The 46,124-nt window shown below is 68.8% G+C and carries 46 protein-coding genes and 2 pseudogenes; 15 read left to right on the forward strand and 33 right to left on the reverse strand.

Going from position 1 to position 46,124, the window contains the following annotated elements:
- The 16 genes from AUL33_RS06645 to AUL33_RS06720 all read right to left on the reverse strand — a co-directional run.
- The coding region (locus AUL33_RS06645) for a DUF4118 domain-containing protein (protein ID WP_156419311.1) at positions 1-1,628 on the reverse strand (1,628 nt) is incomplete at its 3' end.
- A 148-nt stretch (positions 1,629-1,776) separates the two neighbouring features.
- Positions 1,777-2,397, reverse strand: coding sequence for a potassium-transporting ATPase subunit KdpC (gene kdpC, locus AUL33_RS06650; RefSeq protein ID WP_062205546.1), 621 nt, complete (start codon positions 2,395-2,397; stop codon positions 1,777-1,779).
- A gap of 21 nt (positions 2,398-2,418) precedes the next feature.
- Positions 2,419-4,473: a potassium-transporting ATPase subunit KdpB gene (gene kdpB / locus AUL33_RS06655; RefSeq protein WP_062205549.1), complete on the reverse strand. Its 2,055-nt coding sequence runs from the start codon at positions 4,471-4,473 to the stop codon at positions 2,419-2,421.
- 113 nt (positions 4,474-4,586) lie between these two features.
- Entirely contained in the window at positions 4,587-6,296 is a 1,710-nt protein-coding gene (kdpA, locus tag AUL33_RS06660; RefSeq protein WP_062205554.1) for a potassium-transporting ATPase subunit KdpA, read from the reverse strand.
- A 29-nt stretch (positions 6,297-6,325) separates the two neighbouring features.
- On the reverse strand, positions 6,326-6,412 hold the full coding sequence (gene kdpF, locus AUL33_RS23030) for a K(+)-transporting ATPase subunit F (protein WP_062205557.1): 87 nt from the start codon (positions 6,410-6,412) through the stop codon (positions 6,326-6,328).
- Positions 6,413-7,062: 650 nt separating this feature from the next.
- Complete coding sequence (locus tag AUL33_RS06670) at positions 7,063-8,298, reverse strand: ABC transporter substrate-binding protein (protein ID WP_062205561.1); 1,236 nt, start codon at positions 8,296-8,298, stop codon at positions 7,063-7,065.
- Positions 8,299-8,323: 25 nt separating this feature from the next.
- Positions 8,324-9,172, reverse strand: coding sequence for a carbohydrate ABC transporter permease (locus AUL33_RS06675; protein ID WP_062205564.1), 849 nt, complete (start codon positions 9,170-9,172; stop codon positions 8,324-8,326).
- Complete coding sequence (locus tag AUL33_RS06680; protein ID WP_062205567.1) at positions 9,165-10,049, reverse strand: carbohydrate ABC transporter permease; 885 nt, start codon at positions 10,047-10,049, stop codon at positions 9,165-9,167. Before AUL33_RS06680 ends, AUL33_RS06675 begins: the two co-directional genes overlap by 8 nt.
- On the reverse strand, positions 10,046-11,221 hold the full coding sequence (locus tag AUL33_RS06685) for an ABC transporter ATP-binding protein (RefSeq protein WP_062205570.1): 1,176 nt from the start codon (positions 11,219-11,221) through the stop codon (positions 10,046-10,048). The genes AUL33_RS06680 and AUL33_RS06685 overlap by 4 nt, the downstream gene beginning before the upstream one ends.
- A gap of 443 nt (positions 11,222-11,664) precedes the next feature.
- On the reverse strand, positions 11,665-12,063 hold the full coding sequence (locus AUL33_RS06690) for a hypothetical protein (protein WP_062205572.1): 399 nt from the start codon (positions 12,061-12,063) through the stop codon (positions 11,665-11,667).
- Positions 12,064-12,236: 173 nt separating this feature from the next.
- Positions 12,237-12,812 (reverse strand): hypothetical protein, encoded by a 576-nt coding sequence (locus AUL33_RS22490; protein ID WP_192843152.1) that lies wholly within the window; start codon positions 12,810-12,812, stop codon positions 12,237-12,239.
- Between the two features lie 175 nt (positions 12,813-12,987).
- Positions 12,988-13,605 (reverse strand): endonuclease III, encoded by a 618-nt coding sequence (gene nth / locus AUL33_RS06700; RefSeq protein ID WP_062205575.1) that lies wholly within the window; start codon positions 13,603-13,605, stop codon positions 12,988-12,990.
- Positions 13,606-13,861: 256 nt separating this feature from the next.
- Positions 13,862-14,758 carry a bifunctional helix-turn-helix domain-containing protein/methylated-DNA--[protein]-cysteine S-methyltransferase gene (locus tag AUL33_RS06705; RefSeq protein ID WP_082652375.1) on the reverse strand — a complete coding sequence of 299 codons (897 nt, stop codon included), beginning with the start codon at positions 14,756-14,758 and terminating at the stop codon, positions 13,862-13,864.
- Between the two features lie 116 nt (positions 14,759-14,874).
- Positions 14,875-15,768 (reverse strand): EamA family transporter, encoded by an 894-nt coding sequence (locus tag AUL33_RS06710; RefSeq protein WP_062205578.1) that lies wholly within the window; start codon positions 15,766-15,768, stop codon positions 14,875-14,877.
- Between the two features lie 66 nt (positions 15,769-15,834).
- A complete protein-coding gene (locus AUL33_RS06715; RefSeq protein ID WP_062205581.1) occupies positions 15,835-16,281 on the reverse strand; it encodes a GFA family protein in 447 nt (148 codons plus the stop codon).
- 1 nt (position 16,282) lies between these two features.
- Positions 16,283-16,774, reverse strand: coding sequence for a DUF2244 domain-containing protein (locus AUL33_RS06720; protein ID WP_062205584.1), 492 nt, complete (start codon positions 16,772-16,774; stop codon positions 16,283-16,285).
- Between the two features lie 88 nt (positions 16,775-16,862).
- On the opposite strand from AUL33_RS06720, the gene nth (AUL33_RS06725) reads away from it, so the two are divergent.
- Positions 16,863-17,810, forward strand: coding sequence for an endonuclease III (nth, locus tag AUL33_RS06725; RefSeq protein ID WP_082652379.1), 948 nt, complete (start codon positions 16,863-16,865; stop codon positions 17,808-17,810).
- Here the strand turns inward: nth (AUL33_RS06725) and AUL33_RS06730 are convergent.
- Entirely contained in the window at positions 17,737-18,546 is an 810-nt protein-coding gene (locus tag AUL33_RS06730; protein ID WP_082652380.1) for a sulfate transporter family protein, read from the reverse strand. The genes nth (AUL33_RS06725) and AUL33_RS06730 overlap by 74 nt on opposite strands.
- 232 nt (positions 18,547-18,778) lie before the next feature.
- On the opposite strand from AUL33_RS06730, the gene AUL33_RS06735 reads away from it, so the two are divergent.
- Together AUL33_RS06735 and AUL33_RS06740 are read left to right on the forward strand one after the other, a co-directional pair.
- Entirely contained in the window at positions 18,779-19,777 is a 999-nt protein-coding gene (locus AUL33_RS06735) for an adenosine kinase (protein WP_062205588.1), read from the forward strand.
- A 284-nt stretch (positions 19,778-20,061) separates the two neighbouring features.
- Positions 20,062-20,877 (forward strand): class I SAM-dependent methyltransferase, encoded by an 816-nt coding sequence (locus tag AUL33_RS06740; protein WP_062205592.1) that lies wholly within the window; start codon positions 20,062-20,064, stop codon positions 20,875-20,877.
- A gap of 180 nt (positions 20,878-21,057) precedes the next feature.
- On the opposite strand, the pseudogene AUL33_RS06745 reads toward AUL33_RS06740, so the two are convergent.
- A pseudogene (locus AUL33_RS06745) lies at positions 21,058-21,960 on the reverse strand (YifB family Mg chelatase-like AAA ATPase); the annotation flags it as partial.
- An 89-nt stretch (positions 21,961-22,049) separates the two neighbouring features.
- Between AUL33_RS06745 and AUL33_RS06750 the strand changes: the two are divergent.
- Genes AUL33_RS06750 through AUL33_RS06775 form a run of 6 tightly spaced genes read left to right on the forward strand, consistent with a single transcriptional unit; the run spans position 22,050 to position 26,563 of the window.
- The gene (locus AUL33_RS06750; RefSeq protein ID WP_062205596.1) at positions 22,050-22,397 is read left to right on the forward strand and encodes a helix-turn-helix transcriptional regulator; all 348 of its coding nucleotides are present in this window, start codon (positions 22,050-22,052) and stop codon (positions 22,395-22,397) included.
- The gene (locus AUL33_RS06755) at positions 22,394-22,924 is read left to right on the forward strand and encodes an arsenate reductase ArsC (RefSeq protein ID WP_062205601.1); all 531 of its coding nucleotides are present in this window, start codon (positions 22,394-22,396) and stop codon (positions 22,922-22,924) included. Before AUL33_RS06750 ends, AUL33_RS06755 begins: the two co-directional genes overlap by 4 nt.
- A gap of 7 nt (positions 22,925-22,931) precedes the next feature.
- Positions 22,932-23,345: an arsenate reductase (glutaredoxin) gene (gene arsC, locus AUL33_RS06760; protein ID WP_062205677.1), complete on the forward strand. Its 414-nt coding sequence runs from the start codon at positions 22,932-22,934 to the stop codon at positions 23,343-23,345.
- A complete protein-coding gene (arsH, locus tag AUL33_RS06765) occupies positions 23,342-24,067 on the forward strand; it encodes an arsenical resistance protein ArsH (RefSeq protein ID WP_062205603.1) in 726 nt (241 codons plus the stop codon). The genes arsC and arsH overlap by 4 nt, the downstream gene beginning before the upstream one ends.
- A 22-nt stretch (positions 24,068-24,089) precedes the next feature.
- A complete protein-coding gene (locus tag AUL33_RS06770; protein WP_062205605.1) occupies positions 24,090-25,394 on the forward strand; it encodes an arsenic transporter in 1,305 nt (434 codons plus the stop codon).
- On the forward strand, positions 25,367-26,563 hold the full coding sequence (locus tag AUL33_RS06775; protein WP_082652377.1) for an MFS transporter: 1,197 nt from the start codon (positions 25,367-25,369) through the stop codon (positions 26,561-26,563). The genes AUL33_RS06770 and AUL33_RS06775 overlap by 28 nt, the downstream gene beginning before the upstream one ends.
- 378 nt (positions 26,564-26,941) lie before the next feature.
- On the opposite strand, the gene AUL33_RS06780 is transcribed toward AUL33_RS06775, so the two are convergent.
- The 3 genes from AUL33_RS06780 to AUL33_RS06790 are packed head-to-tail and all read right to left on the reverse strand — an operon-like array spanning position 26,942 to position 29,528.
- Positions 26,942-27,412, reverse strand: a complete 471-nt coding sequence (locus tag AUL33_RS06780) for a hypothetical protein (RefSeq protein ID WP_062205607.1) — start codon at positions 27,410-27,412, stop codon at positions 26,942-26,944.
- Positions 27,409-29,202, reverse strand: a complete 1,794-nt coding sequence (locus AUL33_RS06785; protein ID WP_062205612.1) for a MobA/MobL family protein — start codon at positions 29,200-29,202, stop codon at positions 27,409-27,411. Before AUL33_RS06785 ends, AUL33_RS06780 begins: the two co-directional genes overlap by 4 nt.
- Positions 29,203-29,234: 32 nt before the next feature.
- Complete coding sequence (locus AUL33_RS06790) at positions 29,235-29,528, reverse strand: hypothetical protein (protein ID WP_062205615.1); 294 nt, start codon at positions 29,526-29,528, stop codon at positions 29,235-29,237.
- A 302-nt stretch (positions 29,529-29,830) separates the two neighbouring features.
- On the opposite strand from AUL33_RS06790, the gene AUL33_RS06795 reads away from it, so the two are divergent.
- Positions 29,831-30,094: a hypothetical protein gene (locus tag AUL33_RS06795; RefSeq protein ID WP_062205618.1), complete on the forward strand. Its 264-nt coding sequence runs from the start codon at positions 29,831-29,833 to the stop codon at positions 30,092-30,094.
- Complete coding sequence (locus AUL33_RS06800; RefSeq protein ID WP_062205621.1) at positions 30,091-32,199, forward strand: DotA/TraY family protein; 2,109 nt, start codon at positions 30,091-30,093, stop codon at positions 32,197-32,199. Before AUL33_RS06795 ends, AUL33_RS06800 begins: the two co-directional genes overlap by 4 nt.
- 37 nt (positions 32,200-32,236) lie before the next feature.
- Here the strand turns inward: AUL33_RS06800 and AUL33_RS22055 are convergent, their stop codons facing one another.
- The 8 genes from AUL33_RS22055 to AUL33_RS06835 form a co-directional block, all read right to left on the reverse strand.
- Positions 32,237-32,392, reverse strand: coding sequence for a hypothetical protein (locus AUL33_RS22055; protein ID WP_156419312.1), 156 nt, complete (start codon positions 32,390-32,392; stop codon positions 32,237-32,239).
- 175 nt (positions 32,393-32,567) lie between these two features.
- Positions 32,568-32,822: a hypothetical protein gene (locus AUL33_RS06805; protein WP_062205624.1), complete on the reverse strand. Its 255-nt coding sequence runs from the start codon at positions 32,820-32,822 to the stop codon at positions 32,568-32,570.
- Positions 32,823-32,880: 58 nt separating this feature from the next.
- Entirely contained in the window at positions 32,881-33,192 is a 312-nt protein-coding gene (locus AUL33_RS06810; protein ID WP_156419313.1) for a hypothetical protein, read from the reverse strand.
- On the reverse strand, positions 33,189-33,680 hold the full coding sequence (locus tag AUL33_RS06815) for a hypothetical protein (protein ID WP_062205631.1): 492 nt from the start codon (positions 33,678-33,680) through the stop codon (positions 33,189-33,191). The genes AUL33_RS06810 and AUL33_RS06815 overlap by 4 nt, the downstream gene beginning before the upstream one ends.
- A 95-nt stretch (positions 33,681-33,775) precedes the next feature.
- Entirely contained in the window at positions 33,776-34,171 is a 396-nt protein-coding gene (locus AUL33_RS06820; RefSeq protein WP_062205634.1) for a hypothetical protein, read from the reverse strand.
- 95 nt (positions 34,172-34,266) lie between these two features.
- Positions 34,267-34,764 carry a hypothetical protein gene (locus tag AUL33_RS06825; protein WP_062205637.1) on the reverse strand — a complete coding sequence of 166 codons (498 nt, stop codon included), beginning with the start codon at positions 34,762-34,764 and terminating at the stop codon, positions 34,267-34,269.
- A gap of 94 nt (positions 34,765-34,858) precedes the next feature.
- Positions 34,859-35,158: a hypothetical protein gene (locus AUL33_RS06830; RefSeq protein ID WP_062205640.1), complete on the reverse strand. Its 300-nt coding sequence runs from the start codon at positions 35,156-35,158 to the stop codon at positions 34,859-34,861.
- Positions 35,159-35,890: 732 nt separating this feature from the next.
- A complete protein-coding gene (locus AUL33_RS06835) occupies positions 35,891-37,219 on the reverse strand; it encodes a hypothetical protein (RefSeq protein WP_062205643.1) in 1,329 nt (442 codons plus the stop codon).
- Positions 37,220-37,847: 628 nt separating this feature from the next.
- Between AUL33_RS06835 and AUL33_RS06840 the strand changes: the two genes are divergently transcribed.
- The 3 genes from AUL33_RS06840 (at position 37,848) to AUL33_RS06850 (ending at position 41,895) form a co-directional block, all read left to right on the forward strand.
- Positions 37,848-38,684 (forward strand): hypothetical protein, encoded by an 837-nt coding sequence (locus tag AUL33_RS06840; protein WP_062205648.1) that lies wholly within the window; start codon positions 37,848-37,850, stop codon positions 38,682-38,684.
- 95 nt (positions 38,685-38,779) lie between these two features.
- Positions 38,780-40,492, forward strand: coding sequence for an ATP-dependent endonuclease (locus AUL33_RS06845; protein ID WP_062205651.1), 1,713 nt, complete (start codon positions 38,780-38,782; stop codon positions 40,490-40,492).
- Between the two features lie 5 nt (positions 40,493-40,497).
- Positions 40,498-41,895 carry an AAA family ATPase gene (locus AUL33_RS06850; protein WP_062205653.1) on the forward strand — a complete coding sequence of 466 codons (1,398 nt, stop codon included), beginning with the start codon at positions 40,498-40,500 and terminating at the stop codon, positions 41,893-41,895.
- A 229-nt stretch (positions 41,896-42,124) separates the two neighbouring features.
- Here the strand turns inward: AUL33_RS06850 and AUL33_RS06855 are convergent, their stop codons facing one another.
- Together AUL33_RS06855 and AUL33_RS06860 are read right to left on the reverse strand one after the other, a co-directional pair.
- Entirely contained in the window at positions 42,125-43,507 is a 1,383-nt protein-coding gene (locus AUL33_RS06855; protein ID WP_062205656.1) for a YncE family protein, read from the reverse strand.
- Entirely contained in the window at positions 43,504-43,908 is a 405-nt protein-coding gene (locus AUL33_RS06860; RefSeq protein ID WP_156419314.1) for a DUF305 domain-containing protein, read from the reverse strand. The genes AUL33_RS06855 and AUL33_RS06860 overlap by 4 nt, the downstream gene beginning before the upstream one ends.
- A 196-nt stretch (positions 43,909-44,104) precedes the next feature.
- Between AUL33_RS06860 and AUL33_RS06865 the strand changes: the two genes are divergently transcribed.
- Positions 44,105-45,256 carry a TDT family transporter gene (locus AUL33_RS06865; RefSeq protein ID WP_062205665.1) on the forward strand — a complete coding sequence of 384 codons (1,152 nt, stop codon included), beginning with the start codon at positions 44,105-44,107 and terminating at the stop codon, positions 45,254-45,256.
- Here the strand turns inward: AUL33_RS06865 and AUL33_RS06870 are convergent.
- Positions 45,243-45,947, reverse strand: coding sequence for a uracil-DNA glycosylase (locus AUL33_RS06870; protein WP_062205668.1), 705 nt, complete (start codon positions 45,945-45,947; stop codon positions 45,243-45,245). The two genes, AUL33_RS06865 and AUL33_RS06870, sit on opposite strands and share 14 nt — an antisense overlap.
- Positions 45,944-46,124, reverse strand: a pseudogene (locus tag AUL33_RS06875) (LysR family transcriptional regulator); the annotation flags it as partial. The gene AUL33_RS06870 and the pseudogene AUL33_RS06875, both read right to left, overlap by 4 nt.

Raw genomic sequence — 46,124 nt, forward strand, 5'->3', positions numbered from 1 at the left:
ACGCAGGCCCGGCCGATCGCGGCGTTGATCTCGGTGGTCGCCGCCTCCATCACCCGCTCGGCCCCCGGCAGCGCGGAGAGCCCGCGGGTGAAGGCGTAGAGCCGGCGGGCGGCCCGTGTGCGCGCCGCCGACGCCCGCATCTGCTCGCGGGCCTGGCCCGCCACCGCCGAGATCGAGACGGCGATGATGAGGAAGATGGCGAGCGCCAGCACCTCGTGCGGACGCGCCACGCTGAAGCTGCCGGTCGGGTCGATGAAGAAGAAGTTGTAGGCCGCAAACGACAGGAAGGAGGCAAAGACCGCCGGCCAGACCCCGTAGGCGATCGCCGGCACGAGCACGGCGAGGAGGTAGAGCATGGAGAGGTTCGGTAGCGGAACGAAGCGCAGCATCTGCGTGCCCAGAAGGGTCGCCGCCGCCACGCAGCCGGCCGCGGCCGCATAGCCGGCAAACGAGCCCGCGCCCGGCAGCCGCCGCGCCGCCGCGGCGACCTCCGCGTCTTCCGTCAGCACGTGAATCGAGACCCCAGACGCGCGCCGCACCAGCGCGTCCGCCAGGCTTGGTCCCGGCCACGGGCGCCACGATCCCTTGCGCCGCGCCTTGCCGACGACGATCTGCGTGACGTTCTCGAACCGTGCGAAGCGCAGGAGTTCGGCCGGCAGGTCGGACCCGACGAGATGCTGGGTCTCGGCGCCGAGGGTCTTGGCCAGTTGCATGGCGGCCTCGAGGCGCGTCGCCTCGGCCTCGTTCAGCGTGACGCCCGGACGCTCGATCGTCAGCGCGAACCACGGGGCGTCGAGCAGGTCGGCGAGGCGCTTGGCGCCGCGCACCAGCCGTTCGGCGGCATCGTTCGGCCCGAGGCAGACGAGCAGGCGCTCGCCCGCCGCCCACGGTCCCTCGATCGCTCCGCCCTGCATGCGCTCCAGAAGGTCGCTGTCGACGCGCGCGGCGACCTGCCGCAGCGCCAGCTCGCGCAGCGCCGTGAGGTTGGAGGGCTTGAAGAAGTTCTGCGTCGCGCGCGTCGCGGTGTCCTCGACATAGACCTTGCCCTCGGCGAGCCGGCGGATCAGCTCGTCGGACGGCAGGTCGACGAGCACGATCTCGTCGGCCACCTGCAGCGTCGTGTCGGGCACCGTCTCGCGGACCCTGACGCCCGTGATACGCTGGACCACGTCGTTGAGGCTCTCGACGTGCTGGACGTTCATCGTGGTCCAGACGTCGATCCCGGCCTCCAGAAGCTCGGCAACGTCCTGCCAGCGCTTGGGGTGCCGCGATCCCGGCACGTTCGAGTGGGCGTATTCGTCGACGAGGAGAAGCGAGGGCTTTCTCCCCAGTGCCACGTCGATGTCGAACTCGGGCACCAGACGGCCCCGATACGGGACGCCTTTGCGGGGCAGCACCTCGAGGTCGGCGATCATCGCCTCCGTCTCGGCCCGTCCGTGCGTCTCGACGAGCCCCAAGAGGACGTCGCGCCCCGCCCGCTTCGCGGCCCGCGCGGCCTGAAGCATGGCGAAGGTCTTGCCGACGCCGGGCGCGGCGCCCAGAAACAGACGCAGCTTGCCGCGCCCCTCGCGCTCGGCATGGGCGAGAAGGGCATCGGCGGAGGCGCGGGGTGTCTCGTCCCTGGTCATGATCCGTCCGTTCCATGCGCGGCTTCGCTCGTCCTGTCCACACCGACGCGCGAAAGGGCGCCCGCGCGGCGCCCTTCGTTTCTCATCGCCGGCCGGCCGCCTATCAGCCGGCCGCCTATCAGCCGGCTGCCGATCAGCCGGCTGCCGATCAGCCGGCCGGCGTCGCGGCCGAGGCCGTGGGCGTCTCGCCTTGCGGCATTGGAGCGGGCGCCAGCGCATCGAGGGCCATGTTGACGGCGAGGACGTTGACGCGGGGTTCGCCGAGGATGCCGAGGGTCCGCCGGGTGATGCTCTCCGTGATGATCCGCTCCACGGTATCGGGGGCGACGCCGCGGGCGGCGGCGATGCGAGCCACCTGGATGGCTGCGAAGGCCGGCGAGATATCGGGATCGAGGCCGCTGCCGGAGGTGGTGATGGCATCGGCGGGGAGCACGGCGGCACCCGTCGCCTGCCTCATCGCCTCGCCGTCGGCGGTGAGGCGCTCGGCCAGCTTGGCGCTGGTCGGGGCGAGATTCGTGCCCGACGATGCCGATCCGTCGTAGCCGGTGCCCGCCGCCGACGGACGGGGATGAAGGTAGCCTGGTTGCGCGAACGACTGGCCGATCAGCGAGGAGCCGACGGCCACCCCATCGCGCGAGACGAGGCTGCCGCTCGCCTCGCCCGGAAAGACGGCTCCGGCGACGGCGGTCATCGCGAGCGGATAGAGGAGGCCGAGCAGGACGGTGAGGAGGCCGAGGAGCGTGGCCGCGGCGCGGATCTGGGACACCATGTGTGTTCTCCTTGGGAGGGGTCAGGCGAGGCCGATGGCGGAGACGGCGAGATCGATGAGCTTGATGCCGGCGAAGGGCACCAGGATGCCGCCGAGGCCGTAGATCAGGAGATTGCGCCGAAGCACCGTCGCAGCATCCATCGGGCGGTAGGGCACGCCGCGCAGCGCCAGCGGGATCAGCGCCACGATGACGAGCGCGTTGAAGATGACGGCCGAAAGGATCGCGCTTTGCGGCGAGGCGAGGCCCATCACGTTGAGGACGCCGAGCTGCGGGATCGCGGCGATGAACAGCGCCGGAATGATCGCGAAATACTTGGCGACGTCGTTGGCGATGGAGAAGGTCGTCAGCGCGCCCCGCGTCATCAGGAGCTGCTTGCCGATGCCGACGATCTCGATAAGCTTGGTCGGGTCGCTGTCGAGATCGACCATGTTGCCGGCTTCGCGCGCGGCCTGCGTGCCCGTCTGCATGGCGACGCCGACATCGGCCTGCGCCAGCGCGGGCGCATCGTTGGTGCCGTCGCCGCACATGGCGACGAGCCGGCCCTGGCGCTGCTCGTTGCGGATGTAGTTCAGCTTGTCCTGCGGGGTCGCCTCGGCGATGAAGTCGTCGACGCCGGCTTCCGATGCGATCGCGGCGGCGGTCACCGGGTTGTCGCCCGTCACCATCACCGTGCGGATGCCCATGCGCCGAAGCTCGGCGAAGCGCTCCTTGATGTCGGGCTTCACCACGTCCTTGAGATGGATGACGCCGATGAACCTACCGTTCTCGGCCAGCCCCAGCGGCGTGCCGCCGGACTTGGCGATGCGCTCCACCGCGGCCGTGAAGGCCTGCGGCTCGGGAACCTCGCGTCCGGCGCTCTCTCGGACGAACCTGCGGATCGCGTCGACCGCACCCTTGCGGATGGTCTTGCCGCCCCTGTCGACGCCCGACAGTCGGGTCGAGGCCGAGAAGGGGATGAAGGTGGCGTCGGCCGGGGGCGCCTCCGGCACGACGATGCCGTACGTCTCCCGGGCGAGCACGAGGATCGAGCGCCCTTCGGCCGTCTCGTCGGTGAGCGAGGCCTCGACGGCGATCTCGGCGGCTTCGGTCTCGCTCACCCCTTCGACGGCGACGAACTCGGACGCCATGCGGTTGCCGAAGGTGATCGTGCCCGTCTTGTCGAGAAGCAGCGTGTCGACGTCGCCCGCCGCCTCCACCGCCCGTCCCGACATGGCGAGAACGTTGTGGCGGATGAGCCGGTCCATGCCGGCGATGCCGATGGCCGAGAGAAGGCCGCCGATCGTCGTCGGAATGAGCGTGACCAGCAGCGCGATCAGGATCGGCACGGAGATGGCGGCCTGCGCGTAGGCCGAGAAGCCCGTCAGCGTCACGACGGCGACGAGGAAGATCAGCGTCATGCCGACGAGGAGGATGGTCAGCGCCAGCTCGTTCGGCGTCTTCTGGCGCTCGGCGCCTTCGACGAGCGCGATCATGCGATCGAGGAAGGAGGAGCCGGGCGCTGCGGTGATGCGCACCACCAGCCAGTCGGAGACGACGGTGGTGCCCCCGGTGACGGCCGAGCGGTCGCCGCCGGCCTCGCGGATCACGGGCGCGGATTCGCCGGTGATCGCGGCCTCGTTGACCGAGGCGATGCCCTCGACGATCTCGCCGTCGCCGGGCACGAGGTCGCCGGTCTCGACGAGGACGAAGTCGCCGACCTTGAGATCCAGCGCCGACACGGACTGGACTTCCGCGCGATCTCGAGGGTTCGCCAGCCTCCTGGCCAGCGTGTCGGTGCGGGCCTTGCGAAGGCTGTCGGCCTGCGCCCGGCCGCGCCCCTCGGCGATCGCCTCGGCGAAGTTGGCGAAGAGCACGGTGAACCAGAGCCAGGCGGTGATCTGCCCGGTGAAGAGGAGCGGGTTGCCGAGGGCGACGTCGCGCACGAAGAGGACGGTGACGACGGCGGCGACGACCTCGGTGACGAAGATCACGGGATTGCGCAGGAGCGCGGCCGGATTGAGCTTCTTGAAGGCATCGACGGTGGCTCGGCCGACGAGATCGGGCCGGAAGGTGGACGTGGCGGCTTTGGCAGCCATGGGAGTGGGTCCTTGGACGCGGCCGCACGCGGCCGAGGGATAAGAGAGGAAAAGGGGGGATGGGGCCTCGCCGGGGCGGCGGGGCCTTGTGATCGTCGGACGATCCGGGGTCGTCAGAAGGTCTGGCCGGCGAGCATCTGCACCTGCTCGGCGATGGGGCCGAGGGCGAGCGCCGGGAAGAACTGGAGCCCGCCGAGGATCAGGATGATGCCGGCGAGAAGTCCGACGAAGAGCGGCGTGTGCGTCGGGAACGTGCCCGAGGAGGGGGCAAGCCGGGGCTTGGCGACCAGCGATCCGGCGATCGCCATCATCGGCACGATGGTGGCGAAGCGGCCGAGGAGCATGGCGAGGCCGAGCGTCGTGTTCCACCAGGGCGAGTTCGCCGAGAGACCGCCGAAGGCCGATCCGTTGTTGCCGGCCGCCGACGTGTAGGCGTAGTAGATCTCCGACAGCCCGTGCGGCCCGGCATTGCCGAGGCCGGCCAGCGCGGCCGGCAGGACCGCCGCGACCGACGAGAAGCCGAGGATCGCCACGGGCAGGATCAGGATCGCGAGGATCGCCATCTTCATCTCCTTCGCCTCGATCTTCTTGCCGAGATATTCGGGCGTGCGCCCGACCATCAGGCCGGCGACGAAGACCGCGACGATCGCGATGACCAGAATGCCGTAGAGGCCCGAGCCGACGCCGCCCGGCAGGATCTCGCCGAGCATGATCAGGACCATCGGCACCATGCCGCCGATCGGCGTGAAGGAGCCGTGCATGGCATTGACCGCGCCGTCCGAGAGACCCGTCGTCACCGCGGCGAACATCGCGGACGCCGCGATCCCGAAGCGGACCTCCTTGCCCTCCATGTTGCCGCCCGAAGGGTCGAGGCCGGCGCCGACGAGGATCGGCGTTCCCGCGCTTTCGGCCCAATAGGCGACGCCGACGCCCGTGACGAGGAGCAGCGCCATGACCGAGAGGATCGCCACGGCCTGCCGCCGGTCGCCGATGACGCGGCCGAAGGCGAAGACCATCGCGGTGGAGACCACGAGCATCTGCCAGATCGTCAGCGCGTTGGAGAGCGGCGAGGGGTTCTCGTAGGGGTGCGCCGAGTTGGCGTTGTAGAAGCCGCCGCCATTCGTGCCGAGCTGCTTGATGGCGAGCTGCGAGGCGACGGGCCCGAGCGCCAGCGTCTGCTCGGCGCCTTCCAGCGTCTGGACGGTGGCGGAGGCGCGGAGCGTCTGCGGCGTGCCCATCGAGACCTGCCAGAGGCCGGTGACGACCGCGAGCGGCAGGAGGATGTAGAGGGTCGCCCGCGTCATGTCGGCGAAGAAGTTGCCGACGGTCTTGGCCCCCGAGCGCGCGAAGGACCGCACCAGGGCCACCGCCAGCGCCATGCCGGTCGCCGCCGACAGGAAGTTCTGCACGGTGAGGCCGGCCATCTGGCTGAGATGGCTCATCGTCGTCTCGCCGCCGTAGCTCTGCCAGTTCGTATTGGTCACGAAGGACACGGCGGTATTGAAGGCGAGATGCGGGGTCAGGCCGGAAAAGCCCTGCGGGTTCAGGGGCAGCGCGCCCTGGAATCTCAGGAGCAGGTAGAGAAGAAGGAAGCCGCCCGCGTTGAAGGCGAGCATGGCCAGCGTATAGCCGAGCCAGGATTGCTCCTTGCCGGGATCGATGCCGGCCAGACGGTAGAAGCCGCGCTCGAGCGGGCCGAGGATCGGCGTGAGGAACGTGCGCTCGTTCGCGAAGACACGCGCCATGAAGGCGCCGAGCGGGATCGCGACGGCGAGCACCGCCGCGAGGATGACGAGAATCTGCAGCCAGCCCATGAGCGTCATGGCACCTGCCTTTCAAGAATCGGAAGGGGTCAGAACCGCTCGGGTCGCACGAGGGCGAACACGAGGTAGCCGGCGAGTGCGAGCGCGACGGCGCCGCCGAGGACGAGATCGAACACGCGTCAGGCCTGCCCGGCCCAGCGCGCGTAGGCGCCCATCAGCGCGAAGAAACCCAGCCCCGTGGCCAGATAGAGAAGATCGAACATGGATGAGCCCTCCTTTGGGGACGGCTCACCAAGTGGACCCGATCGGCATAAAGGATCCATACGAGTTTTCGGGACCGCTGGGCCTTCGTCGCGCGGCTGCTGCCAAGCTGGTCGGCTGACCGCGACACGTCCGGGCTGGCCCGTTCGCGGCGTTCATCGAACGGCGCGCAACCCTGTCCCGGATCGGGCGGTGGATCCGTCATCATGCGGTAAAAAGAGAACCGGTGCGGTGCGCAGGGCAGCCCCGACAGCCGTCTTCGTCTGGCCGGCTGCCGTTTGGAAGATCGGATGCAACTTCGTTATCAGTGGGGTCTTTGCCCCATCAGGTCCGGCGTATCACGAAGATCCTGCGTTCGGGTCCGGACTGCAGGTCGCCGCGCCACCGACATGTCTCGAAGCCGCACCCCGCGCCAGCTTCGGTCTGCGCCTTCGGAGAAGGCGGGGTCGAGCGATCGCCGTCCGGCCACCGACACAGCCCCGCACGGGTTCGGAAACCGAGGCTTGAACCCAAGTCGAAACGCCGGACCCGGCGGGACCGTCCCGCCAGGTCCCGACCTCCCGCCTCATTTCAGCAGCGGCGCGATCCGGTCCGTCATCGCGGCGGCGGCCGCGTCCGGCGTCATTGCGCCGTTGCCGATCGCCGTCATGTCGTCGAGCACGGTCTGGCTGATCTTCACGCCGTTCTGGCCCGGCCAGGCGAACCACGGAAAGGCGCGCCCGATCTGCCGGGCGCTGGTCTCGAAGCTCGGATTGGCGTCGTAGAAGCCGCGCAGCGTCGCCACGGCTTTCGCATTGGAGGGCATGTAGCCGGTCTGCTCCACGACAAAGGCCTGGATGTCCGGGCTGGTGCCGAAGAGCAGGTAGTCGAAGGCGGCGGCCCGCTTGGCCGGGTCGTCGGTGAGGATCACCGCCGCCATGCCGCCCGAGGCCACGCCGCCGCCGTCCTTCAGCACGGGCATCTCCGCGGTGCCCCAGGCGAAGCGGTCGCCGATCTCGCGCGAGAAGGAGCGCACCGCAGCGGTCGAGTTGAAGTAGAGGCCGACCTTGCCGGCGAACATTTCCTGGCGCGCCGCCTTGTCGGCGATCGGCTGCTGGCCGCCCTCGTCGAAGAAGCGCCGGTAGGTCCGCAGCGCCTCGCGCGCGCCCTCCTGCGCGAAGGCGATCTGCGTGCCGCCGGGCTCAATCGGCGCGAGGCCGTTCGTGGCGAGGAGGTTCTGCGTCATCCAGTCGTCGTCGCCGAGCGAATAGTACATGCCGGTGACGCCGCCGCCGAGCGCCTGGATCTTCGCGGCCAGCGCGATCGTCGCGTCCCACGTCTTCGGCATGGCATCGGGATCGCCGCCGGCCTTCGCCACGAGGTCGCGGTTGTAGAACATGACGGGCGTCGAACTCGTCCACGGCAGGCCGTACTGGACGCCGTCGACCTGCGTCAGCTTGAGGATGGCGTCGGTGTAGCCGAGCGCGGCCATGTCCTGGCCCGCCGTCACGTCGTCCAGCGGCTCGACCATGCCGCGCGCCACGAGATTGCGCAGGAGATGCGACCCGACCATGAACACGTCCGGCGCCTCGCCCGCGAGGCTCTGGCGGATCACCGACACCAGACCCTCGCCGTAGTCGGTGGAGGGCGCCTGGAAGGTGATCTTCACCTCGGGGTGGGTTTCCATGTAGCGGCGCGCGATCTCGCCCTGCCACTGCGCATGGTGCGGCCAGGCGTGGAGGACCGTGAGGTCGACGGGTTGCGCGGCGGCGGGCGCGGCGATGGCGAGGCCGAGCATCGCGGACAGGATGAGGGTCTTCATGGTCGTTCCCTTCGAGTGACGGGCTTCAGGTCTGCGCGCGCACGGACAGGCCGCGCACGAGGTGGCGTTGGAAGAACAGGAAGCCGAGCACCAGCGGTGCGGTGACGATCACCCCGCCCGCCATCAGCGCGCCGACATTGCCCGTGGTCTCGCCCGAGGCGCGGAAGGCGAGAAGCCCGAGCGGCGGGGTCATCATCTCGGTCCTCGTCACCACCACCAGCGGCCAGTAGAGATCGTTCCAGTGTGCGATCACGCTGATCGTCGAGAAGGCGGCCACCGCCGGCCAGGCCGCCGGCAGCATCAGGCGCCAGACGATGGCGAGCTCCGAAAACCCGTCGAGCCGGGCGGCATCGAGCACCTCGTCGGGGTAGCCGAGGAAGAATTGCCGGAACAGGAAGATCGCGAAGGCCGAGACGGTGAAGGGCAGGATCAGCGCGGTGTAGCTGTTGAGGAGGCCGGCCTGCGCGATCGCCAGATAGAGCGGGATCGCCGGCACCTGGATCGGGATCATCAACGCCACGACCACCGCACCGAACAGCAGCGAGCGGCCGCGGAAGGGCAGCTTGGCGAGCGCGTATCCGGCGGGCGCCGCGACGAGGATCTGCAGCACGAGGATCGTTCCGCACACCACCGCGCCGTTGAGCATGAAGCGCAGGAGCGGCTGGCTGCTCAGCGCTAGGGCGTAGTTGGCGGCCGCCCCGGCCAGGCTCGGGCTCGGCAGGAACGATCCGTCATAGACCGTGCCGGACGCGGCGAGGCTCACCGCGACCATCACCACGAAGGGCATGAGGGTCAGCGCCGCCGCAAGGCCGAGCGCGGCGGTGGACAGCCAGCGGCGCAGGCGCGGCGCTCCCGGGCGGCGGCCGTCAGCCATGCGAGCCCGTCCGGTCGAAGAGGCGCACCTGCAGGATCGACAGGAGGCCGACGACGCCGAGGAAGACGACGGCGAGCGCGGCGGCCGCGCCGACGTCGAAATAGCGGAAGGCCTGCTGGTAGAGCGTATAAAGCAGCATGTCGGTCGCGCCGCTCGGGCCCCCTTGCGTCAGGACGGCGACGGTCTCGAACTCCGAGACGCTCCGGATCAGCGTGATCACGGTGACGAACAGCGTCACGGGCGCCATCGTCGGGAAGGTGACGAGCGTGAACCGGCCCCAGCCGCGATCCGCCCCGTCGAGCGCCGCCGCCTCGTAGAGCTGCCGGTCGATCGTGGCGAGGCCCGCGAGGAACAGGAGCACGTTGTAGCCGAGCATCTTCCAGACGCCGATCACCGCCAGCGTGCCGAGCGCCGTCCGGGGATCCGACAGGAAGCGCACCGTCTCGAAGCCGAGCAGCGTCAGCGCCGCGTTCGCGATGCCGAAGGAGGGATGCAGCACCACCTCCCAGGCGGTCGCCATGGCGACGAGCGTCGCGGTGACCGGCAGGAAGAACACGGTCTGGAACAGGGGGCGCAGCCGTCCCTGCCCCTGAAGCAGGAGGGCGAGCCAGAAGGCGCCGGCAACGCTCACCGGGGCGACCGTCAGCACGTAGACCGCCGTGTTCGCCAGGCTGTTGCGAAGGCCGGGATCGCTGGCCAGCGCCGCGTACTGGGCGGTGCCGACCCAGTCGAAGCCCGGCATGCCGAACTGGTAGTCGGTCAAGGACAGGCCGAGCACGGCGATCGACGGACCGATCAGGAGCGCGACGAGGAAGAAGGCGGCCGGAAAGGCGAGCATCGCGCCGACGCGGTGTCGATGGCGCAAGGCGGCGCTCACGCCACGGCCTTTTGCGGCGAGACGACGGCGCCCCGCCCGGTCTCGGCTGCGGGAAAGACATGGACGGCATCGAGCGCGAAATGCAGGATCCCTTCGCTGCCGGGGGGCCATTGGCCGATGGCTTCGGAGGGAATGCGGATCACGCAGCCCACCGAACCCTCGACCGTGCGCACGAAGAGATGGGCTTCGACGCCGGCATGCTCGGCATGATCGACGACGACGGGCAGGCCGGGCAGGCCCGGTCCCTGACGCTGGCGAATGGCGGCATGTTCGGGACGGAACGCGACGACCCCCTCGATGCCGCCGAGCGCCTGTCCGGCGAGGATGATGTCGCCGCTCGCGGTGCGTTCGCCGATCGCCGCCCGCAGGGCTTCCGCGTCGATGACGTTGAGATGCGGCTGCGACAGGAAGCGCGCGACGTCGAGATCAACCGGGTGCCGGTAGAGCTCGTCCGGGGTCCCGATCTGCCGGACCCGGCCGTCGAACATGACGACGACGCGGTCGGAGATCGCCATCGCCTCCGACTGGTCGTGGGTGACGAACAGCGTCGTCGCGCCGATCCGCTTCTGGAGGGCGCGAAGGTCGGAGCGCGTGCGGTTGCGCAGGGCGGCGTCGAGATTGGCGAGCGGCTCGTCGAGAAGAAACAGCTGGGGCTCTCGGATCAGGGCGCGGCCGAGCGCGACGCGCTGCCGCTGTCCGCCCGAGAGGTCGGCGGGGCGGCGATCGAGGAGTTCGGTGATGCCGAGCTGCGCCGCCGTCGCCTCCACGCGGTCGCGGATCGAGCGATGCCGGGCGCGGATGCCCGGCGACAGAATGCGGGCGAGCGCCGGTCGCTCGAACGCGGAGAGCTCGCGCATCACGAGCGGGGCGGCGAGATTGTCCCGGCAGGACATGTGCGGATAGAGCGCGTAGGACTGGAAGACGAAGGCGACCTCGCGATCCTTGGGCGCCAAGCCCTCGACCGATCGTCCGCCGACGAGGATTTCGCCGGCCGCGACCGGCTCCAGCCCGGCGATGGCGCGCAGCAACGTCGACTTGCCGCAGCCCGACGGCCCGAGAATGGATACGAACTCGCCCGGCCGAACGTCGAACGAGGCCTCGTGGAGCGCGGTCTTGGAGCCGTATCGGCAGGTCAGGCCTCGAAGGCTGAGGCTCTGCGGCGGGTCCCTCATGCGCGGCGGGATCTCGCGAACCTGCTCAGGTGCCTCTGCGTCATTCCCAACTCCCGAACGCGTCGACGTCACCCGATCCCTGCTCGAAGGGAGCGGTTCGCTCCTTCATTGAGATAGCCTTTGCGGCGCCCGATCAATGCCTTGCGACGGATGGCCACGTCCGCTCGCAGACCGGCGGCGCCGGCGCATCCTCCGCGTCTCCATCGATGGCATCGACGACGGCTGCAGGGGGACGACTCGGCGGACGCGCGCGTCCGCCCTCATCGAGGTCTCCGGTTCGCCCGATCACCGTCTCTGCATCCCGGAGCACGGAGCGCGCGCCCGGAGCCGGCCGCCCTCGTCTGCGGATGTCGTCTCCTGTCTTCCCTCATGGTCCGAATGCTCGCCGACACCGGGAACGACGGGAAACCCCGGCAGCCGGAACGGCCGCCGGGGCGCTTGCGTCAGTTGGCCGTCGGGGCCGGCATCTCGTCTCCCGCCGGCCGGGGCGGCTGCATCGTCAGGTTGGGGATCTTGTCCGTCAGGGGCCTTGCCGCCGCAAGACAGGCTTCCATCGCCTCGTCGCCGCAGTTGATGCGGATCCCGGCGTCGCGGCCCATGCGGATCTCCACACCCTTGCCCATCGGCGGCGGGGGCGGCGGGCCGCGGTGGTCGCCCGGGCGCGGTCCGGCACCGGGAGGCGGCGGCATGTCGCCCGGAGCCGGCGGCATGTCACCGCCGGGCGCAGGCGCCGTGGCACCCATCGGAGCCGGTGGCGGGGCGGGGGCCCGGGCGTCCTGGGCCGATGCGAACGAGGTCAGGCCGACGGCGAATGCCGTGGCGAGAAGGGCTTGCTTCATCATCTGTCATATCCTTGCGGACGGGTCGGCTCCGGGGCCTTTCGGAGCGGACGGGAAGCCGTGACGCCAGCGATCTCGCCGGACGACAAAGGGGCTGGGTCGTTCGATCGGTCCCGGCCTCAAGGGGCGGAACCGGCCGAACCGGAGGGGAGGAGCGAGCTGGAGACGAGCCGAGCTCAGCGGTCCTCGAGGGGGGCGCCGGCCGGTCCGGCCGGGCCGGGGCCGTGGCCGGGACCATGACGGGGCGGCGGCGGATCGAGCTCGTCGATGCGCTCGTCGGCGTGCCGGATGGCGGCGGCATGAAGGAAGCCGTCGTCGAAGCGGCCCTGCACCGTGACGGTCTCGCCGGCGGCGACGAGCTCGCCGCTCTCTCCGGCGCGCCCGGTCTCGACGAGGGCCCGTGAGGTGGCGTCGGCGACCACGAACTTGTTGCCGTAGATTTCCGCGACCTGACCCGTGATGCCGATCGAAGACGCCTCGGTGAGCTGCGCAATCGGGATCGAGGTCATCGCCGTGTCGAAGGACACCTCGCGCCAGTGCGAGCCGCTCCAGGCCGCCGCGCCGCCGGCAAAGCCGAGCGCGAGAATGCCGAGCGCGCCGATGCCGAGCATCGCCTGGCGGGAGCGCGGACGACGGAGCGTCGCCTTCGGCCCGTTCGCCGGGATCGTATGGGCCCCATCCGCCGGGCTCGCCGTCGGCTCGGCCGCCGGGATCGTCTGGTTCTGGGAGGCGTGGTCGTCGTGGTCGCTCATGGCTGTCACCGATCTGTTTCGATGACGCCTTATGGGCTCCCGCCGCCCTCGGCAGACTGAACGGCGCCGTTCAGGTTCGGTTCAGCCCTTCGCCGCGCCCGTCCGATCCCGCTATGGGCTCGCTGTCTTTGCAGGAGATCCCCGGCGTGCGGAACCGGGATCGGGCGCCTGGCGATCACGATGCGCCGGGCTCACCGGCCCGCGTCGCCGAGAACCAGCGGCAGAGGTCGTTGAGGAAGCAGCTGTCGCAGGCGGGTTTGCGGGCGTGGCACACGGCCTTGCCGAACTGGATCAGCCAGAAGTGCCCGTCGCGCCGGGCCCAGTCGGGGGCGCGGCGTTCCAGCTGCTCGGCGGTGCGGTCGGCGGTCTTGGCCGCGGTGATACCGGTTCGGTTGCAGACGCGGTCGACATGCGTGTCCACCGCGATGACGTCCTCGTCGAAGGTGAAGCTCATGACGATGTCGGCGCATTTTCGCCCGATGCCGGGCAGGCTCATCAGCCCGGCGCGATCCTGCGGCACGACCCGGTCGTGCTCCTCGATCAGCGCGGTGCAGAGGCGACGGATGCTTCTGGCCTTCATGTTGTAGAGGCCGCAGGGGCGGATGGCGCGGGCGATCTCGTCTTCGCCGAGCATCAGCATCGCGTCGGGCGTGGTGGCGAGCGCGAAGAGATTGTCCACCGCCGCCGCCGTGTTGACGTCCCGGCTCTGCGCCGAGAGGAGGCACGAGACGGCGGAGCGGAACGGGTCCGGCTGGTCCTTCGGTCCCTTGGCGGTGGCGGTGCGGCCGGGCATGTGATCCCGCAGCCGGCGGAACGCCTCCTCGACCTCCGCGGCATCGAGCGCGCCCGTCGGGGTGTCCGTACTTGCAGCAGGGTCTTTGCGGGGGCGGGGCGCCCGCCTCTTCGGCACAGCCGGTTCGCGCGGGGTCGCCGTCGTTTTGGCCGTTCGAAGCCTTGCCGTCATCGTTCCTCCGCCGCGCCGCTTCGCACCGACGGCAGAAGCCGAAGCTGGGCCCGGCGGTTCCCGCCTGCGGCGATCGGCGCCGCGCTCAGCCCGCGAGGCCGAACTCCCAGCCGAGCATGGCGCGCTTGCGCGTCAGACCCCAGTGATAGCCGGTGAGCGCACCGGACTTGCCGACCACCCGGTGGCAGGGCACCACGAAGGAGATCGGGTTGCGCCCGACCGCCGCGCCCACCGCGCGCGAGGCCTTCGGCGCGCCGATCTCGGTGGCCACCGCCGAATAGGTGGTGGCGGCGCCGAGCGGAATGGCGAGAAGCCGCTCCCACACCCGCACCTCGAAATCCGTGCCGATGAGAACGACGCGCAGCGGCGCGTCGGCGCGCCAGGCGTCGGGCCGGAAGATCCGCGCCACTATCGTCGCCGCGCCCGCATCGTCGCGCGTGGCGGCCGCGCGCGGCCAGCGGCCGAGCATGTCGGCCAGCGCATGGGCGTCGCCGCCCCGGTCCTCGTCGCTGAAGGCGAGGCCCGCCAGCCCGCGGTCGGTCCAGACCGCGAGCGTGCGCCCGAACGGGCCGTCGGTGAAGCCGTAGGCGAGCGCCAGCCCTTCGCCCTTGGCCTTGTGGACGCCGGGGCTCATCGCTTCGTGCTTGACGAAGAGATCGTGCAGGCGCGAGGGGCCGGAGAGACCCACCTCGTGCGCGGCTTCGAGCAGCGGCAGGCCCTCGCTCAAGAGCCGCCTCGCATGGTCGATCGTCACCGCCTGCAGGAAGGCTTTCGGGCTGAGGCCCGCCCAGCGCCGGAACGCCGCTTCCAGATGATCGGGCGAGACGTCGAGCGCGCCGGCGATGGCGTCGAGCGAGGGCTGCTCGCGATAGGCGAGCGAGATGAACTCGATGGCGCGGCGCACCAGCGGATAGTCGCTGGTCGGGACGACGGCGGCAAAGCCGGGCTCGGCGTCACGCGGCGATGGCGTGTGAAGGGTCATGGCGGGTCTCCCTGCGATACCGGGAGAATGGGCCCTGTCGGAGCGCGCTTCCACCCGTTTTCGGGGCGGCGGTCGAGGTTTCGTCCCACAAGGAGGCGCAGGGCCGGAGCGCGGCCTCAGATGCGGCCCGCCCGGACGCGCCAGCGCGGATAGAGGAGGCCAAGCGCCAGCCCGCTCATCACCAGCGCGGCGGCGCCGAGCTTCCAGAGGGGCAGGGGCTCGCCGAGCCAGATGAAGGAGGCGGCCATGCCGAAAACGGGCACGAGCAGCGCGGTCGGCGTGATCGAGGCGGCGGGATGGCGCGACAGGAGGAAGCCCCAGGCCGTGTAGCCGAACAGCGTGTTGCCCACCGTCTGCCAGGCGACCGCGGCCCAGGTCGTGGCGTCGGCGTAAAGGATGCCGGCGCGGATCGCGTCCCAGCCCTCCAGCGCGAACGAGGCGAGGAAGAGCGGCGGCGCCGAGAAGAGGCTCGCCCAGATCACGAAGGGTAGCATGTCGGTGACGCCGCTGCGCTTGGCGACGATGTTGCCGCCCGCCCAGGAGAGTGCGGCGAGGACGACGAGCCCGAGCCCGAGCGGCGTGGTGGCGGCATCCGTGTGCGCGGCGATGACGAGGAGCCCGGTAGCGCCGAGCGCCAGCGCCCCCCACTGGAACGAGCGCACCCGCTCGCCCGAGAGCCAGACGGCGAGGCCGATGGTGAAGAAGACCTGCACCTGAATGACGAGCGAGGCGAGGCCCGGCGCGATCTGCGAGCGCAGGGCGATGAAAAGCAGGCCGAACTGCCCGGCGCCGATGAGAAGACCGTAGGCGGCCATGCTGACGAAGGGAACGCGCGGCCTACGGACGAAGAAGACTCCAGGCAGGCAGGCGAAGAGAAAGCGCAGCGCCGCGAAGAGGAGCGGCGGCAGGTGATCCAGCCCGATGCGGATTACCACGAAATTCGTGCCCCAGACCGCCACCACGGCCAGCGCGAGCAGAAGGTGGCGGAGCGGCAGCGCGGCGGTTTCCATGCCGCGCTTGTGGCAGATCGTTCGCGGGGTGCCAAGGTTGCCCGGACCGACGAGAAGCCGCCCGGACTACCGCACGGGATCGAAGCGCAGCGTGCCGACGATCTCGGGCGCATCGGGATGGTCGGACGGGTGGCGGACGCCGTCGGTGACGGGAAGGGCCGGGAAGTCGAAGGGGCTGACGCCGGCAAGGCAGGCGGCGTTGACGCCGAGTTCCTCGGGGTTCGAGCGCCGCTGGTGGTAGACGGTGATCCCGCAGGCCGAGCAGAAATAGTGGCGCGCGGTCATCGTGTTGAAGCGGTAGAGCGTCAGCTTGTCCTTGCCGGCGAGGATCTGGAGATCGCCGTGCCGGGTAGTGACGGCCGCCGTGCCGCGCATCCGGCAGTAGGAGCATGTGCAGCGGCTCGCCGAGCGTAGGCCCTCGCTCAAGCGCACGTGAAAGCGCACCGCGCCGCAATGGCAGGCGCCGTCATGTTCCGTCCTGTCGAGATCAGGAGGCGACACGGCGCCAGTCATCTCACCCGCGCTTGGCATCGGCCAGCGCCCGCGAAAAGGCGGCGGCGAAGCTTTCGCGGTCGTCGGGGTTGAGGAAGGCGCCGATCTCGGTGGTGCGGCCCTCGCCGCTGACGCTCATGCGGGTCACGCCGATCTCTTCGTGGCGGGCGACGCGAAAGCGCGTCCAGCTCGGATTGTAGCGGCTTTCGCTGACCTGGCCGCGGGCCGAGATCTTGCGGATCGCGAGTTCCATGCGCGACACCGACACCTCTTCGCGCGCCCGCGCCGAGCGGTTGCTGGCGCTGAGCGCGATCCAGAGCAGCGCCACGTCGAGGCCGAAGAAGCCGACCACCGGCCAGGCCCCGTTCGCCACGAACATGATGCCCGAGCCCAACGACACCACAGCGACGAGCCCCATCGTTACGTTGAAGCCGCGCCGCCCGAGCGAGCGATGCGGGGTGAGCATCGCCTCGAACAGCGGAGCCTCGTTGCGCATGTCGCCGATCCCCGTCATGGAAATCCCGTCCTTCCACCGATCCGTCCGCACCGAGGGACCCAAGGTCCGGCGCGGGACGGGCAACCTCATCGGGAGCGTTCGAGAAATGGCAGAAAAGGCGCCCGCCGCCAAATCCGTGCGCCGGGCCAAAACAGCGCAGCCGTCGCTCGTCGCGGCCGAGACGGGTTCGGCTGATGCCGCGACGAAACCGGCCGTTGCCGCGAAGGGGCCGCCGGCCCGCACCAGGGCTGCAAAGGCGCCGGCCACCGGCACCGCATCGAGCGTTGCCGCCGCCACGCGGCGCAAGACGGCCAGGCGTCGCCCGAAGATCCCCTACGGTCCCGACGAGATCGCCGAGATCTTCCGCCGCTTTGCCGTGCAGCGCCCCGAGCCGCAGCCCGAACTCGAGCATTCCAGCGCCTTCACCCTGCTCGTCGCCGTGGTTCTATCGGCGCAGGCGACCGATGCCGGCGTCAACCGCGCGACGCGCGGCCTCTTCGCCAGGGCCGACACGCCGCAAGCGATGGCGGCGCTCGGCGAAGAGGCGATCCGCGAGGCGATCAAGTCGATCGGCCTCTATCGCAACAAGGCGAAGAACGTCGCGGCGCTGGCGCAGCGTCTGGTGGAGGAGACCGGCGGCGAGGTGCCGCGCACCCGCGAGGCGCTGGAAGCGCTGCCGGGCGTCGGTCGCAAGACCGCCAACGTCGTTCTCAACACCGCCTTCGGCGAGGAGACGCTGGCGGTCGACACGCATATCTTCCGGATCGGCAACCGGCTGAAGATCGCGCCGGGCAAGACGCCAGAGGCGGTGGAGGAGGGGTTCCTGCGGATCATTCCCGCCGGCTTCCTGCGCCATGCCCATCACTGGCTGATCCTGCACGGGCGCTACGTCTGCAAGGCGAGGAAACCCGACTGCGAGGCCTGCATCATCGCCGATCTCTGCCGCGCCGACGAGAAATGGTGCGACCAGCCCGCACCCCTCATCGCGCTTCCCGTTCGTCCGGCCGGCCCGCAGCCGCTGCCGCCGGGGCTGGCGTCGTCGCCGTCGCGCTGAGCATGGGATCACCGAGGGGGCCGCGCAGCGGCAGGCCGCCCTCCTTGCGGGCGATGCGCTGGTGGAGATGCACCATCGTCGCGGCGGCAAAGAGCGGCGTCAGGAGGTTGAGGATGGGCACGGCGAGAAAGGCGGCGAGGACGAGGCCGGCGAGGAAGATCGTCGCGCCGTATTTCGAGCGCAGGGCCTTCGCCTCGGCTTCCGAGCGATAGCGCAACGCCGCGAACTCGAAATATTCGCGCCCCAGCAGGTAGCCGTTGACGAGGAAGAAGGCGGCGATGTTGACCACCGGCACGAGGAGCAGCGCGAAGGCGAGGAGATTGCCGAGGATGACGATGCCGAAGAAGCGCAACGACAGGACGAGGCTGCGCGCCAGCGGCAGTTCCCGCCCCTGCGGGCTCGTCGGATAGCTCTCGCGCTCCACCACCGCCGCGGCATCGTCGAGGAACAGGCCGGCGATCACGGCGCTGACCGGCGCGATGAGGAAGGCGAGCAGCAGCGCCAGAACCAGCCCGGCGGCAAAGGCGGCGAAGCCTTCCGCATGATCGAGCCAAGCCGGCATGTCCGGCGCGAAGCGCGCGAAGAAGGGGATCACCTCGGACTGGACGAGCCAGCGCACGGCGAACCAGAGGATCACCAGCACGAGCGCCGTCAGTCCCAGCGATTTCCAGAGGACGGCGCGGAACGGGGCCGAGAGAAGGTCCCGCAAGCCGAGCGCGGCGGAGGTGAGGATCATGGCGCGGGTCTCTTCGAGAGCGGAGAACGAGGTCTGTTCGCCGCCAAGATGGGAGCCCGGCTGCGCCAAGGCAACGACGCCGTAAAGCTTCGGTGACGCAAGCGACGACATCGTGGGGCTTTCACACCGCAATGCAACGGCACCGCAAGGCCTTGGCGTTTGGGGTCCGGGTCTGTAATCGATGAAACGGTCCGTCCAACCCTCCCATCGATCTTGCAAGAGTGCCTTGCCCATGCCCCGCTACGACGTCCTGACGATCGGCAACGCCATCGTCGACATCATCTCCCGCACCGACGACGCCTTTCTGGCCAGGGCCGGGATCGAGAAGGGCGCGATGACGCTGGTGGATGCCGCCCGCGCGCTGGAGATCTACGGACAGATGGGCCCGGCGATCGAGACCTCCGGCGGTTCGGCCGGCAACACGGTGGCGGGCCTCGTCTCGCTCGGCGGGCGCGGGGCCTATATCGGCAAGGTGTCCGAGGACGTGCTCGGTCGGATCTTCGCCCATGACATCACCGCGCTCGGCGTCCACTTCGCCACCGCGCCGCTCGCGGGCGACCCGCCGACCGCCCGTTCGATGATCCTCGTGACGCCGGACGGCGAGCGCTCGATGAACACGTTCCTCGGCGCCTGCGTCGAGCTTTCGCCCGCCGATATCGACGAAAGCGTCGTGGCGGCGGCGAGCGTCACCTATTTCGAGGGCTATCTCTGGGATCCCCCACTCGCCAAGGACGCGATCCTCAAGGCAGCGGGAATCGCCCACGCCAACGGACGCGAGGTGGCGATGACGCTGTCGGACAGCTTCTGCGTCCACCGCTACCGCGCCGAGTTCCTCGATCTCATGCGCTCGGGCACGGTCGACATCGTCTTCGCCAACGAGGCGGAAGCCCTGGCGCTCTACGAGACGGAGGTGCTGGAGGAGGCGCTGCACCGCATCGGCGAGGATGCCGAACGTTTTGCCGTCGTGACGCGCGGGGCCGAGGGCTGCGTCGTCGTCGAGGGCGCCGAGCGCCGGGCCGTGCCGGCGACGCCGGTCGAGCACGTCGTCGACACGACGGGCGCCGGCGACCTCTTCGCCAGCGGCTTCCTGCGCGGTTACACGGCAGGCCGATCACACGAGGCGAGCGCGCGCCTCGGCGCCATCGCCGCCGGCCACATCATCACCCAGGTCGGCCCCCGCCCCCAGGTCTCGCTCCTCGACCTGCCGGGCGTGCGGGAGATCCTGCGCTGAACCGCACGAGGTTCTGCATGCGAGAACCGATCGGCACGAGCCGAGACGGGCCGTACGCCTTCAGCCCTTCGCCCGGCCCGTCATCACCGCCTGACCGTCCGTGGCTCCTGTGTCGCCGGTGCATCCCGGCTCCTGCCCCCCGGCCCGGTTGATCGAGGGCACGCAGGCCCGCGACGGAGTTGGCTGTCCGGACGCCCGGAATGATCCGAACGGGTATATTTATTGGCGTAACAGGTTGGCGTAACAGGGTAGATCCGTAACTCGCACGACGATGGGAGGATCTGATGAACCCGAACAAGGCCTTATGGGAGAAGGGGGACTTTACGCGGATCGCGACCGGCATGCGCCAAGGTGGCGAAGGCTTCGTCGCCAGCCTCGGCATCCGGCCGGGACTGAAGGTCCTCGATCTGGGATGCGGTGACGGCACGACTGCGATACCGGCCGCCAAGCTCGGCGCCGAGGTGCTCGGTGTCGATATCGCCCGCAATCTGGTCGAGGCGGGCAACCAACGCGTTCAGGACGAACGTCTCGCGAACATCGTCTTTCAGGAAGGCGATGCCAGCGATCTGGCGGGTCTGGAAGACGACCGTTTCGATCTCGTCGTCAGCATGTTCGGCGCCATGTTCGCGCCCCGGCCCCTCGACGTTGCTCGTGGAATGGTCCGTGTCACTCGGCCTGGCGGGCGGATCGTGATGGGAAACTGGATCCCGAACGATCCCACACTGGTTGCGCAGATCCTGAAGATCAGCGCCGCCTATGCGCCGCCGCCAGCCGAAGGCTTCGTCAGCCCGATGAGATGGGGCATCGAGGCCGATGTCGCCGAGCGGTTCGCGAGCGCCGGCATAGTAAGCGACAGCATAAGCTTTACCAGGGACACCTACCGCTTCGAGTTTCCCTGCACGCCCGCCGCCCTCGTGGACGAATTCCGGCGGTCCTACGGCCCGACGATGAACGCCTTCGAGGCCGCCGCCAAAGACGGTCGTGCCGACTCGCTGCAGGCCGAACTCGAGGCTCTCTTCCAGGCTTGCAACACGAGCCCGTCTCCTCAAGCGACGTCCATTCCCGCGACCTTCCTTCGGGTGACGATCGCGGTGAACTGAGACGAATGCGACGCAGTCCGGTTCGGCGGCGGCGGGGGGGGGCATGAAGGGGCGCCATCTCGACGGGTCCTTCCGCCTCGGGCTCGGTCGCGGCCCTTGCCGAGACCCTGAGACGGCACAAGAAGACCCTCGGTCGCTCCGCGGCCGCGCCGCGCCGCCGCGGCGTTCCAGGATCCGCTGTCAGGCGGCAGCCTGCCGGTTTTCGCTGACGACGCGGTAGGAGATGGCTTCGGCGAGATGGGCGCGCCCGACCCTCTCGGAGCCGGCGAGGTCGGCCAGCGTCCGGGCGACCTTGAGGATGCGGTGATAGGCGCGGGCCGAGAACTTCATCTGCTCGGCGGCATCGTGCAGGAGCCGGGTGCCCGCGGCGTCCGGCGCGGCCACCGTCTCGACGAGGGCGGCCGGCATCTGCGCGTTGAGCGTGGCCGGCGGCAGGCCCAGCGCCTCGAAGCGCCGCGCCTGGCGCCCGCGCGCGGCCTCGACCCGGGCGCGCACGGCCTGCGAGCGCTCCGCCGGGGCAGGCTGGATCAGGTCGAAGGCGGTGACGGCGGGCACGTCGATGCGGATGTCGATGCGATCCATCAGCGGGCCGGAAATGCGCGCCTGATAGTCGGTGACGCAGCGCGCGCCGCGCGCGCAGACATGGCCGGGCTCGCCCGCCATGCCGCAGCGGCACGGGTTCATGGCCGCCACCAGCTGGAAGCGCGCGGGATAGGTGACGCGGTGGTTGGCGCGCGCGATGACGCTGTCGCCGCTCTCGATGGGCTGACGCAGCGAGTCCAGCACCGCCGGGGAGAACTCGGGGAACTCGTCGAGGAAGAGAACGCCGCGATGGGCGAGCGACACCTCGCCCGGCCGTGCCCGGACGCCCCCGCCGACCATCGCCGCCATCGAGGCGGAATGATGCGGCGCGCGGAACGGGCGCCGGTCGGACAGGCGTCCCTCCGACAGTTCGCCTGCGATCGAGGCCACCATCGAGACCTCCAGAAGCTCGCGCGGCGACAGCGCGGGCAGGATCGAGGCCAGGCGCGCCGCCAGCATCGACTTCCCCGAACCCGGCGGACCGGACATCAGCATTGTATGATACATAAAATAAGCGCGCTTCTGCGGAGTTTTGCCAGGTCTGCCGAAACGCACTTGAATACTACAAGGATGCTTGCATAGTCGCAGGCATGAACGATGACTCAGCCGTTTCTGCACTCGCCGCCCTTGCCCATGCCGACCGTCTTGCGGCGTTCCGGATGCTGGTCCGCGCGGGTCCGAACGGCATGCCGTCGGGCGAGATCGCCGATGCCCTTTCCATCCCGCCGACGCGGATGAGCTTCCACCTCGCGACGCTGGAGCGCGCGAAGCTCCTGCGGTCATGGCGCGACGGGCGCCGCATCCTCTACGCGGCGAGCTACGACGACATGCGCCAACTCCTCGCCTTCCTGACCGAGGACTGCTGTTCGGGGAATCTCGAGATCTGCGGCGACCTCGCCAACCTCTTTCCCGCCTGCACGTCGGAGACCTGCTCATGAGCGCCGCCCGTCCCTTCAACGTCCTCTTCCTCTGCACGGGCAACTCCGCCCGCTCGATCCTCGCCGAGAGCATCCTGCGCAAGGATGGCGGCGGGATGTTCAACGCCTTTTCCGCAGGAAGCCAGCCGAAAGGCGAGGTCAACCCGATGGCGCTGGAGGTTCTTCAGGAACTCGGCTACCCGACCGACGGCATGCGGTCGAAGTCGTGGGACGAGTACGCCGTGCCCGGCGCTCCCGTCATGGACTTCGTCTTCACTGTCTGCGACCAAGCCGCGGGCGAATCCTGCCCGGTCTGGCCGGGCCAACCCGTCACCGGGCACTGGGGCATCGAGGACCCGAGCCACGAGACGCGCGGCGACATCTGGAAGCGCGCCGCCTTCACCCAGGCGTTCCGCTTCATGAAAAACCGGGTCTCCGCCTTTACCGCGCTGCCGCTCGTCTCCCTGGAGAGGTCGAGCCTGACGGCCAAGGTGCGCGAGATCGGCCAGCTCGAAGGCGCGTCCTTCCCGCGTCCCGATGTCGCCTGAGGTGTCCATGCCCGTCACGATCTACCACAACCCCGCCTGCGGGACGTCGCGCAACACGCTGGAGATGATCCGCCAGTCCGGCGAGGAGCCTGTGGTCATCGAGTACCTGAAGACCCCGCCGAGCCGGGAGACCTTGGCCGAACTTCTCGACGCGATGGGCATGAGGCCCCGCGAACTCCTGCGGGAGAAGGGCACGCCCTATGCCGAACTCGGGCTGGGCGATCCAGCCCTCTCGGACGAGGAACTGCTCGACGCGATGATGGCGCACCCGATCCTCATCAATCGGCCGATCGTCGTGACGGAGAAGGGCGTGAGGCTCTGTCGCCCGTCCGAGGCTGTGCTCCCGCTCCTCGATCGTCCAGTCCACACCTTCACCAAGGAGGACGGCGAGACGGTCGCGGCGCCGGGCGCGTCCGAATGACCGATCCCGTCTCCACCGACCTGCCGAGCGTCGATCCGTCCGCGCTTCTCCCGATCGACGTCGAGGCGCTCGGCCTGCCTGGCGGGCCGACGCATCCGCCGCGCATCCTCGTCCTCTACGGCTCGATCCGGGAACGGTCCTTCTCCCGGCTCCTGTCCGAGGAGGCCGGGCGCCTGCTTCGCTGGTTCGGCTGCGAGGTGCGCACCTTCGACCCGCGGGGACTGCCGCTACCCGACGGGGCCAAGCCGGACCATCCGAAGGTCAAGGAGCTGCGCGACCTGGCGGAATGGTCGGAGGGCATGGTCTGGGTCAGTCCAGAGCGTCACGGGGCGATGACCGGGATCATGAAGGCGCAGATCGATTGGATTCCGCTGGCGGTCGGAAGCGTTCGGCCGACGCAGGGCAAGACGCTCGCCGTCATGGAGGTGTCGGGAGGCTCGCAGTCGTTCAACGCCGTGAACCAGATGCGAATCCTCGGACGCTGGATGCGCATGGTGACGATCCCGAACCAGTCGTCGGTCCCGAAGGCCTTCCTCGAGTTCGACGAGGCCGGGCGCATGAAGCCCTCCGCCCTCTACGGCCGGGTCGTCGACGTCTGCGAGGAACTGGCGAAGTTCACCCACCTCGTACGCGGCCGGTCGTCCTATCTGACGGACCGCTACTCCGAACGCGTCGAGAGCGCCGAGGAGCTTTCGAAGCGCGTCAACCTGCGCGCCATCTGACCCTCCCGCATCCGGACATCCCATGCTCGCCCTCGCGATCTTCGTCGCCACCCTCGTCCTCGTCATCTGGCAGCCGCGCGGACTTGGCATCGGCTGGTCGGCGCTCGGCGGCGCCGTCGTCGCGCTCGCGACCGGCGTCGTCGACTGGGCGGACATCGCCACGGTCTGGGACATCGTCTGGGACGCGACATTCACCTTCGTCGCGCTGATCGTCATCTCGCTGATCCTCGACGAGGCCGGGTTCTTCGCCTGGGCCGCTCTTCACGTCGCACGGTGGGGCGGCGGCGACGGGCGACGGCTGTTCCCCCTCGTCGTGGTCCTTGGCGCGGCCATCGCTGCGGTCTTCGCGAACGACGGCGCCGCGTTGCTCCTAACACCGATCGTCCTCGCGATCCTCCTGCGCCTGAACTTCCCTCCGGCCGGGGCGCTCGCCTTCGTCGTCGCCTGCGGCTTCGTTGCCGACGCGACGTCGCTTCCCCTCGTCGTGTCGAACCTCGTGAACATCGTGACGGCGAACTTCTTCGACGTTTCCTTCGGACGCTACGCCGCGGTCATGGTCCCGGTGAACCTCGTGTCGCTCGGGGCGACCCTGCTCGTCCTCTGGACCTACTTCCGACGGGACATTCCCGAGCGCTACGACACGTCAGCGCTGGAGGACCCGGGACACGCCATCAAGGACCGCCAGGTGTTCCGCGCCGCCTTCCCGCTGCTTGGCCTCCTGCTCGTCGCCTACTTCGTCACCGGACCGCTCGGCGTGCCGATCTCGTTCGTGACCGGCGCGGCTGCCGTCATCCTGATGGCGGTCGCCGGGCGATGGTTCGCGGGCGGTCATGGTGCCGTCGTGCCGCCCGCCAAGGTGCTGCGCGAGGCACCGTGGCAGATCGTGCTCTTCTCGATCGGCATGTATCTCGTGGTCTATGGCCTCGGGAACGCCGGGCTGACCGACATCGCCGCCGGGGTCCTCGTCTGGCTCGGCCAGCAGGGCACCTTCGTCGCCACGATCGGCACAGGCTTTGTCGTGGCGGCGCTCGCCTCCGTCATGAACAACATGCCAGCCACCCTCGTCGGGGCGCTTGCCATCGACCGCGCCACCCTCGACCCGTTGACCCGCGAGCTCATGGTCTACGCCAACGTCGTTGGCAACGACCTCGGACCGAAGTTCACGCCGATCGGCTCGCTCGCGACGCTGCTCTGGCTCCACGTCCTCGCGGGCAAGGGGCAGACGATCACATGGGGCCAGTACATGAAGGTCGGCCTCGTGTTGACGCCGCCGGTCCTGCTCGCGGCGCTCGTGGCGCTATGGGTCTGGCTTCCGGTCGTGTCGTGAGACCGCGGTGGCAGGTCATCCCGGCACTCGGCGTCTTCGAGATCCTCGCGTGGGGGTCCTCGTACTACCTGCCGGCCGTCCTCGCCCTCCCGATCGCCACGGACACCGGATGGCCCTTGCCGTGGATCATCGGGGGTCTGACGGTCGGCCTGCTCGTATCCGCGGCAGCCTCGCCGTGGATCGGCGCGACGATCGGGCGGGCCGGCGGGCGGGCGGTCCTCGCGAGCGGGGCGGTGCTACTCGCGTCCGGCCTCGCCGTCCTCGGGTCGGCCGCGAACCTGCCGACGTTCCTCGCGGGCTGGCTGGCGATGGGGCTTGGCATGGGCATGGGCCTCTACGATCCGGCCTTCGCGACGCTCGGCCGCCTCTACGGTTCCGACGCCCGTTCCGCCATCACCACCCTGACTCTCTGGGGCGGGTTCGCCAGCACGGTCTGCTGGCCCTTGTCGGCGCTCCTCGTCGACCATCTCGGATGGCGGGCGACATGCTTGGTCTATGCCGCCCTCCATCTCCTCGTGTCCCTGCCGCTGGCATTGCGGTTCATCCCGCGGGTGCCGCCATCGACGGTCACGAGGAGCGGACCTGGCAGCGATGGACTTGGTGTCCCGACCGGGGATCGCACGTTCCTCGTGCTGGCCGCGCTGCTCGTCGTCTCGGGCGCGATCATGGGCCTCGTCTCGGTCCATCTCCTGACGCTCCTGCAAGCGCGCGGCGAGACGTTGGCGGCGGCCGTCACGCTCGGCGCGATGGTCGGGCCGGCGCAGGTCGGAGCGCGTCTTTTGGAGATGGCCGGTCGCGAGCGGCACCACCCACTTTGGACGCTGCGTGCGGCTGTCGTCCTCATCGCCGTCGGATTGTGCCTCCTCGCATTCGAGACATCGGCCGTAGCGGTGGCCGTCGTCCTCTACGGCGCCGGGAACGGCATCCTCTCGATCGCCCGCGGTACCGTGCCTTTGGCGCTGTTCGGTCCGGAGGCGTACCCGACGATGATGGGACGGCTCGCACGGCCGGCGCAGATGGCGCAGGCGATCGCGCCGACGGCCGGCGCCGCCATGATCTCCTACGCGGGTCCGTCGGCGACCCTAGGTCTCCTGGCAGTCCTCGCATGCGTCGGCGTCGTCCTCGTGGCCTCGCTGACGATCGCCGCATCGCGGATGCCGTCACGCTGAAGGATGCCAACTGAGAGTCAGAGTACCGGAGCGCCGAGCATGGCGACCGCCCCTCGGCGGACGGCGCGGGAGTCTCGCGTGCGGCGAGCGGTCCCCGGGGTAGCCGCAGGAGCGACAGCCGAAGGCGGTCGCGGGACCGACCACCCCCGACGCCGCACTCCATGGCCCCGGCAGGGGTATTCCGTCCTTGCGGGCCTCCTCCTACGTGTCGGCGTTCGACAGGAGCGGCGAAGACGGTTCGGGTGGTGTCCAAGCCCACCCAAGGGGTCGAAGCGCTTAAAACGGCCTTCCTGCGAGCCATCTCGTCGCATCGAGCGGACGGGGTGGCACTTTCCTACCCCGACGAATCCTTGCGACGTGGCACGCACGCCCGCCGCGTCAGACGGCCGCGAGGCTCCGCTTGCCCGTCCCTCTCGCGGCGAACCGCCCGGCCAAGGTTCCGCCCGCCTCGACGGGTTCGCTCGACACGGCGGCGAGGAGGCGCCGGCCGCGTGCCCGCCATTCGGCCAGGCATCCGGACGGGGAGCGGTCGGCGGCGATGTGCAGGCATCGCCACGCGCTGAGGTCGTCCGGCTCGATCGTCGCGAATGTCGCCTGAAGTTCGTCGTCGGCCGCGATGCTGAGGTCGCGACCAAGGACAGAGCACCATGGCTCGGACGGCCTGCGGACGCGGCGCCACGCGCGGCCGGACGTCGTGGCCGTCACTTCGTCGGCGGCAAGCCACGCGCCCAAGGAGCCATCATAGACGACCCACTCGGTCGCGCCCCTGCCGGCGGCGCGCTCGCGGATGTACCGCCGGAGCGCGTTCGCGTCCCGGCGGGATTCGAGAATGGCGGCGACGGCGGTCACGTCGGGCGCCGCTCGTACTCGTCGGACGGGGCCTTCGGCTCGGGCTGCGCAACGACGGTTGCCGCGTTCGGATCGCGATCGAGTTCGGCGCGGCCCAGCTTCCGGAAGGCCGGGAGGGAGGCCGTGACCTCCTCGCGGTCGGCGCGAGCGAGTTCCGACCGCTGATCGTCGTCCATGTGGCCCTGTACGAACGCTCGGAGATCGGGATCGAGGCGGCGAAGCGCGGCGACGTCGCCCGATGCCGCCGACAGGAGCAAGTCGGCTTCCCGGGTCTCCGACCGCACGGCGCGAAGTTTCGTTGCCGTGTCGGCAATGGAACCGCTCTCTGCCGCCCATGCTGCCGCGACGGCGGGTGACGGCTCGTAGCCGACGAGGTCGATGCCCTGGCGCTGGCATTCCAGCCAGAGCCGGCCGGTTGCTTCTTCAGGCCATGGGCCGTCGAGCGTCAGGCTGCCGCCCCAGTCCTCGGCCGCTTTGGACGCGAGGGCGCGCAAGGACTCGTCCGAAACCGGGCCGAAGAGGTCTACGTGATCACCGGAATCGAGGAGGTTGGAACGGCCGCCAACCCCGACGCGGACCCCGGCGGGACTTTCCGTCACGTCCGCGAAGCCGCGGCGGCGCCATTTGTCCGCGATCGAGATCGACTCGTCCTCGGAAACTGCTGATTTCCGGCGGGTTTTGCCGGGCCTCCCGGCGGAGGCGGTGCGCTCGACGCGGTCGACGCCGTAGCCGGTGGACTCGGCGATCGCGTTCGCGAGGGCGGTGGCGGGCGCGCTGCGCGGCCCCCAAAGGGAAACGGTGCCGGACTCGTCGTCGCTCTCGACCCAGCCGCCGTCGCGAAGGAGGACGCGGACCTTCCGCGGGTCCTTGGCATCGACGAGGTACAGGGAGTCGGCGGTGCCGGGCGGGAGAACTGCGTCGGGGAAGCGATCCTTGAGGAGTCCGAGCTTGTAGTCCTGCTGGTGCAGTGCCTTCTTGCGGTCGGGGGCGCGGGCGAATCCGCGTGCTGACAAGGCCATTTGTTTCTCCGTTTCGATGAGTTCGTTTTCGAGTTTTCGGGTTTCGCGAAGGCCGGTCACGACTGCTGATCGGCGATCGTGTTTCCGTCGTCTCCGGACGGCCGCGACGCGCTGCTCGCCCATCTTCGGCTCAGGTGCACGGGGGTCGCCGCGCGCCTGGTAGGAGCGATGATCGGCGCGGCGTCGCGAGCCGGCGGCGCGGAGGTAGGAGTTCACCACGACGGCGACGCGCTCGCGCTCGGCCATGAGAGCATCGCCTCGAGTGCCGCCGCGACGCCCGCCGCTCTCGAAGATCGCGGCAAGGGCATCGTTCCGAGTCTTGGCGAATCCGGTCGGGCTGGCAGGGTCGAGCCGGCGGCAGGTCATCAGGAGATGGGCATGCGCGTTGATCCCGTTGTCGCCGGCGGGCGGGACGTGGATGCACGTATCGACCACGGCTCCGGCCTCGACGTAGGGGCGCGCTACGTCTGCCAAGAAGGCCCGCCACGCGGCGGGCTGGAGGTCCCGGGGGATCGAGATTTCGATCTCGCGTGCGGTCTGCGAGTTCTTGCGGACCTCGGCCAGTTCCACGCGGCTCCAAAGCGTCTCGCGGTCCAGCGCCCAGGCGGGCGCGTCGGCCGGACCCGTCATGAAGGAATCCAGTACGTGGCGCTTGCGCGAGTAGTCCCAGGTGCTGCCCGTCCGGGCATCGGTCAGACGCGCCCCGGCGCGGTATGCGGCGGCGGCGACGGCGCTCTTCCCGCGGCTTCGCTGAACGATCTTCGCGCTCATGTGGAACAGCGCCTCGTGAGCCGGGAGCGAAGTCACGCGAGGTCGTCCGGCTCGGCGAACGGGTCCCGGCCGTCGTCACTCCACCAGCTTCCGCCGGTGGCACCGAAGTAGCTTGGCTCGTTCTCGAGCGCGCGAAGCCGGTCATCCTCGCGTCGGGCGCGATCGTCAGCGCGTATCCAACGGTCGCGCTGCTCGTCGGCGAAATCGGCGATCGCGTCATGATCGGCACGGGACACGCCCTCCAGCCGCGCGGCGAGGAGGATAGCCGAGGCGTGGTCCCAGGCTGCACGCGAGGCCTCGGCGATCTGACGAAGGACGGTCGGCATGCGGTCTCTCCTCGGCGACGACGGGGAGGCCAGCGCCGCAGGCCGCGGCGATCTCAACGAGATCGCATAACCGCGCCTTCCAGGATTTCGGTTTCCCCTCTCACGAGGGTCTGGCGCCGATTTGCTCGACGCAACCTCCGCACTCACCATCGTTGTCAGGCGCTCCACGTTGGGCACCTCCGGGCCGCGCGAAACCTTGAAAAACTGGTCGGCGGCTCATTCGACGCGGAAGGACTCGCCGCTCCGCGCGATGGGATTCCGCCGGCGGCGTTGGTCGACCGGCGTGATGAGGGGACGGAACGATGGTGGACCTGACGAAGCTCAAACAGAAGCGGGCGCGGCTGGAAGCGAGCCTCGCGGCGGCGACGACAACGCTACGGGATGCCGAGCGGCGGGACGATACGAGGCGCAAAGTCGTAGCCGGCGCGGCTCTCCTATCGGCCGTCCGGGACGGGGCGATCTCGGACGACGTGCTGCCGTCGCTGGTCGGTCGGATGATGCCTCGCGACGCCGCGCTGTTCGCCGACCTGGCCCTGCTCCCCGAACTCGAGGAGAGCCGGTCGTGACCTTCGCCGACCTCCTCGCCACCCCGAGCGATACGGACGTCGCATGGAAGGTGGCAACCACGCTGCTGCCGCTCGACGGGGACGACACCGCGTTCGCGGTGGTCATGCGCTCCCTGTCGTCTTCGCTTGTGCTGATCGCGACGGCGTACCTCGCCTACGCCATCCTGTCCCTGATCGTGCAGGCGGCGCGGACTGGCGAACCCGTGCCCGAGAAGTCGTCCAGCGTCTTCGCGATGCTTCGGGTGGTTCTCGGGTTCGGGATGCTGATCCCGCTCGGCAGCCTGTCGGCCGTCCACTACGTCCTCCGGGACTTCGTCGTGGCACCCGGCATCCAGATCGCGAACGCGGGCGCCTCGGCCGCGGTCGGGTTCACCTTGAAGGACGGGCATCCCCTTTCGCCGGTCTCCGCGTCCGGCCGGGACCTCGTCCTCGCCGTTGCCGAGTCGGAGGTCTGCGCGCGAACCTACGCGACGGCGCGAGAGTGGCGCGTGATCGAGGGAGAAGGTGCGGCGCGCCTGCCCGATCCCGGCGGCTCGCCGATCGTCTCGCCTGCGGAGGAGTCCTGGTGGCCATGGGGCGAGGACCAACCCGAGCGGACGGCCGGCTATGCCTGGTCATGGGGTCCGGCCTGCGGCAGCTTGACCCTGACGACGGCTGAGGGGTTCGCGAAGGGTGAGTTCGGGGAAGCGAGGCGACAGGCCGTCGCCACGGTCATCGGCGCTGTCCGGGCCATGCCCTTCGCCGAGAAGCTGGCGGATGCGGTCAAGACTGCTTCGGATGCCGGGGCGCATCTGACAGGGCCGGACATCGAGACCGTCTACCAATCCCGCGGCCTGCTCCGTGCGCAGGTCGAGTCCGCGCTGCGCGAAGCCGGGAATCGGTACGATCGGGGCCTCTCCGAGATCGCCGCCTCTCTGTCGACCGGTGACGACACGGGCCTGCGCGAGGAGGTCGTGCGCGACGTCAGCGAGCGCGGATTCCTCGCGCTGGGGAGCTACTACCGGGTGCTCGCGCACTCGTCCCTCGCCGCGTCGGAGGCCGTGGCGGAACGTCCGGTCCGGACGGCTCCCGATCCCGCGTCGTGGGAGGGCTTGGCGGGTCCCGTGGGAACGGCACTCGCCCTGATCGACTCCCAGCTCCGTCGTGAATCCGTCGCGACGACGCTGGCTTCCGGCGAGGCATTGACGGGCGAGGCGGCGGGTGCCGGGAACGTCTTTGCGACGCTGCTCGGCTCGGTCACGACGCCGGTTGCCGACTTCCTCACGGGGTACGAGGGGTTCAGGCCCGATCCCGTGGGCGATCTTATGACGCTTGGCAACCGGCTGATGGTCGGAGGCCAGGTTGCGTTCGCGACGGCGCTCGCGGCCTACGGCGGCAGCGCCTTTGCGCTCGGTGCCGGGCAAGGGCTGCTCGACTTCGTCATGGTCCCCGGATGGACCCTGATCGGGCTGGCGTGGCTCGGCGGCGCCATCATGGTCTACGTGCTGCCGCTGGTGCCGTTCTTGTTCATGTTCTTCGCGTTCTCGGCATGGGCGCTCGAGGTGCTCGTCGCAGCCATCGCCGTCGTTGCCTGGGCCTTTGCGCATGTTCGGATCGACGAGCCGGACTTCGTCGGCAAGGCCCAGCTTCAGGGCTACGCCTCTCTGCTGATCTCGGTGATGCTCCGCCCCGTCGTGACGGTCGCGGGCTTCGTCGCCGCGCACATGATGACGGTCACGCTCCTGAACGTGTTCCTGTCGAGCTACAACTTGGCTTTCAATGCGGGTCAGGTCGGGTTCACCCTCGGCGCGACGGGCGTGGTCGTGTCGGTCGGGGTCATGGTCTACGTCCAATGGCACCTGGTGCTCTGGAGCTACCGCATGATCCTGACGGCACCCGAGCGCGTCGGGCAGTTCCTTGGGTTCTCCGTCCCGTCTTGGGGCGAGGGCGAAGCCGGGTCCACCGTCATCGGCGGGGTGGTCGGCGGGCACCGCCACCTCCCGAAAATGGGAGGGGCCGGGGGCAAGGGGAAAGACAAGCCTGGCGACGACAAGGCAGGGGCAAAGGCCGGAACCCCGCTGCGGGCCACGGGCAACGCCAAGAAGCCTGACGCGTCGGCGGCGTAACGAATGCGAAGGGGACCCGATCGGGTCCCCTTGTTCGTCAGATACCGTGGATGACCGACAGGCTCCACAGGAGTGCAAAGCCGCCGAGGGCGGCGAAGGCAACAAGGACCGGACTGGCGACGATCAGCATTGCGGCGAGCGCACGGAGAAGCGGATTACGGATGCCTGCCACCATCGAGAAGTCGTACCGCATCGCCTGATCTCCTGTCGTTCTCTTGGCCGCCCCTGCGGCCGTTCCGACCTCTCGACGCGGCATCTTGGCCGAGGGTAGCTGCCTCGCCTGCGCAGCAGGCGACGCCACGCGCTTGGGCATGAGCGCCCCCAGACAGGTATGCCGTAGAGGTGTGGAGGAACGGCGTCCAGGAAGGTCAAGATTCGATCGGATCGGGCTTGCGGGCGGTTCGGATCGCTTGGCGGACCTCATGGGTCCCGAACATTGCGATGATAGCGCCGGTCAGCCAGTAGCCAGACGCGAGCGTGTCGTCGCTCAAGGCAGCCCCGGCATTGAAGAGCAGGACGCCGTAGACAATGGCGGCAACCCCGCCGAGATACCCGGCGAGGCTGAGGAGGCGGCGCAACGCCGTTCGGCGGCGGAGGGCGAGGAGGACGGTCGTCGGCAACATGAGGGGTCTCCCGTGAGTCAGGAGACCAGCGTGCGGGCGGTCGGCGACGGCGTCTAGGTCAGGAAGTGGCGGCGATGTCGGCCAGGACGGCAACCGCGGCAACCGCAGCGCATGCCTGGGCGTCGTCCAAGGTCGCGGCGATGCCGTGGAGCAGGATGTCGTCCGACACGCCGACGATGGTCCACTCGTAGCCTGACGAGGTGCGCGACGGCTCGATCTCGGCCGCGACGACGAATCCGCCGACCTCGATCTCGGCCCAGGCGGCACCGACGACGGCGTGGCGGTCGGTCTTCCCGGGGAGGTTCACATCCCAGATGACGGGCAAGCGTTTGCCTGCCTCGATTGCACGGAGGCTGGCGGGGAGTCTCATGCGCGCGGCTCCGCGATCTCGTCGGGCAGCGCAACCCAGGTCGGATCGGCATTGCGGTCAAAACGAGCGATCTCGAGGCTCGTCTTGGCCGCCAAGTAGGCCGAAAAGACCTCCTTCGTCACTACCTCGGAGACCGCGTAAACGACCTCGCGGAGACTGTCGGCACGCTCGCGAGCAGCGGTCTCCACAGCCTCCCTCGTCATCTCCGGGCCGTCGATGTCGATCCAGAGACGGTGCCCTCTCCAGTACACCTCGGACCACCATTGTAGCCGCCCGCCAAAGCGGGCGGGGCGCTGGTAGACCTGGATGGTCATGCCGCCCAGCGTGGCCTCCCGAATCTCGTATCGGGAGTGGTCGAAGGGGGGCATGGCGGGTCGCATCGGGGCCGCGGCCGTACCGGACTTCTGGCCTACGGTGGCGAGGTCCAAAGCGTCGCCAGGCACGCCCTCGTCATCGCGCGGGCGCGTTGTCATTTCATCGATGTCCATGGGTCTCTCCGGGGGATACCGCTCCCCACCAAGGCGCCGCGCGGGTTGGCGGCGGCTTGGTGGAGGGCGGCGGGCCGTAGCCCGCCGGGGGGTCGTCAGGCTGCCTCGCGCCGCTCCCACATCTCGGCAGCGAGGTCCCGCGACTCCCAGACGTATCGACGGTAGAGGTCCTTCCGTGCCGCGACGTCGTCAGGCATCTGCATGACCGAGACCGTGACGGAGCGATCGGGCGCGAAGAAGAAAGCGCGCACCTCGGCGCGGACCTCATCGTCGCTGTCGATCACGAAGAGCTGGACCGTCCACCCCCTCGGCACGCCTGCGGCGCCTTCGATCTCGGTCCCGGTGACCTCGTGGGGAAATTCGGCGGTCCAGTAGCGCGGGTCCTTGGAGCGCATGTTCACACGCATCCAGTCGGACAGGGTGTGCCACCTGTCGGCATAGGGCGGCCGATCGCCCTCGCGCGAGGGCGTCAAATCTTTCTCGATGTCCATGGGGTGTCTCTCCGGGACTCCGCGTCCCGCTGCGGCGCCGGTGATCCCCGGCGGCTTGGTGGAGGGCGGCGGGCCTTAGCCTGCCGGGGTCGGTGTCAGGCAGCCTCGGCGGTCCGACACTGCGTCACGATCCGATAGCGTGCGACATCGTCGCCGAAGCGCTGGACGAGTCGCGCGTCAGTCTCGTCGCCGACGTAGGCGCCTTCCGGCATCCGGAAGGCGCGCAGGATGTCGTCTCCCTCCTCGCGGCCTGAAACGCGCTCCAGGTTGACGGCCTCGCCACCTTCCTCCGTTAGGTCCCGCGCGGCCTGGAGGATGACCTCCTCGTCCTCGATCATGCCGAGGTAGCCGATCTTCACTGCGACGATGACGCGGTAGTCGCCTCGCGTGAAGACCAGCACCGGACCGAAGTCCGCGCGCATCGCCTCGACATGCGCCGCCTCGATCTCCTCGTCCGTGATCGCGTCGTCGACGCCGTAGAACTCGCGGAGCTGCACGGCGGTGTTGCGGACGTTCACGGCACCGTAGTCGACGCCATCCCTGATGGCCTGCGTGAGGTCCTCGACCTCGGTGATGGCCTGCTGCTCGGTCATGCTGGTCTCCAGTTGTTGGTTGTCGCGAGGGTGCCGTCTTGGCCGTCCCCCATTGGGCCGCTCCTGCCGCGAGCGGTCGGGTGGAGGACGGGGATCAGGCTCCGCCCCGTTCCACGATCTCCCGCACCGCCTGCGCGTCTTCCAGCACCCACGGCGCATGGTCGATGACGTATGCCCGAGCCTCAAGCGCCTCGGTCAGCACCGAGCCTGGATCGACGCCAAGACGGTCGGCCAAGGCGGTGAGCCAGTCGGCCGGGTCCGCCGGGAGCCGCAGGAGGCGGGTCGTGGAGTGCCTGCGACGGTAGCGGCGGGAGCGCTCCGCGTCGGTCATCGCGCGGTCGCCGATCGGCAATGCGCCGCAGCGGCGTGGGGTCTGGGTCGTCGTCTCGATCATCGTCGTCGCGCTCTCCGTCATGTGATGACACACACAACATGACGCAGAGCAATACGGGGCGTCAACCACCTCTATCAGCAAAATTGAACATACGTAAAGTTCTAGTTACTTCATCCGAAGTTTATGTGAAGCTCTATCTTGGGTAGAGTGACCGTCCATGCAGGAACTCTGGTGTATCGGGTCGCGGACGTGTCCTACAATTGCGCGGCTGAAGGCACTCAATACGTTTCGAATACTTTCAATCGAATCTTTTGGCGGAGCGAATACAAGGACTCGATCCGGGCGGCGCAAGGACTCGCAAGGATTCGAACCGCGGCGGTCCTGGCCGCGGCAAGGATTCGTCAAGGCGGACGGCACCGCCGATCTCGGCGACGCACGGTGTCCCGACCGACACGGCAGGACGGTCTCAAAGGTATGAGGTCGCCAAAATCGAGAATGTTCCCGGCCTCGCGAACTTTTTTCGATCAGGTTTCGCCCGTCGTCCGCCTGGGCTTGATGAGGGTCGGCAGCAGGGACCCCGATCGGCAGCGGGCGCGAACGGTCCCTGGCACCCCGCCTCGGCCGGGGAAGGCGGCGGCGAGGGCGGACATGATCTGCGCGGCGCCGGGCGCGTCCGTGGCGAGGATCATCAAGGCGGCATCGGCAAGGGCGGACCTGATCGCGTCGTCCGTCGCCAGCGGGACCCAGTCGCGGATGCCTCGCGCTTGGGCCGATCAGGCGCAGACGATGCCCCTAGAACGGCGCGCCGTACTTGATCCAAGAGTCCGCGGACCAAGTTCCCTCCCGCTCCTCGCGGGCGAGCCGCTCGCACAGTTCGAGCGCGGTGCTGCCGTCGATCCAGCAATCGCCGTCCGATACGTCGACGATCGCTTGGAATGCCTTGATCCGGGCGCGCGCATCGTCATCGAAGCATTCGATGAAGGGCACGCCCCGCGACTCGAACGAGAGCAGGGTCTGCACCGTGTCAAACGCGGAACGTCCCCAGCGTCCGTCTTCCTCCAGCATCGTAATCCGGCGCCCGAGCTCGCCGAGTGCATGGCTGACGGTTGCCTCCGTTCGGATGCCCCAATTCCCGACGGCGGCCCGGGCGAAGAAGTCCGGAAGGTCATTGCACCAGTGGTTGATGCTGCCGCTGATCCGATGGGCGAAGTGGTAGATGCCCATGATCGCGCGTCCGTCATGGACGAGGCGCTGGATCGCGAGGAAGTCCTCGAACACGTCGGGACGGTCGCCGCCCCTGAGGGAGACGCGGAGCGTAGCTATCAGGCCCCTGACCTCGACGGACTCCCAGAAGAGGCCCTTGTCCCGCGGGACGGGGAGAGGCGCGACGCGGCCGGGCTTCTCGGCCGCGGCTGCCAAGCGAGCGGCCGCATCCTCGGGCGTCCACTTGCGGCCCCGCCGCAGGGCCAAGAGGTCGCCCTTGGCAACGACGTGGAACGACAGCAGCGCAAGCGGCGCGAACGCCTTCAGGAGCCTCTCCCGCCGCTTGCGACGGGCGGCATCCGTCTCCGCCGGGTCCGACCACAGACGAGCCGCGATGTCGCTCGCACGAAGGACGCAGAAGCCATCGACGGGGAGGAGGGCCGCTGCGATCTCGTGGAGGATACGGCCGTGCCCGTCCAGCGCGGCCACGCGGGCGTCGCGCTTCGGAGCGCCCCGGCCCGTCGCCAGCGCGCGCGATGCCTTGCGCTCGCTCACGTCGAGGTGCTGCGCGACGGCCTTGGCGGTCACCGGTCGTCCAATCTCCTCAAGGTAGTCGGGAACGACGGCGCTGATGATCAGCTTCTCCACGGCGCGTCCCTCGGCTGTCGTCCGCGGCGCCGGACGGGCACGCTTCTGGCCGAACCGCTGGACCATGAAGCGCGCGACGCCCTCCGCCGTCGTCCGGATCTGAGCGTCGGAGAGATCGACTCCGTCCGGCCGCCCCTCGCGCCAGCGGAGGAGGGCCGACCGACACCAGGCGGCGATTTCCCCGGCCTGACGCTCGGCTTGGGGCATCATGCCCCAGCGCTCGTATGCCTGCGCGCGAAGCCACTCGAAGGCCTCCGGCGCAATGCTCATGTCTTGACGGGTGCGGCTCGATCGCGCATCGTCACCTCCATTGAAACGCATCCATGACCCGGCCGGGACTGCAATCCCATGTGGCCGGGTCGATGCGTTAAAGGGTCAGGTCCGGACGGACCTCCGTCAAGCGTCCGACTGCGTCGGCCGAAGACGGGCCGACCGTCGCTCCGCTCCTAACGGCCCTACCCAAAGACCCTCCCTAACTAATAAAGGCATTTCGGCGAAGACGGCTTTCGCGCCGGGTAAGCGCCTGTATGGTCTGGCGATTTCCAGGAAACGGCGTGTCACATGGCCGGACGCCGAAGTCGCAAAACGCTTCGAAAGTCGAAACATTCGGTTCGAAACTCCCGAACCGTCGAAGGTCGCCTTAGTTCGAGAGTCCCGAACCGTCGAACCATCCGGCTTCGTGTGGTCGTTCGATAGTTCGGGACTCTCGAACTATCCGCTCGGTCGTCGATCCTGCATCGATCGAGAACGTTTCGAAACTCGAAGCGTCTTATTCGAGAGTTCCGAACTCTCGAAGCTCCGCGTTTCGGCGTGGATCCGTGAGAATGCGAGTAGCTTTGGCAACCGAAGGTTTCCTCGATCGTGCCAGGGTGACGGCTCCACGATCGACGGAGTCCTCATGCGTCTAGCCGCCAGCGTCCTGACCATCGCCGCCATGCTCACCCTGTCGCCCGCCGCGATGGCCGGTCCCGATCTGTCGCGGTCGGTCTCGGCGGGGGCGGAGCGGGGTGCAGCCGCCTTCCGCGGCATCTACGGGGAGAGCGGGATCAGCGGCGCCGCCGAGGCGGTCGAGACGTGCTACGGGTCCCTCAACAGGACGGCAACCGTGGAGAAGCTGGCGGAGTGCGCCGCGCTCGACATCACCGCCGCCAACGTCGATGGGCAGGCGGTCGCGAGCCTGGGGGGTCCTGCGTATCCCTTCTTCTCCGGGCCGCAGCTCGAACGTCGAGTCGGCACCGGAATGAAGGTGGCGGGCCTGACCAAGGCCGAGCGCGCCGCCTTCGATCGCGCGATCATGGCGGCGCTGGGCGGCGGGGAGGAGGAGCCGACGCCGTCCTCGTCGACAAAGGCCGAGGTGGTCTCCCTGAACTCGCTCGACGGCCTGCCATACGACCACAACGGGTCCGAGATGATCGTCGACGCCGGGAAGGGTGTGATCGTGTACGCGAAGCCAAAGGCCTCGATCGCCGGGACCGTGAAGCCGGGGACGGTGCTCTACCGCGGCCGGCCGTGGAGCCTGGACCCGAGGTCGGTGCCGATCCGCGGGACCGCCTTCGTCTACAAGAAGGGCTGCGCGCCTGCGCCATACGAAGTCCGGGGGGAGTACCGGGGCCAAGGGTTCAGCCTGTCCGGGGCCGCCCCCGTCCGGTCGAAGACCTCGTGCGCCATCACCGGCGTCACCACCTCGTCGGGGAACGCGAGGTTGGCGTTCGAGAGCACGTACATGGACGAGTGAACTTAGCGGCGACTGACAATCGGACCCGCTTGGCGTAAGTGATTCCTCCATGACGTGGTCGGCATCCATTCGGCCAGCATGGAGCGCCCCGCGACATGACCCGCATCAGAAAACTGAGCGTGCAGAACTTCCGAGGGATTCGCTCGCTCGAATGGCTTCCGGAAGAAGGCATCAACTGCCTCGTCGGTCCCGGCGACAGCGGGAAGTCGACCGTCCTAGAAGCGATCGACCTATGCCTCGGTGCGCGCAGGGCACCACAGATCGGGGATGCCGACTTCCACCTGCTCGACTGCGGGCGCGAGATCGTGATCTCCGCCACGTTGGGGGCATTGGACGGAAACCTCATGGCGCTGGAGTCCTACGGCCAGTTCCTGCGCGGCTTCGACCGTACGGTCGGCCTGCTGGAGGACGAGCCGGGGCAGGGCCTCGAGACCGTGATCACCGTCGAGATGCGGATCGGCGAGGACCTCGAGCCTCAGTGGTCGCTGGTCTCGGACCGCGCGTCCCGACTAGGGCTGACCAAGAACCTGTCCTGGGGCGACAGGACACGCATCGCGCCGACTCGGCTGGCGGGAGCCGGCGGCCATAATCTCGGCTGGCGTCGCGGATCGGTCCTCAGCAAGGTTTCCGACGAGAAGGTCGATGTGTCTTCCGTGCTGAGCCGGGCAGCACGCGACGCCCGGACCACGTTCGGCGAGGAGGCCGCGAAGGACCTCGCCTCGGCGCTCCAGTCCGTCCAGGGCCTGTCAGATCGGCTGGGGGTGCCGGTGGGCACTGGGGTCACGGCAATGCTCGACCCGCGATCGATGGACATCCGCAGCGGGACCGTGTCGCTGCACGATTCCGACGGGGTCCCCCTCCAGGGCCTTGGGCTTGGCTCGTCCCGTCTTCTGGTCGTCGGCTTGCAGAGGCTCGTCGCCGAACAAGCATCCATGATCCTGGTGGACGAACTCGAGCACGGACTGGAGCCGCACCGCATCCACCGCCTACTCTCGGAACTGGGGTCGAAGGAGCAGGTTCCGCCGCTCCAAGCCTTCCTAACGACCCACTCGCCGGTCGCGGTCAAGGAACTCACGACGCATCAGCTCCAGGTCGTCCGACGCACCTCGTCCGGAGAGGTCTCGATCGTTCGGGTCTCGGTCGCGGGCGACGTGCAGGGTGCCGTGCGGCTCGCGCCCGACGCGCTCCTGTCGCGGTCGGTGCTGGTCTGCGAGGGAGCGACGGAGGTCGGGTTCGTCCGGGGCATCGATCGCTACCGGACGGATCACGGCTATCCATCTTTGACCGCCCATGGTGTCGGCTTGGTGGACGGTGGCGGAAGCAACACCTTCGCGCGCGCCTCAGCGTTCATCGCCATGGGCTATCGCACCGCCGTCCTTCGGGATAGCGACAGGCCGTCTGGACCCGAGGAGGGCGCGTTCCTCGCTCAGGGCGGCGAGGTGTTCGCTTGGCGGGCTGGCCATGCTGTTGAGGACGAACTGTTCCTCGGCCTCGGCGACGCGGCGGTTGGCGCTCTGCTGGAGAGCGCAGTCGCGATGAAGGAGGCCGATCTCGTCGATCAGCACATCAAATCGACTTCGGCAGGGAGACACGGACTAGAGCATCTACGTAACTTGATTGCCTTCGGCGGGCTGGGCCTCGACGAGCGGGGTGCGCTGGCATCCGCCGCGAAGAAGGGGGGCTGGTTCAAGCAAATCACCGCTATGGAAGACGCGGCTCATGACGTAGTGGGGCCGAACCTCAGGACGGCCGACGCTCAGTTGACCAAGGTCGTAATCGATGCGTTCAAATGGATCGACGGAGTCTAAGGCTCATGGACCTTTTGTCGATTGAGCGCGGTTCGGTCGTCGCACCCGCGGGGTGCGGCAAGACCGAACTGATCGCCACGGCGTTGCTCCGCCATGCCCGGCCGTTGCCGATCCTTGTTCTCACGCACACGCACGCGGGCGTCGCAGCACTTCGCCGCAGGCTTGAGCGGTCGGGGGTCTCCCGTCGGGCCTACAGGCTGTCGACGATCGACGGGTGGGCGATGAGGCTCATATCGACGTTCCCCGCGCGTTCGGGCCATGACCCGGCGATCGTCGAGGCGGCACGTCCCGACTATCCGGAGGCGAGGAGAGCTGCGGCCGGGCTGCTTGCCGCCGGGCATGTCGACGACGTGATCCGGGCCAGCTACGACAGGCTGATCGTCGACGAGTACCAGGACTGCTCCTGCCTCCAGCATGCCACCGTCGCAGGGATCGCGGCTCTCGTTCCGACTGCGGTGCTGGGCGACCCGATGCAGGCGATCTTCAACTTCGGCAAGATCGACTGCATGGCGGACTGGGTCGGCGACGTCCTCGCGACGTTTCCGGTGGCGGAGACCCTGGACACCCCATGGCGCTGGATCAACGCGGGAGCGCACGATCTCGGCGCTTGGCTCCTGGAGGTTCGCGGGACCCTGGAAACTGGCGGCCGCGTTGATGTGAGGAACGGGCCGAACGTCACCTGGGTGCGGCTCGACGGGTCGGGAAGCGACCACCCATCCCAACTGCGCGCCTGCCTCACCAAGTCCCCCGTCGCGGGCGGCAACGTGCTCATCATCGGCGAGAGCACCAATCCGGCCTCGCAACGAGCGTTCGCCAGCCAGACACCCGGCGCGGTGACCGTCGAAGCCGTCGACCTCCAGGACCTCGTCATGTTCTCGCAGCGGCTCGACCTGTCGGCACCGAACGCGCTCGAGGTGATCGTGGACTTCGCCGAGAGCGTCATGAACAACGTCGGGGGCAAGGACTTCGTCCGACGGGTTCAGGTGCTTCGGGGTGGACGTGCGCGGAAGGAGGCTAACGGTGCCGAGTCTGCCGCGATGGCGTTCGAGGACGATCGGTGCCACAGCCGGGTCCTCGCACTCCTGTCGGAGATCAACGCTCAGTCGGGCGTCAGGGTCTACCGTCCGGCCGTTCATCGGGCGTGCATGCAGGCACTCCGTCAATCCACCGATGCCGACGGGTTTCGCGCTGCCTGCGTCCGAATGCGCGAAGAGCATCGCCAACTCGGCAGGGAACTACCGAACCGAGCGGTTGGGAGCACCTTGCTCCTGAAGGGGCTGGAGGCCGACGTCGCGGTGATCCTGTCGGCGGACAAGATGGATGCCCGACACCTGTATGTCGCCATGACGCGCGGTGCACGCAAGCTGGTGATCTGCTCGCGCGCGCCCACGCTGGGTTTCTGATCAAGGCATTCGGTGAACGCCGCAGCGGGTGGTTTTCCGCCCGTCCGCTTACTGCTGCTACTCGTAGGTAGCTGACATTCAGTTGCTCCCGACGGGTTCGGCGACGTCCAAATTTGAGTCCAATCGATCGGCCCCAAAGACAGCGCCACACGCAGCGAACATGCCACCAAGCCAATTCGGCGCGGACTGTTGCTCGCGCCGAGCATGGCGATTTTGGACCCAAGCGTCTCTAGCGGCTGGCGAGGACCGGGCTGGCCGTGCCCTTCAGACCCTCGACCACGACCAGCCCCGGCTCCTTGCCCGCCGTCGGCTCCCCCGGGGCGCCGATCGTGCGCACCGGGCCGATGCTGGAGGCCATGCCGGCTCCCTTGTCGTTGGTCTTCAGCACCACGACGGGCTCGGTTTGCCCTTCGAAGAACACGCCGTATTCGGTCATCGGCTTCAGCTTGGCGACGCTGACGTCGATCGTATCGACGAGCCCGAGATTGCGCGAGACGACCATGCCGGAACCGTCCGCGCCCTCGGGTGCCTTCAGCGATAGCGTCAGGTTCTCTGGACCCGCCTTCAACGGCACGAGGTTTTCGGTGCCCGCGCCCTCGGGAACCGCGCCCGGCACGAATACGAGGGCCTGCGGGGCCTGTCCGATCGGGATTTCCGCGACGACCTTCTGCTCGGCCGTGTCGATCACGTCGACCTTGTCGCCGTTCTCGAGCCCGACGAAGATCCGGCTGCCGTCCTCCGATCCCCAGATGCCGTGCGGCAATGCGCCGACGGGGATGGTTGCGACGAGCTGCGTCTTCTCGCCGGGCTTGTAGACCTTCACGACGTTCTCGCCGCCGATCGTGACGTAGACCAGCGTCGCGCCGTCCACCGTGCCGAAGCCGAGATGGTTGGAGATCGGTCCGCTGTCGATCACCTCCTTCACCTCGAGCGTCTTGGCATCGACGCGCGTGACCTTGCCGACGTCCTTGTGCGTCAGCCAGACGTCGCTGCCGTCAGGGCTCACCTGTACGAAGGGCACGAATGGCGAGACGACCGGGATCCGCTTCACCAGCGCATGGCTCGCGACGTCGAAGACCTCGAGCACCGGGTTGAACGAGTTGGCGACGAAGGCGAGCTTGCCGTCGCGTGAGAACTTGGTCATGCCCGGACCGCTTGTCGTCGGGATGCTGCCCGTCTCCTTGAAGGTCGCGGCATCAATCACCGACAGATAGTCCTCACCGCGCACCGTCGCCCAGACTTCCGTCCCGTCCGGCGTGAAGAAGGCCTCGTGCGGGTTGCGCCCGACATAGGTCGTGCCCTTCACGACATTGGTCGCCGTGTTGATGAAGGTGACGGAGTTTGTCACCGTCGAGACGACGACAAGCGTCTTGTGGTCCGGCGAGAAGCCGAGGCCATGAACGTTGACCTCGCCCTTGTAGAGGGGGCTCAGAACGTCCGGGCGCGGATTGCCGAGCCGGATCTGGCCCAACAGCTTGTTCGCGACGGGGTCGATGACCGAGACCGTGTTGGAGTTCTGGTCGGCGGTGTAGACGCGGTCTGACGCGGCAGGCAGCGCGAAGGCCGACGTCGAGACGAGGAGCGCGGCGGCGAGGATGGCGGTGCGGGTCATGGGGTTGTCTCCGGAACGGGCTTTGGTTTGTCGGCGGATGCGGCGAGCATCGAGCGCATCAGCGCGATCTCGTAGGTCTGTTCGGTGATGATGGACTGCGCGAGGTTGCGGATCGCCGGGTCCCCGGTCGAGCCGAGGACGGCCTTGGCCATGTCGATCGCGCCCTGGTGATGCGGGATCATCTGGGACAGGAAGTCGTGCTCGGGATCGCCGGTCACCTGAGCCGACATCATGCCGGCGTGCATCCTCTCCATCGCCTCGGCGGTCGCTTCGGCATAGTGTGAACCGTCGGGCGTGGCCGGCACCATCGGCGAGTGCTGATGAGCGGGCGCGTCCTGCGCCTCTGCCGAGGAGAGTGACGCCCCGGCGAAGGCCAGGGTCAGGAGAAGCGTCTTCAGCATGGATTCACAGGGTCCTCGAAGTACGGGGTCGGCAAGAAGACGCGTGCGGACGCCTTTCATTCCCGTGGCGGCAACATTTATTCGGGGCGAGGCGCCTGAAGCATCCATCGCCTCCATCGATCGGAATGACCAAAACAACGCGTTGGATCGAACGATCGCCGTTGTGCATGGTCCCGGCAGGATAAGGACCCCGCCGATGACCTTCGAACAGATGCGTGCCGTCACCCTCGGCCTCCAACCGCTGTCACGCCTCGACAGCCCGCGGGAGGTCGTGCGCCAGTTCACCCCGAACTGGTTCGCCGCCACGATGGGCACCGGGATCCTGGCAATCGCGCTGTCGCAGTTCCAGGCAGACGTGCCGATGCTGCATCCGGTGGCCGAGGGCCTCTGGATGTTCAACATCGCGCTGTTCACGCTCTTCGCCGGCCTCTATGCCGCCCGCTGGATCTTCTTCTTCGACGGGGCTAAGCGCATCTTCGGCCATTCCGTCGTGTCAATGTTCTTCGGCTGCATCCCGATGGGCCTCGCCACCATCGTCAACGGCTTCCTGATCTTCGGCCTGCCGCGCTATGGTGAGGTCGCGCTCAGGATCGCAGAGACGCTCTGGTGGATCGACGTCGCGATGGCAGCAGCCTGCGGGGTTGCCATCCCCTTCATGATGTTCACCCGGCAGAGCCACTCGATCGACCAGATGACGGCGGTCTGGCTCCTGCCGGTGGTCGCGGCCGAAGTCGCGGCCGTCTCCGGGGGACTGCTCGCGCCGCATCTCGTCGATCCGCATTCCCAGCTCGTGGTGTTGACCCTCTCATATGCGCTCTGGGCGCTGTCGGTGCCGATCGCGCTCAGCATCCTCGTCGTGCTCCTACTGCGCATGGCCGTCCACAAGCTGCCGCACGCCAACATGGCAGCGTCGAGCTGGCTGGCGCTCGGGCCGATCGGCACCGGTTCGCTCGGGCTGATGACGCTGGGCGGCGCGGCCCCCGCGATCCTTTCCGCCAACGGTCTGGAGCGCTTCGGCGCCTTTGCGGAAGGGCTCGGCCTCTTCGGCGGGCTGCTTCTCTGGGGCTATGGGCTCTGGTGGCTGGCGATGGCCGTGCTCGTGACGCTGCGCTACCTGCGCGATGGCCTTCCCTTCAACATCGGCTGGTGGGGCTACACGTTCCCCCTTGGTGTCTATGCCGTGGCCACGCTGAAGCTCGGCACCCTCCTGCCGATCGCTGCCATCCAGGTCTTCGGTGCGGTGCTCGTCGCGGTGCTGGCAGTGCTTTGGGTGATCGTCGGCACGAGGACGGTGCGCGGTGCCTGGAGGGGCGATCTCTTCGTCTCGCCCTGCCTCAAGGCCGATTGAGAGAAGGAAAAGCAGCCGCCGGCGGTTGCTTGTTGAGGAAGGCGGTGACGCCGGCCCGGAACCGGACGGCGCCGCCCTGGGCGGGGTGGCGCACGTAGGTGGCGGGGATACCGAGCCCGTCCGCCGCACGCTGTGCCACCCGGCCGATGCAGAGGATTCGGCGCGGCGCGAAGATCGCGACGATCATCTCCAGCACCTTCCGATGTTCGGCGATCTCGGTCCGCGTCGGCGTCCGGTTGCGCAAGGGCAGAACGCCGCGATGGGGATGGAAGAGCACCGCGTTCCAGAACAACGGCAGCGGGTCGGGCACCGCGTTCCAGATCTCCCGGGAGGTTCCAGACTCCAGTGTCGGCAGGGTCCCGCGGGTCGCCCGCGCCAGCGGCGGATCGAGGCCGAGCCGCTCCGACAGGTCGGCGAGCCGCCCGTCGCCCGTGAACGGCACACCTGTCCGACGCGCTCCAAAGCGCGAGGGTGCTTCGCCGAGCCAGAGGTCATTGACGCCGCGATCCGCCATCGCGGCGAGATAACGCCCGAGATTGCGACGGCGGATGGCTGGCGCGTCAGCGTCCTCAATCTCCGCGTCGAACCCGGCATAGGGGTTGAACAGGTTGGCCTTTTCAGGCAGCGCCGCGAGACGCTCGACGATCGCGTCGACTGAATGTCGTCTGGACGTGGTCGATCCATCGATCACGCCGGCGGCACCTCGATCGTCGGCAGCTCGGCGAGAAAGGCGGCGACGGCGCGGCTCGGGTGACGGTCCCTCGCCAACACCGAATGGAACCCGCGCGACGGCAGGTCGAAGGGTAGCGCCACCAGTGTCCCCGTGCGAAGGCCTGCATCCGCGACCACGGCGGGGAGGATCCCGACG

Origin of the sequence: Aureimonas sp. AU12, from assembly GCF_001463705.1 — a bacterium.
Classification (GTDB): Bacteria; Pseudomonadota; Alphaproteobacteria; order Rhizobiales; family Rhizobiaceae; genus Aureimonas.

Coding starts and splice junctions, on each gene's coding strand:
- AUL33_RS06820 (WP_062205634.1), bottom strand. CDS start 34,171: ATGGACATCGAGAAAGATTTGACGCCCTCGCGCGAGGGCGATCGGCCG.
- AUL33_RS06740 (WP_062205592.1), top strand. CDS start 20,062: ATGAACCCGAACAAGGCCTTATGGGAGAAGGGGGACTTTACGCGGATC.
- AUL33_RS06835 (WP_062205643.1), bottom strand. CDS start 37,219: ATGAGCATTGCGCCGGAGGCCTTCGAGTGGCTTCGCGCGCAGGCATAC.
- AUL33_RS06860 (WP_156419314.1), bottom strand. CDS start 43,908: ATGCTGAAGACGCTTCTCCTGACCCTGGCCTTCGCCGGGGCGTCACTC.
- AUL33_RS06815 (WP_062205631.1), bottom strand. CDS start 33,680: ATGGACATCGATGAAATGACAACGCGCCCGCGCGATGACGAGGGCGTG.
- AUL33_RS06785 (WP_062205612.1), bottom strand. CDS start 29,202: ATGAGCGCGAAGATCGTTCAGCGAAGCCGCGGGAAGAGCGCCGTCGCC.
- AUL33_RS06790 (WP_062205615.1), bottom strand. CDS start 29,528: ATGCCGACCGTCCTTCGTCAGATCGCCGAGGCCTCGCGTGCAGCCTGG.
- AUL33_RS06845 (WP_062205651.1), top strand. CDS start 38,780: ATGACCCGCATCAGAAAACTGAGCGTGCAGAACTTCCGAGGGATTCGC.
- AUL33_RS06830 (WP_062205640.1), bottom strand. CDS start 35,158: ATGATCGAGACGACGACCCAGACCCCACGCCGCTGCGGCGCATTGCCG.
- AUL33_RS06675 (WP_062205564.1), bottom strand. CDS start 9,172: ATGGCTGACGGCCGCCGCCCGGGAGCGCCGCGCCTGCGCCGCTGGCTG.
- AUL33_RS06720 (WP_062205584.1), bottom strand. CDS start 16,774: ATGACGGGGATCGGCGACATGCGCAACGAGGCTCCGCTGTTCGAGGCG.
- nth (WP_062205575.1), bottom strand. CDS start 13,605: ATGCCCGGCCGCACCGCCACCGCCAAGGGACCGAAGGACCAGCCGGAC.
- AUL33_RS06685 (WP_062205570.1), bottom strand. CDS start 11,221: ATGAGGGACCCGCCGCAGAGCCTCAGCCTTCGAGGCCTGACCTGCCGA.
- AUL33_RS06775 (WP_082652377.1), top strand. CDS start 25,367: ATGGGTCTGGCTTCCGGTCGTGTCGTGAGACCGCGGTGGCAGGTCATC.
- AUL33_RS22055 (WP_156419312.1), bottom strand. CDS start 32,392: ATGCGGTACGACTTCTCGATGGTGGCAGGCATCCGTAATCCGCTTCTC.
- AUL33_RS06715 (WP_062205581.1), bottom strand. CDS start 16,281: ATGACTGGCGCCGTGTCGCCTCCTGATCTCGACAGGACGGAACATGAC.
- AUL33_RS06735 (WP_062205588.1), top strand. CDS start 18,779: ATGCCCCGCTACGACGTCCTGACGATCGGCAACGCCATCGTCGACATC.
- AUL33_RS06755 (WP_062205601.1), top strand. CDS start 22,394: ATGAGCGCCGCCCGTCCCTTCAACGTCCTCTTCCTCTGCACGGGCAAC.
- AUL33_RS06710 (WP_062205578.1), bottom strand. CDS start 15,768: ATGGAAACCGCCGCGCTGCCGCTCCGCCACCTTCTGCTCGCGCTGGCC.
- AUL33_RS22490 (WP_192843152.1), bottom strand. CDS start 12,812: ATGAGCGACCACGACGACCACGCCTCCCAGAACCAGACGATCCCGGCG.
- kdpA (WP_062205554.1), bottom strand. CDS start 6,296: ATGACGCTCATGGGCTGGCTGCAGATTCTCGTCATCCTCGCGGCGGTG.
- AUL33_RS06805 (WP_062205624.1), bottom strand. CDS start 32,822: ATGTTGCCGACGACCGTCCTCCTCGCCCTCCGCCGCCGAACGGCGTTG.
- AUL33_RS06730 (WP_082652380.1), bottom strand. CDS start 18,546: ATGATCCTCACCTCCGCCGCGCTCGGCTTGCGGGACCTTCTCTCGGCC.
- AUL33_RS06825 (WP_062205637.1), bottom strand. CDS start 34,764: ATGACCGAGCAGCAGGCCATCACCGAGGTCGAGGACCTCACGCAGGCC.
- arsH (WP_062205603.1), top strand. CDS start 23,342: ATGACCGATCCCGTCTCCACCGACCTGCCGAGCGTCGATCCGTCCGCG.
- nth (WP_082652379.1), top strand. CDS start 16,863: ATGGCAGAAAAGGCGCCCGCCGCCAAATCCGTGCGCCGGGCCAAAACA.
- AUL33_RS06840 (WP_062205648.1), top strand. CDS start 37,848: ATGCGTCTAGCCGCCAGCGTCCTGACCATCGCCGCCATGCTCACCCTG.
- AUL33_RS06810 (WP_156419313.1), bottom strand. CDS start 33,192: ATGAGACTCCCCGCCAGCCTCCGTGCAATCGAGGCAGGCAAACGCTTG.
- AUL33_RS06865 (WP_062205665.1), top strand. CDS start 44,105: ATGACCTTCGAACAGATGCGTGCCGTCACCCTCGGCCTCCAACCGCTG.
- AUL33_RS06770 (WP_062205605.1), top strand. CDS start 24,090: ATGCTCGCCCTCGCGATCTTCGTCGCCACCCTCGTCCTCGTCATCTGG.
- AUL33_RS06750 (WP_062205596.1), top strand. CDS start 22,050: ATGAACGATGACTCAGCCGTTTCTGCACTCGCCGCCCTTGCCCATGCC.
- kdpB (WP_062205549.1), bottom strand. CDS start 4,473: ATGGCTGCCAAAGCCGCCACGTCCACCTTCCGGCCCGATCTCGTCGGC.
- AUL33_RS06855 (WP_062205656.1), bottom strand. CDS start 43,507: ATGACCCGCACCGCCATCCTCGCCGCCGCGCTCCTCGTCTCGACGTCG.
- AUL33_RS06690 (WP_062205572.1), bottom strand. CDS start 12,063: ATGATGAAGCAAGCCCTTCTCGCCACGGCATTCGCCGTCGGCCTGACC.
- AUL33_RS06705 (WP_082652375.1), bottom strand. CDS start 14,758: ATGACCCTTCACACGCCATCGCCGCGTGACGCCGAGCCCGGCTTTGCC.
- AUL33_RS06795 (WP_062205618.1), top strand. CDS start 29,831: ATGGTGGACCTGACGAAGCTCAAACAGAAGCGGGCGCGGCTGGAAGCG.
- AUL33_RS06670 (WP_062205561.1), bottom strand. CDS start 8,298: ATGAAGACCCTCATCCTGTCCGCGATGCTCGGCCTCGCCATCGCCGCG.
- kdpC (WP_062205546.1), bottom strand. CDS start 2,397: ATGGTGTCCCAGATCCGCGCCGCGGCCACGCTCCTCGGCCTCCTCACC.
- AUL33_RS06850 (WP_062205653.1), top strand. CDS start 40,498: ATGGACCTTTTGTCGATTGAGCGCGGTTCGGTCGTCGCACCCGCGGGG.
- arsC (WP_062205677.1), top strand. CDS start 22,932: ATGCCCGTCACGATCTACCACAACCCCGCCTGCGGGACGTCGCGCAAC.